This is a genomic window from Mesorhizobium sp. M0715 (assembly GCF_040320355.1).
Classification (GTDB): Bacteria; Pseudomonadota; Alphaproteobacteria; order Rhizobiales; family Rhizobiaceae; genus Mesorhizobium.
In genome coordinates this window covers 1-42,303 of record NZ_JAMYPL010000040.1, presented here as the reverse complement: position 1 = coordinate 42,303, position 42,303 = coordinate 1, and the positions used below count along the sequence as shown (strand labels likewise).

44 protein-coding genes, 1 tRNA gene and 1 pseudogene are annotated in these 42,303 nt (G+C 61.9%); 22 read left to right on the top strand and 24 right to left on the bottom strand.

Annotation, left to right across the window (positions count from 1 at the left end; genetic code table 11):
- Positions 1-249 precede the first annotated feature (249 nt).
- The 3 genes from NKI21_RS30555 to NKI21_RS30545 all read right to left on the bottom strand — a co-directional run bounded on the left by NKI21_RS30555 (position 250) and on the right by NKI21_RS30545 (position 2,717).
- A complete protein-coding gene (locus NKI21_RS30555) occupies positions 250-1,683 on the bottom strand; it encodes an aldehyde dehydrogenase family protein (protein ID WP_023809331.1) in 1,434 nt (477 codons plus the stop codon).
- A 159-nt stretch (positions 1,684-1,842) separates the two neighbouring features.
- A complete protein-coding gene (locus tag NKI21_RS30550; protein ID WP_352868891.1) occupies positions 1,843-2,241 on the bottom strand; it encodes an ACT domain-containing protein in 399 nt (132 codons plus the stop codon).
- Complete coding sequence (locus NKI21_RS30545; RefSeq protein ID WP_128305590.1) at positions 2,238-2,717, bottom strand: GNAT family N-acetyltransferase; 480 nt, start codon at positions 2,715-2,717, stop codon at positions 2,238-2,240. The genes NKI21_RS30550 and NKI21_RS30545 overlap by 4 nt, the downstream gene beginning before the upstream one ends.
- Before the next feature lie 313 nt (positions 2,718-3,030).
- On the opposite strand from NKI21_RS30545, the pseudogene NKI21_RS30540 reads away from it, so the two are divergent.
- The 3 genes and pseudogenes from NKI21_RS30540 to NKI21_RS30530 all read left to right on the top strand — a co-directional run.
- Positions 3,031-3,147, top strand: a pseudogene (locus tag NKI21_RS30540) (cation transporter); the annotation flags it as partial.
- A 394-nt stretch (positions 3,148-3,541) separates the two neighbouring features.
- Complete coding sequence (locus NKI21_RS30535) at positions 3,542-3,919, top strand: ester cyclase (RefSeq protein ID WP_352868886.1); 378 nt, start codon at positions 3,542-3,544, stop codon at positions 3,917-3,919.
- A gap of 139 nt (positions 3,920-4,058) precedes the next feature.
- Positions 4,059-5,114, top strand: coding sequence for a YeiH family protein (locus NKI21_RS30530; protein WP_352868883.1), 1,056 nt, complete (start codon positions 4,059-4,061; stop codon positions 5,112-5,114).
- Between the two features lie 12 nt (positions 5,115-5,126).
- Here NKI21_RS30530 and msrC read toward each other — a convergent pair whose 3' ends face one another.
- The 3 genes from msrC to NKI21_RS30515 form a co-directional block, all read right to left on the bottom strand.
- A complete protein-coding gene (gene msrC / locus NKI21_RS30525) occupies positions 5,127-5,624 on the bottom strand; it encodes a free L-methionine (R)-S-oxide reductase MsrC (RefSeq protein ID WP_127271638.1) in 498 nt (165 codons plus the stop codon).
- Positions 5,625-5,880: 256 nt separating this feature from the next.
- Entirely contained in the window at positions 5,881-7,506 is a 1,626-nt protein-coding gene (groL, locus tag NKI21_RS30520) for a chaperonin GroEL (protein WP_352868880.1), read from the bottom strand.
- Between the two features lie 33 nt (positions 7,507-7,539).
- On the bottom strand, positions 7,540-7,902 hold the full coding sequence (locus NKI21_RS30515; RefSeq protein WP_023809340.1) for a co-chaperone GroES: 363 nt from the start codon (positions 7,900-7,902) through the stop codon (positions 7,540-7,542).
- A 250-nt stretch (positions 7,903-8,152) separates the two neighbouring features.
- Between NKI21_RS30515 and NKI21_RS30510 the strand changes: the two genes are divergently transcribed.
- Both NKI21_RS30510 and NKI21_RS30505 read left to right on the top strand, forming a co-directional pair.
- The gene (locus NKI21_RS30510) at positions 8,153-8,401 is read left to right on the top strand and encodes a hypothetical protein (RefSeq protein ID WP_023760015.1); all 249 of its coding nucleotides are present in this window, start codon (positions 8,153-8,155) and stop codon (positions 8,399-8,401) included.
- A complete protein-coding gene (locus NKI21_RS30505) occupies positions 8,398-8,664 on the top strand; it encodes a DUF1488 family protein (RefSeq protein WP_023809341.1) in 267 nt (88 codons plus the stop codon). Before NKI21_RS30510 ends, NKI21_RS30505 begins: the two co-directional genes overlap by 4 nt.
- A gap of 28 nt (positions 8,665-8,692) precedes the next feature.
- On the opposite strand, the gene NKI21_RS30500 is transcribed toward NKI21_RS30505, so the two are convergent.
- The 3 genes from NKI21_RS30500 to NKI21_RS30490 form a co-directional block, all read right to left on the bottom strand.
- The gene (locus NKI21_RS30500) at positions 8,693-8,884 is read right to left on the bottom strand and encodes a hypothetical protein (RefSeq protein WP_023809342.1); all 192 of its coding nucleotides are present in this window, start codon (positions 8,882-8,884) and stop codon (positions 8,693-8,695) included.
- Between the two features lie 5 nt (positions 8,885-8,889).
- Positions 8,890-9,093: a hypothetical protein gene (locus tag NKI21_RS30495; protein ID WP_023809343.1), complete on the bottom strand. Its 204-nt coding sequence runs from the start codon at positions 9,091-9,093 to the stop codon at positions 8,890-8,892.
- Between the two features lie 190 nt (positions 9,094-9,283).
- A tRNA-Cys gene (locus NKI21_RS30490) sits at positions 9,284-9,359 on the bottom strand.
- Positions 9,360-9,782: 423 nt separating this feature from the next.
- On the opposite strand from NKI21_RS30490, the gene NKI21_RS30485 reads away from it, so the two are divergent.
- The 5 genes from NKI21_RS30485 to NKI21_RS30465 all read left to right on the top strand — a co-directional run bounded on the left by NKI21_RS30485 (position 9,783) and on the right by NKI21_RS30465 (position 16,121).
- Positions 9,783-10,826 carry a LacI family DNA-binding transcriptional regulator gene (locus NKI21_RS30485; protein ID WP_352441768.1) on the top strand — a complete coding sequence of 348 codons (1,044 nt, stop codon included), beginning with the start codon at positions 9,783-9,785 and terminating at the stop codon, positions 10,824-10,826.
- A gap of 62 nt (positions 10,827-10,888) precedes the next feature.
- Positions 10,889-12,136: an ABC transporter substrate-binding protein gene (locus NKI21_RS30480; protein ID WP_023809345.1), complete on the top strand. Its 1,248-nt coding sequence runs from the start codon at positions 10,889-10,891 to the stop codon at positions 12,134-12,136.
- Positions 12,137-12,334: 198 nt separating this feature from the next.
- Positions 12,335-13,261 carry a carbohydrate ABC transporter permease gene (locus NKI21_RS30475; RefSeq protein WP_352441769.1) on the top strand — a complete coding sequence of 309 codons (927 nt, stop codon included), beginning with the start codon at positions 12,335-12,337 and terminating at the stop codon, positions 13,259-13,261.
- Positions 13,261-14,118, top strand: coding sequence for a carbohydrate ABC transporter permease (locus tag NKI21_RS30470; protein WP_128305582.1), 858 nt, complete (start codon positions 13,261-13,263; stop codon positions 14,116-14,118). The genes NKI21_RS30475 and NKI21_RS30470 overlap by 1 nt, the downstream gene beginning before the upstream one ends.
- Positions 14,119-14,141: 23 nt before the next feature.
- Entirely contained in the window at positions 14,142-16,121 is a 1,980-nt protein-coding gene (locus NKI21_RS30465) for a glycoside hydrolase family 127 protein (protein ID WP_352868877.1), read from the top strand.
- Here NKI21_RS30465 and NKI21_RS30460 read toward each other — a convergent pair.
- The gene (locus NKI21_RS30460; RefSeq protein ID WP_023809349.1) at positions 16,108-17,259 is read right to left on the bottom strand and encodes an acyltransferase family protein; all 1,152 of its coding nucleotides are present in this window, start codon (positions 17,257-17,259) and stop codon (positions 16,108-16,110) included. The two genes, NKI21_RS30465 and NKI21_RS30460, sit on opposite strands and share 14 nt — an antisense overlap.
- 196 nt (positions 17,260-17,455) lie before the next feature.
- Positions 17,456-18,184 carry a gamma-glutamylcyclotransferase gene (locus NKI21_RS30455; protein ID WP_352610840.1) on the bottom strand — a complete coding sequence of 243 codons (729 nt, stop codon included), beginning with the start codon at positions 18,182-18,184 and terminating at the stop codon, positions 17,456-17,458.
- A gap of 158 nt (positions 18,185-18,342) precedes the next feature.
- Here NKI21_RS30455 and NKI21_RS30450 point away from each other — a divergent pair, with 158 nt between their 5' ends.
- Positions 18,343-19,035: a DUF2270 domain-containing protein gene (locus NKI21_RS30450; RefSeq protein WP_352581201.1), complete on the top strand. Its 693-nt coding sequence runs from the start codon at positions 18,343-18,345 to the stop codon at positions 19,033-19,035.
- Positions 19,036-19,133: 98 nt separating this feature from the next.
- On the opposite strand, the gene NKI21_RS30445 is transcribed toward NKI21_RS30450, so the two are convergent.
- A complete protein-coding gene (locus NKI21_RS30445) occupies positions 19,134-19,277 on the bottom strand; it encodes a hypothetical protein (RefSeq protein WP_023809352.1) in 144 nt (47 codons plus the stop codon).
- Between the two features lie 440 nt (positions 19,278-19,717).
- Between NKI21_RS30445 and NKI21_RS30440 the strand changes: the two genes are divergently transcribed.
- The 3 genes from NKI21_RS30440 (at position 19,718) to NKI21_RS30430 (ending at position 21,990) form a co-directional block, all read left to right on the top strand.
- On the top strand, positions 19,718-20,161 hold the full coding sequence (locus NKI21_RS30440; RefSeq protein ID WP_023809353.1) for an SRPBCC family protein: 444 nt from the start codon (positions 19,718-19,720) through the stop codon (positions 20,159-20,161).
- Positions 20,162-20,324: 163 nt separating this feature from the next.
- Complete coding sequence (locus NKI21_RS30435; RefSeq protein WP_128305578.1) at positions 20,325-21,473, top strand: amidohydrolase; 1,149 nt, start codon at positions 20,325-20,327, stop codon at positions 21,471-21,473.
- Between the two features lie 43 nt (positions 21,474-21,516).
- The gene (locus tag NKI21_RS30430; protein WP_352794833.1) at positions 21,517-21,990 is read left to right on the top strand and encodes a VOC family protein; all 474 of its coding nucleotides are present in this window, start codon (positions 21,517-21,519) and stop codon (positions 21,988-21,990) included.
- Positions 21,991-22,010: 20 nt separating this feature from the next.
- Here NKI21_RS30430 and NKI21_RS30425 read toward each other — a convergent pair whose 3' ends face one another.
- The 3 genes from NKI21_RS30425 to NKI21_RS30415 all read right to left on the bottom strand — a co-directional run bounded on the left by NKI21_RS30425 (position 22,011) and on the right by NKI21_RS30415 (position 24,839).
- Positions 22,011-23,012, bottom strand: coding sequence for an NADP-dependent oxidoreductase (locus tag NKI21_RS30425; RefSeq protein WP_023809356.1), 1,002 nt, complete (start codon positions 23,010-23,012; stop codon positions 22,011-22,013).
- Positions 23,013-23,071: 59 nt separating this feature from the next.
- On the bottom strand, positions 23,072-23,938 hold the full coding sequence (locus tag NKI21_RS30420) for an alpha/beta fold hydrolase (RefSeq protein ID WP_352868872.1): 867 nt from the start codon (positions 23,936-23,938) through the stop codon (positions 23,072-23,074).
- An 85-nt stretch (positions 23,939-24,023) separates the two neighbouring features.
- Entirely contained in the window at positions 24,024-24,839 is an 816-nt protein-coding gene (locus NKI21_RS30415) for an oxidoreductase (RefSeq protein ID WP_023809358.1), read from the bottom strand.
- A gap of 103 nt (positions 24,840-24,942) precedes the next feature.
- Here NKI21_RS30415 and NKI21_RS30410 point away from each other — a divergent pair, with 103 nt between their 5' ends.
- Positions 24,943-25,506 carry a TetR/AcrR family transcriptional regulator gene (locus NKI21_RS30410; RefSeq protein WP_352753786.1) on the top strand — a complete coding sequence of 188 codons (564 nt, stop codon included), beginning with the start codon at positions 24,943-24,945 and terminating at the stop codon, positions 25,504-25,506.
- 110 nt (positions 25,507-25,616) lie between these two features.
- Here the strand turns inward: NKI21_RS30410 and NKI21_RS30405 are convergent, their stop codons facing one another.
- From NKI21_RS30405 to NKI21_RS30380, 6 genes are all read right to left on the bottom strand, one after another.
- The gene (locus tag NKI21_RS30405; protein WP_352773593.1) at positions 25,617-27,248 is read right to left on the bottom strand and encodes an ABC transporter ATP-binding protein; all 1,632 of its coding nucleotides are present in this window, start codon (positions 27,246-27,248) and stop codon (positions 25,617-25,619) included.
- Positions 27,238-28,122: an ABC transporter permease gene (locus NKI21_RS30400; RefSeq protein ID WP_128306093.1), complete on the bottom strand. Its 885-nt coding sequence runs from the start codon at positions 28,120-28,122 to the stop codon at positions 27,238-27,240. Before NKI21_RS30400 ends, NKI21_RS30405 begins: the two co-directional genes overlap by 11 nt.
- Positions 28,119-29,165, bottom strand: a complete 1,047-nt coding sequence (locus NKI21_RS30395) for an ABC transporter permease (protein ID WP_128306095.1) — start codon at positions 29,163-29,165, stop codon at positions 28,119-28,121. The genes NKI21_RS30400 and NKI21_RS30395 overlap by 4 nt, the downstream gene beginning before the upstream one ends.
- A gap of 88 nt (positions 29,166-29,253) precedes the next feature.
- Positions 29,254-30,861 carry an ABC transporter substrate-binding protein gene (locus tag NKI21_RS30390; protein WP_023809363.1) on the bottom strand — a complete coding sequence of 536 codons (1,608 nt, stop codon included), beginning with the start codon at positions 30,859-30,861 and terminating at the stop codon, positions 29,254-29,256.
- A 121-nt stretch (positions 30,862-30,982) separates the two neighbouring features.
- Positions 30,983-31,336 (bottom strand): Rieske (2Fe-2S) protein, encoded by a 354-nt coding sequence (locus NKI21_RS30385; protein ID WP_023809364.1) that lies wholly within the window; start codon positions 31,334-31,336, stop codon positions 30,983-30,985.
- 11 nt (positions 31,337-31,347) lie between these two features.
- Positions 31,348-32,430 (bottom strand): amidohydrolase family protein, encoded by a 1,083-nt coding sequence (locus NKI21_RS30380; protein ID WP_023809365.1) that lies wholly within the window; start codon positions 32,428-32,430, stop codon positions 31,348-31,350.
- A 134-nt stretch (positions 32,431-32,564) separates the two neighbouring features.
- Between NKI21_RS30380 and NKI21_RS30375 the strand changes: the two genes are divergently transcribed.
- Positions 32,565-33,422 carry a LysR family transcriptional regulator gene (locus NKI21_RS30375; RefSeq protein ID WP_023809366.1) on the top strand — a complete coding sequence of 286 codons (858 nt, stop codon included), beginning with the start codon at positions 32,565-32,567 and terminating at the stop codon, positions 33,420-33,422.
- A gap of 211 nt (positions 33,423-33,633) precedes the next feature.
- A complete protein-coding gene (locus NKI21_RS30370; protein ID WP_196815301.1) occupies positions 33,634-34,590 on the top strand; it encodes an FAD-binding oxidoreductase in 957 nt (318 codons plus the stop codon).
- Positions 34,591-34,697: 107 nt separating this feature from the next.
- On the opposite strand, the gene NKI21_RS30365 is transcribed toward NKI21_RS30370, so the two are convergent.
- Positions 34,698-34,895, bottom strand: coding sequence for a hypothetical protein (locus tag NKI21_RS30365; protein ID WP_023809368.1), 198 nt, complete (start codon positions 34,893-34,895; stop codon positions 34,698-34,700).
- A gap of 120 nt (positions 34,896-35,015) precedes the next feature.
- A complete protein-coding gene (locus tag NKI21_RS30360) occupies positions 35,016-35,249 on the bottom strand; it encodes a hypothetical protein (protein ID WP_023809369.1) in 234 nt (77 codons plus the stop codon).
- A 407-nt stretch (positions 35,250-35,656) separates the two neighbouring features.
- On the opposite strand from NKI21_RS30360, the gene NKI21_RS30355 reads away from it, so the two are divergent.
- Genes NKI21_RS30355 through NKI21_RS30340 form a run of 4 tightly spaced genes read left to right on the top strand, consistent with a single transcriptional unit; the run spans position 35,657 to position 39,545 of the window.
- Positions 35,657-36,661, top strand: coding sequence for a sugar ABC transporter substrate-binding protein (locus NKI21_RS30355; protein ID WP_127294835.1), 1,005 nt, complete (start codon positions 35,657-35,659; stop codon positions 36,659-36,661).
- On the top strand, positions 36,658-37,659 hold the full coding sequence (locus NKI21_RS30350; protein ID WP_352441779.1) for an ABC transporter permease: 1,002 nt from the start codon (positions 36,658-36,660) through the stop codon (positions 37,657-37,659). Before NKI21_RS30355 ends, NKI21_RS30350 begins: the two co-directional genes overlap by 4 nt.
- On the top strand, positions 37,656-38,420 hold the full coding sequence (locus tag NKI21_RS30345; RefSeq protein WP_352868862.1) for an ATP-binding cassette domain-containing protein: 765 nt from the start codon (positions 37,656-37,658) through the stop codon (positions 38,418-38,420). The genes NKI21_RS30350 and NKI21_RS30345 overlap by 4 nt, the downstream gene beginning before the upstream one ends.
- Before the next feature lie 39 nt (positions 38,421-38,459).
- Positions 38,460-39,545, top strand: coding sequence for a Gfo/Idh/MocA family protein (locus tag NKI21_RS30340; RefSeq protein WP_352441781.1), 1,086 nt, complete (start codon positions 38,460-38,462; stop codon positions 39,543-39,545).
- 15 nt (positions 39,546-39,560) lie between these two features.
- Here NKI21_RS30340 and NKI21_RS30335 read toward each other — a convergent pair whose 3' ends face one another.
- A complete protein-coding gene (locus NKI21_RS30335) occupies positions 39,561-39,836 on the bottom strand; it encodes a hypothetical protein (RefSeq protein ID WP_352441782.1) in 276 nt (91 codons plus the stop codon).
- 144 nt (positions 39,837-39,980) lie between these two features.
- On the opposite strand from NKI21_RS30335, the gene NKI21_RS30330 reads away from it, so the two are divergent.
- Positions 39,981-42,002 carry an amidase gene (locus tag NKI21_RS30330; protein ID WP_352441785.1) on the top strand — a complete coding sequence of 674 codons (2,022 nt, stop codon included), beginning with the start codon at positions 39,981-39,983 and terminating at the stop codon, positions 42,000-42,002.
- Positions 42,003-42,303: the final 301 nt, after the last annotated feature.

Here is a 42,303-nt window from a genome sequence, read left to right as displayed (position 1 = left end):
TTCGCCAAGCCAAGGTCCGGGCGGCCGCCCGGACCTTGGCTCAATCGCTCTAATCCCACGAAATCTCTCTCGTGTAGATACAAGGTGGCTCGGCGAAGCCGAGACGGAGAGGGGGTCTGCGCGGCCTTAGGTGATTTAGAGGGAACTTGCCAGCGTCGCAGCCCCCTCTCCGACCGCTTCGCGGCCACCTCTCCCCCGCTTTGCGGGGGCGAGGAACCCAAGTCCTGAAAGTCGCCGCCAGTACCCCGTCTACTCTGCCGCCTCATACCCTGCGATGCCCTTGATCTCGAGGAAATCCTCGAGCCCGTATTCGGCATATTCGCGGCCATTGCCCGACTGCTTGTAGCCGCCGAACGGCAGGCCGGCGTCCCACTGCGGATAATTGATGTAGACATTGCCGGTGCGCATGCGCGCCGCGACTTCGCGCGCCTTCTTCATGTCCTTGGCTTGGATGTAGGAAGCGAGGCCATAGACGGTGTCGTTGGCGGTCTCGACCACCTCGTCGACGCTGTCATAGGGCATGATCGCCAGCACCGGCCCAAAGATCTCCTCGCGCGCGATGCGCATGTCGTGGGTGACGTCCGCGAACACCGTCGGCCTGACATAGTAGCCGCGGTTAAGCTCGGCCGGCCGGCCTGGGCCGCCCGCTACCAGCGTCGCACCTTCATCGATGCCGGCCTGGATCAGGTCCTGGATCTTGTCGAACTGGACCTGGCTGACGACCGGGCCAAGCTTGGTGCCGGCGGCGTCAGCGGGGCCGACGGTGAACTTTTCCGCCGCGGCCTTGGCATAGCCGGCCGCCTCTTCATGGCGGTCGCGCGGCACGAACATGCGCGTCGGCGCGTTGCAGGACTGGCCGCTGTTGCTGAAGCAGCCGGCGACGCCCTTGCTGACGGCGCTTGCGAGGTCGACATCCCCGAACAGGATGTTGGCCGACTTGCCGCCAAGCTCCTGATGCACGCGCTTGACCGTGTCGGCGGCGGCCTTGGCCACCAGGATGCCGGCACGGGTCGAGCCGGTGAACGACACCATGTCGATGTCGGGATGGCTGGACAGCGCCTGGCCGACGCCGGGACCGTCGCCATTGACGAGGTTGAAGACGCCCTTCGGCACGCCGGCCTCGTCCAGGATTTCGGCGAAGATGATGGCGTCGAGCGGCGCGATCTCGGAGGGCTTCAGCACCATCGTGCAGCCAGCAGCAAGCGCCGGACCGACCTTGCAGGTGATCTGGTTGAGCGGCCAGTTCCACGGCGTGATCAGCCCGACGACGCCGATCGGCTCCTTGACCACCAGATGGTTGCCCTTCACGTGGCGGAATTCGAAAGTCTTCAGCGTCTCGGCCATTTTGGTCAGATGCGCCAGCCCAATGCCGACCTGGCTGTCCAACGCCATCTGGCGCGGCGCGCCCATCTCGCGTGACACAGCGACGGCAAGATCGCCACTGCGCTTCTTGTAGACCGCGATGATGCGGTTCAGCAGGTCGAGCCGCTCACCAACCTCTGTAAAACCAAAGCTGTTGAAGGCGCGCTTGGCGGCAGCCACCGCCTTGTCGACATCGGCCTTGGAGCCTAGCGAAATCTGCGCAAAGGCGTCCTCATTCGAGGGATCTATGACGTCCAATGTGTTGGGCACAACAGGATCGACCCACGCGCCATCGATATAGAATTGCAGATTGTGTGACATGGTTTTCTCCTTGGCCGCATGGCCGCGCCGGGCCGTCATATCTGGCTGGAGATAACGATGCACAAACGCCGCTGTCAAACGCAACCCCCGAAGTCGTTGAGCCAGTGCGGCAGTGATTGAGCCAGAGCGGTTGGGCCAGCGAGTAGTGGTGAGGATGGACTACAGCAAGATATGCCCGGCCTCGACCAGAAACCGCCTCGCGGCGGCCTGATCCGTCGCTTTCACCAACAGATGGTCACCATCGAAAGTGGACACCAGGAAGATGCCCAACCCGTTTTCCGACAACGGCCTGATAACCGACAGCACGATACCGGTTTCATCGAAGGCAAACGGGCCCTCGAGTTTGAAGGCCACCCAGTCGATATCCTGCTTGACGGCATGCGGCACGCGGTCCTGCAAGCAAACGATCGAAAGCTCGTCGTCAGTCCTTGTGATGCTGACGAAGCCTGGCCCGTCCGCCCAACCGGGAATGATCTCGCCCGCCTCCAGCCGGGAAACCGCGTAAAGCCCTAGGAGTTGCTTAAGACCCTGGCAGCCATTATCGAACTCCTTCGTCAGATTGCCGGTAATCCCGCGAGCCTCTTGCTCATATAGACCGTCATGCCGCCCATGAACGGCTCTTCCCGATCGATGACATAGCCCTGCCTCTTGTAGAGCGACACATTCGCCTCGAAGGCGCCATTGGTCAGCAGGCGAAGCTCGGCACGTCCTGCTTCGATTGCCTTGCGCTCGGCCAGCTCCAGCAACAGCCGGCCAATCCCTCTCCCCTGCGCATCCGGTGCCACGCAGACATTCTCGATCCAGAGGTGATCTGCGGCCAGGATGGTTTCGATCATCCCGACAATGCCGCCATCCTCGACGGCGAGATCGAACGGATGCTCGGCAACAGCCTTGTCGTAGTCGGCGCGCATAGGCAGCGGCTCGCGGCCGATCACCGGCACCCATTTGACATAGGCGGCACGAACGATATCCCGGATCGCGGTGGCGTCAGCGGGCTCGGCGGGCCGAAGCCGGATAGAAGAATTGTTGGTCATCAAAGTGCTCCAGATATGAAAACCCCCGCCGGCGGTGTCGCGGGCGGGGCTGGAAACGAACGAACCGGATCTATCCTGCCGGTCTTTGTCGTCGCGCAATCAGTCTGCCGCTCCGCACTGTGCAGGTGCGGCGTCGCTTGGTGTTGGTGGGCGCGAGGACGAACATGGCGCCAAGCTGGAACATGATGCGTGGCGCTGTCAAGGCGGCTGCTCGATCGGTAATGTCTCATGTCATGGAATCGCTGCGGGCCTTGCGATAAACGGCAATTGATCGATGGACAAAATATGACCGGAACGCTGAACAAGGGTGCGGATGGTTGCCATCCTGAACCTGGCCTATTTCGGGATCGAGTTTGCCGTAGCCGTCTGGATCGGATCGGCATCGCTGTTCGCGGACAGCATCGATTTTCTGGAGGACGCATCCGACAATCACCGCCGCCGACGGCCGGCTTTCGCCGTCGAGATGCAGGGACGCGCGGCAAGCAACAATTACTGGGCCAGTTTCTCCCTCCCCGCGCAACACAGCCTGACCGCGCCTTCGGGAATCGTTGCCCCCGGCGGCCGGTGGCGGCGCAATGCCCGGCCAATGGAACACCCTCCATCGCCGTCGCCGATATCCACACAAATCCGGCGGACCCGGCCCGGCCTTGGCGGCGGACGGCGCGGACGGGAATCTATCAGCCGCATCTGGTGGACGACGACCAGCGGAGCAACGACCGCGGCATGTTCTAGGCGGCGCGCCGGCAGGCGATGTCGCATCTGGACTGCACCCGCAGTCGTTCTATCTTTTTGCTCGACCCAGACCAAGCACCGGAGCCATCGCCGTGACCGTTACCGACCTCTATCGAGGCTACATCGCCTGCCTCAACAATCAGGATTGGCAAAATCTGCATCGCTTCGTCCATGACGAGGTCCACTACAATGGCGACCGCGTCAGGCTGGCGGGGTACCGCGAAATGCTGGAGCGCGATTTTCGGGAGATCCCAGACCTCTATTTCGACATCCAACTGCAAATCGCCGAACTGCCGTTCATAGCCAGCCGGCTCCAGTTCAACTGCACGCCGAAGGGAACCTTCTTCGGCCTGCCCATCAACGGCCGGAAGATCTCCTTCAGTGAGAACGTCTTCTATGAATTCCGCGACGACACAATCAGGAACGTCTGGTCGGTGATCGACAAGGCGGCGATCGAAGCGCAGCTTTAATCCAGGTCGGCCAGAAGATGACGCACAGCCAATGCCCGACCGATCGTTCGTAAAAACCGATCATTATGACGAAAATAATTCGTTGGAAAGATTATTTGAGGAATGGCATTCCTCCGGCACACCCGTCCGGAGCATTGCATTGTCTTCCATTTCCCACTTCGCGAACGATATTCCGAAAAGCGCTTTTCCTGCCGATCTGACACCAGGACGGAAATCCCTCAACTGGAATGGCATCGTCCCCGGCATCGTCTTGGTCACGATGATCACTGCGGTCGCCTTCTCGGCCCGCAATGTTTCCGGCTTCGCGCTGTTCAGCCCGATGATCCTCGCCGTCGTCGCCGGCATGATCTACTCCAACGTGCTGGGCACACCGGTGCACGCCAAAGCCGGTATCGCATTCTCGCAAAAGCGCCTGTTGCGCTTCGCCATCGTGCTGCTCGGCTTCCAGCTGACGCTCGGCCAAGTCGTCTCGATCGGCGCCGGCGGCGTCGGCATTGTCGCGGCCACGCTTGGTGCCACCTTCGTTTTCACCATCACGCTCGGTCGGCTGATCGGCGTCGACGCTAAGCTGGCGCAGCTGATCGCCGCCGGCACCTCGATCTGCGGCGCCTCGGCTATCGTCGCCACCAACATCGTCACCGATGCGCGCGACGAGGACGTCACCTACGCCGTCGCCTCGATCACCTTGTTCGGCACCGTCGCCATGCTCGGCTTCCCGCTCATGGCGCCCATGCTCGGCCTCGACCAGCACGCTTTCGGCCTGTGGGCTGGCGCCTCGATCCATGAAGTGGCGCAAGTCATCGGCGCCGGCTTCCAGAACGGCACCCAGTCCGGCGAGATCGCCACCGTCGCCAAGCTGACCCGCGTCGCCATGCTGGCGCCGATGGTCGTCGCGCTCGGCCTGATGGCGCGCCGCAGGAGCAGCAGTGAGGTGGCGGCGCGGCCGCCCATGCCGTGGTTCGTCGCCGCCTTCGTCGCCATCGTGGCGCTGAACAGCCTCGTCACCGTGCCGGCCGAGGTGAAATCGGCAATGGCGCTCGCCACCACCATCATGCTGACCATGGGGCTGGCCGCCATGGGCCTGCAGGCCGACATCTCGCAGTTGCGCTCACGCGGCCTGCGCCCCTTGGCGCTCGCCTTCTCGGCCTTCCTGTTCATCGGCTGCTTCAGCCTGCTGCTGGTGAAATTCGCCTAGTCTAAACCGGGCCTAGTCCTCGAACGAACTCGACGCGGCATAGATCGCCGCCAGCGTCTCGATGCCGGCCTGGTCGGCCTTGTCGAAGCGGCCGGGCAGCGGACTGTCGAGATCGAGCACGCCGAAGACGCCTTCATCGTCCTCGAGCAGCACCACCAGTTCCGAGCGCGAGTCGGCATCGCAGGCGATGTGACCGGGAAAATCATGCACGTCCTTGATCAGCATCGAGGTGCCGAGTTCGACCGCCGTTCCGCACACGCCCTTGCCGACGGCGATGCGCACACAGGCCGGCTTGCCCTGGAACGGCCCGAGCACCATTTCCTCGTCCGACTGCAGGAAATAGAACCCGGCCCAGTTGAGGTCCGGCACCATCTGGAAGATGAGTGCTGCGGTGTTGGCGGCGTTGGCGATCGAATCGCGCTCGCCGTCGAGCAGCGCCTTAAGCTGAGTGGCGAGGTCGCGGTAGAACGCGGCCTTGTCTGAGGTGTCGATGGCCTTGGCCGCAAACATGAACGTGTCTCCGTATCGAGGATAGCTGTTCGTCCGATCGCTTGCCAAAGTCGGCGAGCTCCGCGACCAGACGGCCGCCCGCACAGTCTAGCGTGGATTGCGTCCCCTCCGAAAGCCGCAAGATCAGGGGTGCCTCCCGGCGCTGAGCCGGACGGCAAGGCAGCTATGCGTAAACTTTGCGATCATCTTGAGAATCATGACGGCCCCGATCGGGGCCGTCATTCACCTCTCAAACAGATCGGACAAGTCCCGGGTTTTAGTAGCCGCCCATACCGCCGCCGCCCGCCGGGGCAGCGTCTTTCGGCGGGATGTCGGTGATCATCGCTTCGGCGGTGATCAGAAGGGCTGCGATCGAACCGGCATCCTGCAGTGCGGTGCGCACCACTTTCGCCGGATCGACGATGCCTGCCTTGATCATGTCGACATAGACCTCGTTCTGGGCGTCAAAACCCTGATTGTGGTCCTTGCTGTCGGTGAGCTTGCCGACGACGATCGAGCCTTCAACGCCGGAATTCTCGGCGATCTGGCGGATCGGCGCTTCGAGCGCCCGCAGCACGATCGTGATGCCGGCCGTGACATCGGCATTGGCGCCGGTCAGGCCGCCAAGCACCGAGCGGGCACGCAGCAGAGCCACGCCGCCGCCGGGCACGATGCCTTCTTCAACCGCCGCGCGGGTGGCGTTCAGCGCATCGTCGATGCGGTCCTTCTTTTCCTTGACTTCCGACTCGGTGACGCCGCCGACGCGGATGACGGCAACGCCGCCGGCGAGCTTGGCCAGTCGCTCCTGCAGCTTCTCCTTGTCGTAGTCGGAGGTCGTCTCTTCGATCTGGCCCTTGATCTGGGCGACACGCGCCTGGATCGTCGCCTTGGTGCCGGCACCGTCGATGATCGTGGTGGTGTCCTTCTCGATCAGCACACGCTTGGCGCGGCCGAGCATCTCGATGGTGACGTTTTCAAGCTTGATGCCGAGGTCCTCGGAGATCATCTGGCCTGATGTCAGCACGGCGATGTCTTCCAGCATCGCCTTGCGGCGATCGCCGAAGCCCGGCGCCTTGACGGCCGCGACCTTGAGGCCGCCGCGCAGCTTGTTGACGACCAGCGTCGCCAGAGCCTCGCCTTCGACGTCCTCGGAGATGATCAGCAACGGTCTGCCGCTCTGCACCACCGCTTCGAGGATCGGCAGCATCGCCTGCAGATTGCCGAGCTTCTTCTCGTGGATGAGGATGTAGGGCTCTTCCAGCTCGACGCGCATCTTGTCGGCATTGGTGACGAAATAGGGCGAGAGATAGCCGCGGTCGAACTGCATGCCTTCGACGACGTCGAGTTCGGTCTCTGCGGTCTTGGCTTCCTCGACGGTGATGACGCCGTCATTGCCGACCTTGTCCATCGCCTTGGCGATCATCTCGCCGACGCTGGCATCGCCATTGGCGGCGATGGTGCCGACCTGTGCGATCTCGGCCGACGACTTGACCTTCTTGGCGCGCGCCTGGATTTCCTTGACCACGGCGGAAACCGCCTGGTCGATGCCCCGCTTCAAATCCATGGGGTTCATGCCGGCGGCGACCAGCTTGGCGCCTTCGCGCAGGATCGAGGCGGCCAGCACCGTGGCGGTGGTGGTGCCGTCACCGGCGATGTCGTTGGTCTTCGAGGCCACTTCGCGCACCATCTGGGCGCCCATGTTCTCGAACTTGTCGGCAAGCTCGATTTCCTTGGCGACGGTGACACCGTCCTTGGTGATGCGCGGCGCGCCATAGGCCTTGTCGATGATGACGTTGCGGCCCTTGGGGCCGAGCGTGACCTTCACCGCATTGGTGAGGATCTCGACGCCGCGTAGCATGCGGTCGCGCGCATCGGTGGAGAATTTGATTTCCTTGGCAGACATGATTTTTATCCAGTTCGTTCGGAGAAAATGAGGTCAGGCAGCTTTCTTGGCGGCCACGGTCTTGTCGGTTGCAGCCGTCTCGCCCTTGTCGATGATCCCGGTCTCGCTCTTGTCGATGACGCCCATGATGTCGGCTTCCTTCATGATCAGAAGGTCCTCGCCGTCGATCTTGACCTCGGTGCCCGACCATTTGCCGAACAGGATGAAGTCGCCGGCTTTGACGTCGAGCGGAACAAGCGCGCCGTTTTCGTCGCGTGCGCCAGGCCCGACGGCGATGACTTCGCCCTCCTGCGGCTTTTCCTTGGCAGTGTCGGGGATGATGATCCCGCCCTTGGATTTGATATCGCCTTCGGCGCGACGAATGACGACGCGGTCGTGGAGTGGCCGAAATTTCATGGGAACTTTCTTTCTGGGGCCGGCACAGGCGGCCACGCCCCTCCTCTATAGACGCGTTGGCACTCGATAGATAGGAGTGCCAAAAATTATTCGCGGACCATATTAAATATTCAAAAGTATTATTTCAGCTGGCCGTTTCGTGATATCCGCAGAATGTCAAATAATTCAAAAGATTGAATTTTGCCGATCGAGTGCCTATTTATCGGACAAGTTCACTTTCACGATTTCAGGCACAAGGGAGATTTCTTCGATGGCCGAAGGCAATCAGACGATCATGGAAAAAGCTGAAGCCCGCTTTGTCGACAAGCAGAAGAAGACAGCGGAGAAAAACAAGGCGACCGCCGAATATATGTCCGAGGCAAGAGCCAGGGAAATCAAGACGGCAAGGCTGAGGGAGCTTCGGCTGGCCAAGGAAGAGGCCGATCGTGTCGCCGAGGCCCTCAATCCGACGCCGAAGAAGAAGCGGGTGACCAAGAAAGCCACGGAGGCCAAGACATGAGCCTCACCTTTCCCAACCGCAGCCGCAGCTATGACGAAGCGGGCCAGCGCATTCGTTTCGTTGGCCATGACGGCATGTTCCAGATCTCGTTTTCCGTCGCTGCCGACGCCATGGCCAAGATGCGGCCGGGCACAGCTGCCGACGAAGCCGGTTATCTCCAGACATTCGACACCGAGAGCAGCGCCATCCGCGAGGTGGCGTCGAAGGCCTATGACCGCACCCGCAAGAGCATGTATGTGCTGACGGCGGCCGATTTCGGCTGAAATGGCGGCGAGTTGGCGCTGACCGCGATCAGGTCTTGCGCTCGGCCCTTTCGCGGCGTCTGACGTCGCGGACATTCATCTGCACGACCATGTCCTCGGCCTCGCGCGGCCCCATCCCGACCATCACCTTTTGCCGGACAACCGCAGGCTGGCCGGTGAAGACATCGATGATGCTCCAGCTCTGGGGAAGCTCCATGCGCAGCGTGTAGCGGTTGGCCATGGCGGTCAGCCTTGCATCGTGAAAAACACGGCGCCCAGGATCAGCACCGTCCAGGCGACGACCGACAGTTTCAGCACCATGCCGCCATGCACGGCCAGAAGCTTCCGCAGGTGCGGCACACCTGCCGACGAGACCGGTGCCGCCGCCAAGGCGACAGGGGCCTTGAGGCCAAGTTTTCCAAAGACGGGCAGCAGCGACGGTTCACGCACGAAAGGCCTCGAATGTCAGGGAAAAGCGAAGCAAGAACGCTCGCACCCCTTCCATAGCACTTTTTTCGCGAGCGCCTGCATGCCAAATTCAAGACAGGACTGCTTTGACGGCCAGTCCCTACTGCATTCGCAACACACAATCTATTCGTGGGAACTGACTGCGCCCGGGGCAGATTGGGACGCCAAATTTTGGAGGCCTCGCCTCGGGATCGAACCGAGGCTTCAGAGATTTGCCGTCTCCAGCGTAGCCGCTCCGCCACGAGGCCATGGCTGTGAAGTAGCGGCCAAATATTTACGGAAAGGTTAATCCCGAGGGATTGTTCAGAATTTTCGGGGTCGAGTTTCAGAGCGTTCGCCAGCCAACCTTGCCGGGTCTCGCTTCCGGCGCAGAGTTGAAATCCTTCACGCCCCAAGCGGCAGCCCGCCCCGTCTCGACCGAGGGCCTCCAGCACTGCGACTGACGTTCTTCCCCTGAGCTACGCGCTTCCGAGGCTGCTTTTACCCCGCGTTGCATTTCGGAGGAGAGGAGCGGAGGCCAACCAACTTTTCCCCTTGAACAGCGATTCGATCTGGCTTAGCTTCATCTGAGAAAAGGTTTTCTCAAACAATCGTCGTCGGGCTCGGCCACCTGCCGGGCCTTATCCGGCTCGGCAAGAGAAAACCTTTTCCCAACCAAGGATCTCGGCGCGATGCCATCGGACGATCTGCCTGTTCCGGTCTTTTCCAAGCCAGTCACCTTGCGTGACGTGGCCGCCCAGGCCGGAGTCAGCGTCGCCACCGCATCCAAGGCGCTCAACGGCCAGGGCCGGATGACAGCCGAGACGCGCGAACGCATTCGCGAGACCGCCCGGCGGCTTGGCTTCCGACCCAACAGCCTGGCGCAAAGCCTGCTCCGGCGCCGTAGCTTCACCGTCGGCCTGCTCACCAACGATACCTATGGCCGCTTCTCGCTGCCGTTGATGTCGGGCATTTCGGACGCGCTGGTCGACAATGGCGTCTCGGTGTTCCTGTGCAATGTCGAGGAGGATCCGCGGCTGGGCCAGATGCATGTCGACGCCATGCTCGACAAGCGCGTGGACGGCATCATCGCCACCGGCAAGCGCATCGATCGCCATCTCCCCGTCGACCTCTCCAATCTGCGCGTCCCGGTGATCTATGCCTTCACGCAGCCAGATCCCGACGCCGTCGCTTTCGTCTCGGACGATGTTGGCGGCGCCCGGCTGGCCGTCGAGCATTTCTGCCGGCTGGGCCGCAAGCGCATCGCCCACGTCACCGGGCCGGCGAGCTTTGCCGTGGTGCACGCGCGCGTCCAGGCTTACCGCGACGTGCTCGTCGAAAACGGCCTGACGGTCAGCGAGCCGCTGCTCGGCTCCTGGTCGGAAGCCTGGGGTCACCAGGCGGTTGCGCAACTGTTCGACGGCAAAAGCGAAAGGCCGGACGCGGTCTTCTGCGGCAACGACCAGATCGCGCGCGGCGTCATTGATGCTCTGCGCGAACGCGGCCTCGACGTACCCGGCGATGTCGGCGTCATCGGTTTCGACAATTGGGAGATCGTGGCCGAGGCGACGCGTCCGCCGCTGACCTCCATCGACATGAACCTGGTTGCTCTCGGGCGCGAGGCCGGGCTGACCCTGCTTTCGCTGGTCGGCGGCAAGCCCGCCGCGCCGGGCATTCGAAAACTGCCGTGCCGGCTGGTGGTGCGGCAGTCATGCGGCCATCCGCTGGATGGCTGAAACCAAGCGCCGCGCAATCGGCGCCAAGCCGCGGAGCGCGGCCAACCCTGGAGGAGGAGAACATGAGGAACCTTATTGCCAAACTGGCCCTGGCCGCTGCCGTTCTGGGTGGCGGCATCGGTGCCGCGGCCGCCGAGACGGCCAACATCTGGGTGCGCGCCGACGGCTCGAATTTCATGCCGAGGATCGTCGACGCCTACAACAAGGCGCACACCAACCAGGTCAAGCTCGACATCATCCCCAATGCCGAGATCATCCCGAAATATGGTGCCTCCGCGGCCGGCGGCACCGCGCCCGACGCGCTGTCGCTCGACCTGATCTACACGCCCTCCTTCGCCGCCGCCGGCCAGCTGGAGGACATCACCGACTGGGCCAAGTCCCTGCCCTATTTCTCGAGCCTGTCGCCTGCGCATGTGAAGACCGGCACCTACAAGGACCACATTTACGGGCTGCCGTTCTCCGCCGACGCCTCGGTGCTGATCTGGAACAAGAAACTGTTCAAGCAGGCTGGCCTCGACCCTGAAAAAGGCCCTGCCAACTGGGCCGAGATCGCGACCGACGCCGAGAAAGTCAACGCGCTCGGCGGCAACATCAAGGGCTTCTACTTCTCCGGCAATTGCGGCGGCTGCAACATCTTCACCTTCACGCCGCTGATCTGGGCGTCGGGTGGCGACATCCTCTCGGAGGACGGCTCGAAAGCGACGCTGGACAGCCCGCAGCTGCGCGGCGCCATCGATCTCTACCGCTCGATGGTCAAGAAAGACCTGGTCCCGGCAGGTGCGCAGACCGACACCGGCGCCAACTTCTTTGCCGCCTTCGCCGCCGGCAATATCGGCATCTCGCCGTCCGGCGCCTTCGCCATCGGCGCGCTCAACACCCAGTATCCCGATGTCGACTACGGCGTCACCTTCCTGCCGGGCAAGGACAGCGGCTGGTCGTCCTTTGCCGGCGGCGACAATTTCGTCGTCACCAAGGGCACCACGAAACTGCCCGTGGTGAAGGAGTTCCTCGATTTCGCCTATTCGCTCGAGGGCCAGACCATCCTCGCCAAATACGGCAGCCTGCCGGTGCGCGGCGACATCGCCAAGGAGGCACTGAAGGACCTCGATCCACGCTATCAGATCGCCGCCGAGGCTATGGCCAAGGGCAAGACACCCTATTCGGTGGTGTTCAACGACCTGATCAACTCCGCCAACGGGCCGTGGACGCAGATGATCAACGAGGTCTTCTTCGGCGACGATGTCGATGGCGCCATCGCCAATGCGCAGGAGACGATGCAGTCGATCATCGACCAGGCGCCGCAGAAGTAGCGGCGGCCTACCCGGCCACCCGCCCGTCTCCCTGGGCGGGTGGCCGGCGCGTTCTTTACCCTCCCTCTTGTGGCGAGGGTCGCTGCAAAGCAGCGGGGTGGGGGCAGCGCCAGTGCCCCCACCCGGACCTTCGGTCCGACCTCCCCACAAGGGGGAGGTGGGGCGGCCAACTGTATCCGACGGAAGAACAGGCACGGCATGAGCTCTATCACAACCGCAGCAACCCCTGCCCCGCCCCGCGCCCGCAGGGTCGCCAGCCGCCGGCAGTGGATCGGCCTGCTCTATGTCGCGCCGGCCGTCGCGCTTGTCGTCGTTTTCTTCCTCATCCCGCTTGGCATGACGGCGTGGATGTCACTGCACAACTGGCCGCTGATGGGCGAGCACAGCTATATCGGCCTCGGCAACTATGTCGCCATCCTGCGCGATACCAGGTTCTGGAACGCGCTGCGCTTCACCGCCTACTACACGGTGATCGTCACCATCGCGATCTTCGTGGTGGCGTTTCCGCTGGCGCTGTTCGTCGAAAGGCCGCGGCCGCTGACCAATCTCTACCGCACCATGTTCTTCATGCCGGCGGTTGTCGGCTTCGCCTCGGCCAGCCTGCTCTGGTCATGGCTCTTGAACGTCGATTCCGGCCTGTTCAGCCCGGCCGCCTACGACCTTGGCCTGATCGATAGGAAATTCAACCTCTTGGCCACCTTCCAGCCAGCCTTCTGGTCGATCATCGCCATGGTCGTCTGGAAGGTCGCCGGCTTCACCATGATCATCCTGATGGCCGGCCTGCAATCGATCCCGCAGGATCTGCAGGAGGCGGCCGTCATCGACGGTGCCGGGCCGTTCGCCCGGTTCAGGGCGATCACCCTGCCGCTGATGCGCCGCACGCTGGCACTGGCGCTGATCCTGTCGGTCGCCGGCTCGATCCTCGCCTTCGACCAGTTCTACATCATCCTGCGCGGCGGCCCGCGCAACCAGACGCTGACGGCGGTCTACTGGATCTTCAACCAGTCCTTCGTGTCGTTCAAGCTCGGCTATGGCGCGGCCCTGTCGATGGTGCTGCTCGTCGTCCTGGTGGCGCTCAGCCTCGTCCAGCTGTGGCTGCTGCGCAAACCCGAGGGGCTCGACTGATGGCGCAGGCCGCCTCCCGCAACCGCCGGCTCCTGACCCGCATCGGCGAGCATTCGACAGGCATCATCGCCTCGGTGTTGTTTGCGGCGCCGATCGTCTGGGCGGTGCTGTCAGCGTTCAAGCCGGCGGCCGAAGCACGCCTGCCGCCGCTGCCGCCCTGGCCGACGTCGGGGTTCTCGCTGGAGAACTATGCCACGCTCAACAGCTTCGGCGACGGGCTGTGGGCCTCTGCGCAAAACAGCATCTATGTCTCGGTGATGACGGTCGTGCTGTCGGTCACCGTCAGCGTGCTGGCCGGCTACGGTTTTTCGCGCTTCCGGTTTCCGTTCAAGAACCTGTTCTTCATCCTCATCCTGTCGACGATCATGATCCCGTTCCAGTCGATCCTGACGCCGATCTTCCTGGTGCTGACCAAGCTTGGCCTGCACAACACCCTGACCGGCCTAGTCGGCGTCTATGTGACGCTGCAACTGCCGTTCTCGATCTTCATGATGCGCAACGCCTTTGACGCCGTGCCGCGCGAAATCGAGGAGGCCGCCCGCATGGACGGTGCCAGCAATCTCACAATGCTTTTGAAGGTGATGCTGCCGCTGGTCTGGCCGGGCGTCGTCACCATCGCCCTGTTTGCCTTCCTCGGCGCCTGGAACGAATTCCTCGCCGCCCTCGTGCTGATGACCGACCAATCCAAGTTCACGCTGCCGGTGATGATGACCGCATTGCAGTCGGGCCGCTTCGGCGCCATCGACTGGGGCGCGGTGCAGGCTGGCGTCACCGTGATGATGGTGCCGTGCCTGATCCTGTTCCTGGCGCTGCAGCGCTTCTACATCCGCGGCCTGATGGCCGGGGCCGTCAAATAGACAGACCGAATGGAGTAAGTTTCATGACCGCATCGCCATCCGCAAAAACCGGAAAACCGAAGCTCGCCTTCCGCCCGCTGCCGGTGCCGCAGGTCGACGTGCACGGCTTCTGGGGCGACCGCGCCGACGCTGTCGCCACACGCACCGCCGACATCCTCTACGAGCGCTGCGTCGAGGCCCGCATGCTGGAGCAGATCGATCCGGACCGCCCCTCGCCCGGCATAGTCATCCCCTTTCACTCGCCCTCTCCCGACGAAGCCGATCGCCAGGGCGCGGAATTCACCGGATCGACGGTGACCACGCAGATGTTCTGGGATTCCGATCTCGGCAAGACGATCGAGACCGCGGCCTATTCGCTTTACCGGCGCAAAAACCCCGAACTGGAGAAGAAGATCGATGCCGTCATCGACATGTATGGCAAGCTGCAGCAGGAGGACGGCTATCTCTCGAGCTGGTATCAGCGCATCCAGCCCGGCAAGCGCTGGACCAATCTGCGCGACTGCCACGAGCTCTATTGCGCCGGCCACCTGATCGAGGGCGCGGTCGCCTATTACCAGGCGACGGGAAAACGCAAGCTGCTCGACATCATGTGCCGCTATGCCGACCATATCGCGTCGGTGCTCGGCCCCGAGCCCGGCAAGAAGAAGGGCTATTGCGGTCATGAGGAGATCGAGCTGGCGCTGGTCAAGCTGGCGCGGGTGACCGGCGAGCAGAAGTACATGGATCTGGCGAAATACTTCATCGACCAGCGCGGCCAACAACCGCATTATTTCGACGAGGAGGCCCGCGCCCGCGGCGCCGACCCGAAGGCCTATCATTTCAAGACCTATGAATACAGCCAATCGCACATCCCGGTGCGAGAACAGCACAAGGTCGTCGGCCATGCTGTCAGGGCGATGTACCTCTATTCCGGCATGGCCGACATCGCGACCGAATATGGCGATGATACGCTGCGAGCAGCACTCGACCTTCTGTGGGACGATCTCACCACCAAGAGCCTCTACGTCACCGGCGGACTGGGACCATCGGCGCACAATGAGGGATTCACCAGCGACTACGACCTGCCCAACGAAAGCGCCTATGCCGAGACCTGCGCGGCGGTCGGCCTGGTGTTCTGGGCCAGCCGCATGCTCGGCATGGGGCCGAACGCGCGCTACGCCGACATGATGGAACGCGCCCTCTACAACGGTTCGATCTCGGGCCTGTCGCTCGACGGCTCGCTGTTCTTCTACGAGAATCCGCTGGAAAGCCGGGGCAAGCACAACAGGTGGAAATGGCACCGCTGCCCGTGCTGCCCACCCAATATCGGGCGCATGGTCGCCTCGATCGGCAGCTATTTCTACAGCCTGGCCGACGATGCGTTGGCCATCCACCTCTATGGCGACTCGACCGCCCGTTTCGACATATCGGGCGTCCCGGTCAGCCTGACGCAGACGAGCAGGTATCCCTGGGACGGCGCCGTCGAGATCGCGCTCGAACCGCAGGCGCCGGTCGAATTCACCTTGCACCTGCGCATTCCCGCCTGGAGCGCCAGTGCCCAGTTGAAGGTGAACCGCGAAGCCATCAAGCTGGCTGAAATCACCAGCGACGGCTACGCCGCGATCAAGCGGACATGGAAAAAGGGCGACAATGTCCGGCTCGATCTCGAAATGCCGATCGAGCGGCTCTATGCCAACCCGCAGGTGCGCCAGGATGCGGGCCGCGTCGCGCTGTCGCGCGGTCCGCTGATTTATTGCGTCGAGGCATCAGACAATGACAGCCAGCCGCATCGCCTGACGCTGCCGCGGACGGCCACCATCGAAGCGCAGCACCGGCCGGAACTTCTCGGCGGTGTGGTGACGCTGTCGACCGCGGCACTTGCCGATGTCCCCGACGGCTGGCAGGACGGGCTCTACAGGCCCGAGCCGCCGACCACCGCCGAGACGCGCCTGACCGCCATTCCCTATTTCGCCTGGGACAACCGCGAGCCCGGCGAAATGCTGGTGTGGCTCAGGGACGGCTGAACGAGGTCGGTCTATGGGCGATGACCGATCCAAGCTCAGCCGCGGTCGATGCCGCAGTTTCGGGCTTTCGGTCCATATAGCGCAGACGCAGGCGCAGGAATGGCGCCTCGACGCAGGTGTAGCTGAGATAGCCGATCGGGATCGTCGCCACGAAGCACAATGCGGACCAGAGGCATGCGACGTAGAAATTGCTGATGCTCATGACATTCGTGTCTATGAACGCCGCCAATTGCATGACGAAGAACAGGTGCAGAAGATAGATCGAATAGCTGTAGGCCCCCGCCTTCTCCAGTATCCTGAACGGCGGGCTTGTTCGCTTTTTCGAAAAGCTCGTGTCGTAGTAGGCGATGCCGAATGAATAGGCTGCCGCCTCCAGGGTCGGCAGGATGATCCATATCCAATGAGGCGACGGATAGCGGCCCAGTTGGTAAAATCCGCCGGCTGCATCGAACCACCAGAAGAACCCCGAAAAAGCCATGAGAACGGCCAGCGCCAGCCAGTGTTGGTTCTTCGCGTGGGCACGCAGGTGGAAGGCAAGAATGCCGGCCAGGAACTGATCCGCATGGCCTATGATGGTTACGGACGCCGCCGACTGCACTTCGCCGATCTGCACATACAGGACGGACCTCAGCACAATGGCTGCCGCGATGAACAGCAAGGGCGCGAACACAAACCGCCTGGATGCCATCAGCAAGAACGGCAGCAACAGGTAGAAGTGCGCTTCGATCGTTACCGACCAGCCGCCATTCGGGAGGGTGGGAAAAAGAAACCCCAATCCGACGCCCGTGAAATACCCGTCGAGGGACTGTCCGGCCAGGTACCTGCGGCAAGCCTCGATACATATCACGACCAGCAGAAGCGGAAGCAGCCTGAGGGCCCTGTTGGCAAAGAAGGGCAGATAGTTGATCTGCTTTCCATCGAGCAGCTTGGCGAACAGGTACCCGGAAAGCGCCATGAACAGGGAAACGCCAGTATGCCCTTCATCCAGAACGCTGAAGAGGGGAAGAGCCGGCACGAAGTCATAAGGCACCGGGCCTTCAGGAGACGCATGAAGGAAATGCCAGGAAAAGACAAGAAAGGCCGCCAGGCCACGAACATGATCCAGCGCTGGGTAATGCTCTCCGGTCGAGGATTTCATGATTTGCCCACGCGCACCGTTTCCTGCGCCGGTGTTCAGGTCATCGTTGGGCCAGAACTGTTTTCAATTCATTAAACCCTCACTGCGGAGACTTCCAAAATCAGAGATTTGCTTCGAAAAGTGCTGTGGCCTGCAAACATCCGGGGCCAAACACGACTGAAGCGTGCCGCGTCTGAGCGGATCACTTCTGGGCGGATCACTTCTGGGCGATGGTCAGCCCGATCTCCACGGCCACCAATTCCTGCAACCGCCACAGATTGCGGTCGCGGATGCCGCAGGCTTCGAGGTGGCGGATCGTCTCGAAAAGATATTGCGCGCCCGAGCCCCAATGACCGGCGGCTGTCACCAGCGTCGCCGCGATCGCCTGCTTGTCGAGCTTGCCGGCATAACGCGGATTGGCGGGATCGACGACGAAGCCAAGCGCGCGACATGGGCCGCCTTCGGTCCTGACCTGCAGCCAGCGCGGCACGTTGACGGCGGGCAGGATGGTCATTTCGCGGCGCAGCAGCGCTTCGAGGTTAGCCGCCAGCGGCTCCGCGATCTCGAACACCATGCCCTGGCACTGGCCGCCGCGATCGAGCGCCATCATCAGGCCGGGCTGCTCGACCGTGCCGCGAAAACGCTGCACCGTGAAGCAGAACGAACGATGCCAGCCGCTGGCCACCGCGCGTTCTCCGCCCCTCACCTCGCCGGCGGGCTTCCACAACAGCGAGCCATAGGCAAATAGTTTCAGCGGCCCGGCCGGAGCGCCGGCCAGCACCTCGTCGCGGATGCGCGCATAGTCGGCATCGGTCATGTGAACCATGCCCGGCGTCGGCCCGGCATCCTCGACAGCACGCATGGTGCGCGCGATGAGATCCTCGGTCAGAGCCATCGGCGCCTTGCGCGGGACCCTCGATGATGCGGTGGAAATAGCCTTGCTCATCTTCGCGCTCCCAGCCCTACCGCCATGTTGCCGAAGGCTGAAGGATTCTCAAGGGCCGTGCAGCCGAGATAGATCACGAGTGGCCGATGCCGCTCTTGCGTGACGCGTCTTGGAACGATGTTGCCGGCAAACTGTTCTGTTCCTTGCCGGAGGATGCCATGAACGACGCGTCGGCAAAGCCCGCTGGCCCCGTCCTTTCATCGGCGGAGCGCGTCAACACGCTGTCCCATTTCCACCGCGCCGAGATCGCTCGCATGGCAGGATGGCGCGACCGGCTGGACAGGACAACCAACTGGGCAATCACGGTGGTGGCGGCGCTGCTTTCGGTATCGCTGTCGACGGCCAGTGCGCATCACGGCGTGCTGCTGTTCGCCATGCTGCTGATCCTGCTGCTGCTGTGGATCGAGGCGCGCCGCTATCGGTTCTTCGATTTCTATCGGGCGCGCGTACGCCAGTTCGAACGCCACTATTTCGCCCAGATCTTTTCCCCACAGCCCGACTTCGCCTCGGACTGGGTGCTCATCGTCGGCGAAGGCCTGCGCGCGCCGAAATTCCTGCTGTCGCAGCGCGTCGCGCTAGCCCGTCGGCTGCGGCGAAATTACATCTATCTGTTTCTGATCCTGTTGCTGGCCTGGGTGCTCAAGATATCCACACCCAGCCTTCAAACCGTGGGTGTCAGGGCCGGCTTTGCCGGCTCGCTTCGCGAGGCCCTAGACAGCGCCGCCCTTGGCCCCGTTCCCGGTGTGGCGATCGTGGTTGTTGTGGCCGCATTCTATGTCGGGTTGCTTGCCATCGTCTTTTTCACGGCCGATGACGACGGCGAACTGTCCTTTGGCGACGTCCATGTTTGACGTTGATGTCCGGCGACACGCCGCTGCAATGTCAACGGCGCCCCGCGGCGTTGACATCCGCCGGGACGTTTGGGGAACGGAAGACCCTGTCTTCGCGGCTAGATGCCGAAGAACTGCTTGCCAATCATGTAGCCCAGTGCCGCCACGACCAGCGGAAAAAGTGCCGGCGCGGCTTTGCCAAGAAGGGAGACCTGCTGGTCCTTCGCTGGCGTATGACGTGCATTGCCGAGATTCTTGGTCATTGCTTGCCTCAGGTTCGGAGGATTTATTAGCAAATGCTTATTAAAAGCATGGCCGCATTAACGGCCTGATAGGAAATCAACTCTGATCAGAGGCAAATTCTAATGATCGGCACTTGGACGGCAAAGACGCGCTGCCCTATTTAGCCCGTTCGAAGCATTGGCCGCGACGCGCGGCCGTTCGCGTCAATCGGTAAAACCGCGCCTGAACAACAAGATGGCTCAGGAACCCGATTTAGCAGGTGAACGCCAGCTCCAGAGCCGGTGCAGTTCGTCCGCCGCCTCGCCCGACAGGCGCGGGGTCGAACGGCATGCCTGTGGGTACGCAGGCCGTGCGCCCTCAAAAAATTCGCAAACCCAAAAAATTCGCAAACCAATGTCGGACTGGCTAGCCTTCGTCCGTCCTTGGGGTATCGAACAGGCATTCATGAAAGGATCCAGCAATGCCCGGCACCGTACGTTTGCACCGCGTTCTGACGACCAGCCCGGAAAAGGTCTATCGCGCCTTCGTTGAAGCGGACGCGCTGGCCAAGTGGCTTCCGCCAAACGGCTTCACCTGCACGGTCCATAATTTCGAGGCAAAGGTCGGAGGCACGTTCAAGATGTCGTTCCGCAATTTCACCACCGGCGACAGCCACTCCTTCGGCGGCGAGTATCTCGAACTCGTTCCGGGCGAGCGCCTGCTTTACACCGACAGGTTCGACGATCCCAACCTGCCCGGCGAGATACGAGTGACCGTGGTCTTGAAAAAAGTGTCGGTCGGCACTGAAATCGACATCACCCAGGCGGGCATTCCGGACGTCATTCCGGTCGAGGCCTGCTATCTCGGCTGGCAGGAGTCGCTCAGAAATCTGGCAAAGCTCGTCGAGCCCGAGATCAATCAATAGGCTGAGAGTGGCTGGGAGAACGGTCGTTTCTGGCCTGCCGAAGCCCGAAACTTGGACTGTGGCGGGAACTGCCCTTTATCGCTAGCAATTCATCATTGCGTTTGACACCCCCTGTGACTGGACGTGTCAACGAAATGAAGAGTGCAGCGGAGGCTGAAAAAGCATGACTTTGACCAATCGAGACATTGTCGAACTAACCGAATGGCGGCGCAAGCTGCATCAGCAACCGGAAATCTCGAATGAAGAGGAGAAGACCGCAAAAGAGGTCGTCGCCTTCCTCGCCGATACGGGGCCGGACAAGGTGCTGACACAGCTCGGCGGGCACGGCGTCGCGGCCATATATGACAGCGGCAAAGCGGGGCCGACGGTGCTGTTCCGTTCGGAACTCGATGCCTTGCCTATCGAAGAACTTTCAGGCGTGCCGCATTCGTCGCGCGTACCGGGCAAGTCGCATATGTGCGGCCATGACGGACACACCGCGATCCTGGCATCCCTTGGCCGTCAGTTGGGGCGCGAGAGGCCTGCAAGCGGCCGCGTCGTGCTGATGTTCCAGCCGGCGGAGGAAACCGGCAATGGCGCGGCCGGCGTCGTCGCCGATCCGCGCTTCGGCGAGATCGTGCCGGATTTCGCTTTCTCATTGCACAACCTGCCCGGCGTGCCGTTCGGCGAGGTGCGGCTCAAAGCCGGCGTGGTCAACTGTGCATCACGCGGCATGCGCATCGTGCTGGAAGGCAAGACCGCCCATTCGTCCATGCCGGAGACCGGCATCTCGCCGATGCTGGCGATCAGTGAGCTGATGCCGGCGCTGCCGGCGCTCGGGCGCGGGACCTTCGCCGATAACGACTTCTCCATGCTGACGGTCACCCATGCCGCGATGGGCGAAGCCGTGTTCGGCATCGCGCCGGCTCACGCCGAGGTGTGGGCAACGCTGCGCACCCGGCGTGACGAGCGCATGGCAAACCTGTGCGCTGCTGCCGAAGCACTGGTCGCCAGGATCGCGGGCGAGCATCGCCTTTCCGTCCGCTGGGACTATCACGAGATCTTCGTCGCCAGCGTCAACGCGCCGGACGCGGTGGAGCATCTGCGGCGCGCGCTCGATGAAGAGGGCGTCGCGCACGGCGAAGAAGCCCTGCCGATGCGCGCCTCTGAAGATTTCGGCCTGTTCGGCCATAGTGCCAAGTCGGCGATGTTCTTCCTCGGTGCAGGCGAGCGGCACCCTGCCTTGCACAATCCCGACTATGACTTTCCCGACGACCTGATCCCGATCGGGTCAAGGATCTTCATGCGCACGGCACGTAATTTGCTGGGCTGACCTCCGCCAACTCTAACACCGAAAGGAACACGCAATGCCAACGATGCCAAAGAACACGATTTGCCTCTGGTTCGACAAGGACGCCGAGGCTGCGGCTCGCTTCTACGCGGAGACCTTTCCCGACACCAGGGTGGGCGCCGTTCACCGTGCGCCGAGCGACTTTCCGTCCGGCAAGAAAGGCGACGTGTTGACGGTCGAATTTACCGTTGCCGGCATTCCCTGCATCGGATTGAACGGCGGCTCCACATTCAAGCAGAGCGAGGCCTTCTCGTTCCAGATCGCCACCGACGATCAGCAGGAAACCGACCGCTACTGGAATGCCATCGTCGGCAATGGCGGCCAGGAGAGCGCGTGCGGCTGGTGCAAGGACAAATGGGCCGTGTCCTGGCAAATCACGCCGCGCACGTTGACCGAGGCCATGGCGGCCGGCGGCGAGGAAGCCAAACGCGCCTTTGATGCGATGATGGAGATGACGAAGATCGACGTCGCGGCGATCGATGCAGCCCGGCGCGGCTGACCTCGATCGCAGCTGAGTTGCTATCTGACCTTGATGACGACCTTGCCCTTGGCGCGTCCTGTTTCGACATAGGCCAGCGCCTCGTTGGCGGCTTCGAAGGGAAAGACCCGGTCGACAACCGGGCGGATCGCACCAGCTTCGATGAGCGATGCGATCTTGCTCAATTGCTCGCCCTGCGCCCACATGAAGAGAAACGAGAACGTCACGCCACGGCGCTTGGCTCTCGCTCGAATACCGCGGCTCAGCAGGCGAAGCACCAGCTTCAGCACCATGTTCAGTCCCTTTTCCCTGGCGAAGTCGGGATCCGGTGGGCCGGAGATGGAGATGAGCTTGCCTCCCGGTTTCAGCACATTCAGTGACTTTTCAAGTGTCTTTGTGTCCTGGCTGTTCAAGACGACGTCGTAGCCCGACAGCACTTTTTCGAAATCGTCTTTCTTGTAGTCGACGACGACATCGGCGCCGAGCCCCTTGACCAGACCGGCACTCGCCGCGCTGGCGGTGGTCGCAACGGTCGCGCCGAGATGCTTTGCCAGTTGGATGGCGAATGTCCCCACGCCGCCGGATCCGGCTTGAATGAAGACCTTCTGTCCCCTCTTCAGGTTGGCCCTTTCGATGAGCGCCTGCCAGGCGGTCAGGCCGACCAGCGGGATCGAGGCCGCCTCTTCCATGCTGAGGTTCCCGGGCTTCAGCGCCACATCCGCCTCATCCATGGCTATGAACTCGGCAAATGTCCCGATCCGGCCATCGCGCGGCCGCGCATAGACGTCGTCGCCGAGTTTGAACTTGCGGACTTTCGATCCCACGCGGACAACCCTCCCGGCCACGTCGTGACCCAGGATGAATGGTCGGCGATAGGGCAGGATCAGCTTGAACTCTCCGGTTTTGACCTTGGAATCCAGCAGGTTCACCGCCGCGGCGTGGACCTCGACAAGGACATCGCTGTCCCCGAGTTTCGGCTCCGGCATTTCGGCCAGCCGCAGCGTGCCGTTCTTACTATACTTGTCGACGACGAATGCCTTCATGGCAGTGACTTTCTGAGAGATTGTTGATGTTCGGGACGAAAGCCGCCCGGTGAGAGGTGTCAGGCCTCGAGAAAGGCCAGTGCTTTCGGAACGAAATCCGCGTGGTTCTGGAACACCCCGCCATGGCCGGCATCCGCATAGATCACCAATTGCGCCCCCGGAATGCGGCGGGCGAGATCGTGGGTATTGACGCTCGGCACCATCCTGTCGTGATCGCCATTTGCGATCAGCGCGGGGATGCGGATGGCGCTCAAATCTTGCGGCGCCTGTAGTCCATAAGCCTTCACCGCCCGGAGTTGCGCGCCGAATGCGCTAAGCGATATCGGCCTGTCGCGGTCGGCCTTGCGCTCTGTCAGCCGCTGCAGGAACGCCTTCGCGGCGCGACGCCCATTCACCGTTCTGGTGAAGAACAGATAGTATTTCGGATCCCGAAAAGTCAGCGCACCCTTGATCATGTCCACGATCGTAAGTGGTGTCATCTTGTCGATGCCTTGGCCGCCGGCCGGTCCGGTGCCGGCCAGGATGAGCTTGCGCACAAGCCTGGGTTCGGTCAGCACCATCTCCTGCGCCACGAAGCCGCCGAGTGAGAAACCGAAGAGATCGACTTGATCGAACCCCAGCGCCCGGACAAAGGCGACCGCATCCCGTGCCATCTCGGCGACGCGTGACGGCGTTTTGCCGCCTGAAGCACCAACGCCCCTGTTGTCGAAGGCGATCACCCACCGGGCCGCGGCGAGGCCATCGACGATGCGTGGATCGAAATTGTCCAGTTGAGCGCCGAGATGGTTCAGCAGGATTACCGGCACGCCCGTCCTTGGTCCGAGCTGCCGATAGACGAATGCCGTGCCGCCGACATCGACGGAATGCGTTGGCGTGTCCTGGAACGATGCCCGTAAGTGGGGCGACCGCTTGAACCCATGTGTCATGCTTGGCACCTCCGCCTTGTGGGGGCTGGCCAATCGTGTTGTCGTTCCTAGACGCATGTGCGTGAAATCCTCTGCTCGTTGTTGTTCAAACCGGCAGGCGGAACTGTTTGCGCAGGCTCTTGTCGAATATCCCTGCGGGAGCAAAGCGACGCAGCAGGCTGACTTGGCGCGCTGCCTTGCCGGCGGTGTAGCGCCGTTGCGGACGGGCATCGGTCGCTGCTTTGACGACCACCTGCGCCACCACTTCGGGCCGATCGGCGACAGGCATCACATCGCGAAGCAGCGCTTCCAGCGTAGCTCGAGCCTGATCGTATTCCTGCAAAGGCGAATCCGGCTGGAGCCCGTTCTGGTCGAAGACAGTACGAACGAATGCCGGCTCGATGACCGAGACACGGATATTGAAGGCACGAACCTCATGGTCGAGCGATTCAGAATAGCCCTCGAGCGCGTGCTTGACTGCCGAATAATGCGCTGAATACGGCGCCGGCACCAGTCCCAGCACAGAGCCGATATTGACAATGCGCCCTTCGCCACGCCGCCGCATCGACGGCAGCACCGCATTGGTCACGCGGATGACGCCGAACAGATTGACGTCGAACAAGGCCTGCACCTGTGCAATCGAGAATTCCTCGGCGCCTCCAAGCTGGCCGACGCCGGCATTGTTGACCAAGAGGTCGATCCGGCCGGTTTGCGACAGCACCGTCGAAACGAGTGCGGCAACGGCTTCACCGTCGGTCACGTCGCAAACCAGCATGGTCACCCCGTCCGGGCCGTCGTCGGCCTTGCGCCGGCTGGTTCCGAAAACCGTGAACCCCGCCCTTGCCAGAGCCTCGGCACTGGCGCGGCCAATGCCCGAAGAGGCTCCCGTCACAACAGCGGTTTTTCCGGAATTCGCATTCATTTCGTGCTCCAAAATCATGAGGGCTAGCTTTTTTGCGCCCGTTGAATTACAGTCGTAATATCAGATTACGTTCATAATGCAATAGCAGAAAGGAATAGCAGCCATGCGCTACGAAAAGGGCCGGAAGGACACCTCGCGCGGACGGATCATGGAGGTCGCAGCGGAACGCTTTCGCGGCGACGGCATAGCTGCGTCCGGACTGGCGACCATCATGAGCGACGCCGGGCTGACGAACGGCGCCTTCTATCCACACTTTCAATCCAAGGCGCAGCTTGTCCGCGAAAGCGTGGCGGCGGCGATGGAGCTTCAGGCGCAGCAACTGGCGGAAGCATTGGCTTCGGGCGTGGAGATGGCCATCGACACGTATCTGTCGGCCGAGCACCGGGACAATCCCGGAAAGGGCTGCGCGTCAGCTGCGCTGCTGCCGGAGCTCGCCCGTCAGCCGCCTGAAACGCGTGAAGCCTATACAGACCACCTGCTGGCTTTGGTGCGCCAGTTGGCGGAAGCGCTACCGCAGGCCAAGAATCCGGAAGGCGTGGCGCTGGCTGTCTTTGCAACGCTCCTCGGCACGCTGCAAATGGCCCGCGCCGTGGGCGGAACGGAATTGTCCGATCGCATCCTCGCGGTGGGGAAAAATGCGGCAAAGACGCTGATCGAGCAGCGTTAGCGCTCCAGGAAAGATCGTAACGGCGTTGCCGGCCATATGGCTGACATCGGGTGATCGCGAAGGAAGCTGATCGTGAGGAATATGCCGGGCGTTGACGGATAGCCGATCCGTCAGATCTTCCGGCTGGCCAGCAGCCTTGTCAGCCAGTCCGGATTCATTTCCGGAACAGAGGACAATAGCCGTTCGGTATAGGCCGCGTGCGGTGGCGTGAGAACTTCGCTCTTCAATCCTTGCTCGACGACTTTGCCGCGGTGCATGACGACGATTTCGTCGGCTATCGCGCGCACGGTAGCAATGTCATGGGTAATGAAGATGTAGCTCATTCCGAGTTCACGTTGGAGACGTATGAGAAGCTTGAGAATTTCCTCTTGGACGATCTGGTCGAGCGCGGACGTGATCTCGTCGCAGATGATAAGCTCCGGATCGGCAGCCAACGCGCGGGCAATGCAGACGCGCTGTTTTTGGCCACCCGACAGCTCGCCAGGCAGGCGTTCCAGAAAATCTTCGCTCATCTCGACCATGTGCATAAGTTCGCCGATCCGGCGATCCCTCCGCGCGCCCCGAAGGCCGAGGTAGAATTCGAGCGGCCGCGCTATGACCTCTTCGACCGTTTGGCGCGGATTCAGGGCGTTGTCGGGCATTTGATAAATCATCTGTATGCGGCGCAGGACCTCCTTCGGCCGCGTCTTCAGGCCCGTGGAAAGAAGCTGGCCGGCAAAAGAAATCGAACCTGAAATTGGCGGCAAAAGGCCGGTGACGACTCGAGCGAGCGTCGATTTCCCCGAACCGGATTCGCCGACCACAGCCACGGTTCTTCCGCGCGGAACCTTGATGGAGACATCCTGGAGCACCTTGACCTTTCCTGCATAGGCCGCGGTAACGTTGTCTATCGTCAGCAGATTGTCATCGGCTGGAACTTCGGGCTTGGCGAGCTTGCGTACGGCCCAGAGCGTTTTTGTATATTCCTGGCTGGGCGAGGCCAGCATCTGGCGTGTATCAGCCTCCTCCACGGTACGTCCGTGGCGCAGAACCATGATACGATCCGCCATTTGCGCCACCACCGCTAGGTCATGCGTCACGTAGATTGCAGCGGTGCTGAATTCCTCCACGATGTTGCGAATGGAAGCTAGAACTTCAACCTGCGTGGTCACGTCGAGCGCCGTTGTTGGCTCGTCGAATATTATGAGGTCCGGACGACAAGCCATTGCCATCGCTGTCATTGCCCGTTGCAACTGCCCGCCGGAGACCTGATGAGGATAGCGAAAGCCTATGGTCTCCGGTTCTGGGAGTTGAAGGCGTCGATAAAGATCGACGGCGCTCCGGTTCGCCTCTTCCCGGCCGGCAATTCCATGCGCCACCGCGGTTTCGACGGTTTGTTCCAAGAGCCGATGTGCCGGATTGAAAGAGGCAGCCGCGCTTTGCGCGACATAGGCAATGCGGGAGCCCCTGAGGCGACGGCGCCCTTTTTCATTGACTGCCAGAAGATCAATCCCGTCGAACAGGACCGAGCCTTGCGTGATCCGGCAGCCCGGCTTGGCATAACCCATTGCGGCAAGGCCAATGGTGGACTTGCCGGCGCCTGACTCTCCGATCAGCCCAAGAACCTGGCCCCGCTTCAGCGTCAGATCGACCCCGTGGACAATGGGATGCCACCGCTCATCCGAAAACCCCTCCACATGCAGATTGCGGATTTGAAGCAGATCCTTTCCTTTTTCGCGTGGGCCTGGGCCGCTACTTTTCATCCCGCAACCCGCTTGTTGCTTGCAGGAACCAGTCCACCACGAAATTCACGGACACGGTAAGGAGAGCAATCGCGCCGGCCGGAAGTAGCGGCGTGACATCGCCATAGGTGATCAGGGTCGCGTTCTCGCGCACCATTGATCCCCAATCGGCCGTCGGCGGCTGAATACCGACGCCGAGAAACGACAGCGCCGCAACTGTCAGGAACACGAAGCAGAATCGCAAGCCGAACTCGGCGACCAGTGGCGGCATGACATTGGGAAGGATTTCCTTGGCGATGATCCATTTCGGTCCCTCGCCGCGTAATCGTGCCACCTCGACATATTCCATCACCGCCACGTTAAGCCCGACGGCGCGAGAAAGCCGAAAGACCCGGGTGGAATCCAGAAGCGCAATGATGACAATCAGGCTGGTGATCGACGAGCCGAAGATCGTCAGCAGCACCAGCGCGAAGATCAGACTCGGGATCGACATCAGCACGTCCACCGCACGCGACAAGATCTGGTCGAGCCACCCCCTGTACAATGCGGCAAGAAGGCCGAGCGAGACGCCGACCGCGAAGGACAGCAACGTGGTCGCGACCGCGATAGCGATGGTGTTGCGCGCACCGTAGATCAAGCGGGTAAGCATGTCGCGGCCGAGCTGATCGGTTCCCAGTTTGAACTCCTGGCTCCACGGCGCGAAGGCTTCGCTGAAAACCTGCGTCTCGCCATATGGGGCTATCCAGTGCGCGAAGACCGCAACAAAAACGTAGCCGAGGATCACGACGATGCCGAACCATGCGCTGAACGGTGCCTTCTTCAGCGCAGTTTTCGCCCGGGTCGCACGCGAGCGCCTCAGCCTCCGAACCGCCGCGACAGATTCGGATCTGGTCATCGCGGGTGCAAGAGCCTGGGATTGGTGGCGATGGAAATAACGTCGGCTAGCAAGTTGAGAAGGATGTAAGTCGCGGCGAAAATCAGGGCGCAGGCCTGGACAACCGGAACATCCCTGGATTTCACCGCGTCAACCATCAGCTGGCCGATGCCGGGGTAGACGAACACGACCTCGACCACGACCACTCCGACGATGAGATACGCCAGGTTGAATGCTACCACAGTGACGATCGGAGCCCAGGCATTGGGCAGGGCATGCCTCAGCACGATCACCATCGGGGACATTCCCTTGAGGCGCGCCATATCGATGTAGGGGCTTGCCAGCATGTTGATGATGGCCGCTCGGGTCATGCGCATCATGTGGGCCACGATTACGAGCGTAAGGGTGATTGCCGGCAGGGCCACTTTCCAGAGATGCTCCCAAAATGGCGTCTGATCGTTCACATTCGACAATGTCGGAAATTTAGGAACCGCATTGAGCGCCCAGTTCAGCGAGACAGTGAGCCAATGAGGCAGCGTTTGAGCGAAATCGGATCCGATGAACGTGTCGCGCGAGATCACCAGGTAGGCGAGCATATAGGCGACGAAAAATTCCGGGAATGAAATGGTTGTCAGTGTCGCGACATTCACCAGCCGGTCGAACCAGCCGTTGCGGTACAGCGCAGCCAGAATGCCAAGCCCTAAGGCCAGCGGAACGGCTATCAGCGCCGTCACCGCTGCAAGGAACATCGTGTTGTAGAGGCGGGGTGCGATGATCTCGGCCACGGTACGCCGATATCCGGTGCGGCTCGCAAACGAAGAGCCGAAATCGCCATGGAGCATCTGGGCGACCCAAACGAAGTAGCGCTCGACAGGCGGACGATCGATGCCGATTTCCCGCTGGAACGCGGCGACCGTTTCGGGCGTCGCCGATTGCCCAAGCGTGGCCTTGGCGAAGTCGCCTGGAAGCATTGCGATCGCAGAGAAGATGATGATGGACACGATGAACAAAGTGACCAGGCCGAGGCCAAGGCGCTGCAGGACCGTTCTTGCGACGGGGTTCATGTGCGTGGCGTTTCCCTTTGGGCGGCAGCCCTGCACTCGGAGTAAGCCGGCCGGAGCCACAAGACCATCGCGGCTCCGGCCCGCCATCTCATGCCGTGGCGATCCACCAGCGTTCGGCCATTTTCAGTCCATCGTTCTCCCAGTTGGGCGCCACATCACCGTGTGCGAGCTTTTTGGATTGCGCGCTGACGAAATTGTTGAAGACCAGCACGATGCTGCCGCCGTCATCGTGGGTTAACTGCTGCATCTCGGCATACATCGCCGCTCGCTTGGCCTCGTCCGTCTCGGCGCGCGCCTGGACAAGCAATTCGTTGAAGTGGGGATTTTTCCAGAAAGACTCATTCCAACTGGAGTCGGCGGCGAAGGCTTGCGTGAACATCCAGTCGGCCGTGGCCCGACCGCTCCAATAGGAAGCGCACCAGGGTTTCTTCAGCCAGACATTGTCCCAATAAGCGTCCTCGGCCTCACGCACGACATTGACGTCGATGCCGCATTGGGCTGCCGTTTCGCGAATGAGCGAAGCCGCGTCCACGGCGCCGGCAAAAGCGGCATCGGCGACCGAGAGATCCACTTTCAGGTTCTCCATTCCGGCCTTTTTCAGGTAGTGCTTTGCTTTTTCCGGATCGAAGCTGTGTTGCGGTTGCGGATCTTTGGCGAATTTGATGGCCGGCGCGATCGGGTTGTCGTTGGCCACAGTAGCGTGGCCAAGAAAAATCTTGTCGACGATTTCTTGGCGATTGATCGCCCATTTCAATGCCATTCGCACGTCCGGATTATCAAACGGCGCCATCGTGACATTCATCGGCAAGGTATAGTGCCCGTAGCCAGTGACTTCGACGATTTCCACCTTGGGATTGCGTTTCAACATGCCGAGGGTCTTCAGGTCGGCGCGGCCGATATAGTCCACCTCCCCCGTGGACAGCGCCGCCATGCGGGCGGCAAGATCCGTGATTGCGATGAACTCCACCTCGTCGAGATAGGGCTTGCCATTCTTGAAGTAGTTTGGATTGCGCTTGAGTTTGGCCGAAACACCGGGCTGGAAATTCTCGAGGACGAAAGCACCGGTGCGAACGCCTGAAGCCCAATCCGCCTTGCCGTCCTTGGCCGGCATGATGACCAGATGGTAGTCACTCATGATGTAAGGGAAATCGGCGTTGCCGTCCTTGAGCGTGAAGACCACCGTTTCCGGGCCGTCCGCCTTGACGTCGGCGACGGAGTCCAACAGCGATTTCGCCGCCGATTTGGTGTCCTTGCCCATGTGATATTGCAAGGAGGTCACGACGTCATCCGCCGTCACGGTCTTGCCGTTATGAAAGGTTGCGCCTTTGCGCAGCTTGAAGGCCCAGGTTTTGGCCCCATCCGAAGTTTCAAAGCTCTCGGCGAGGTCCGGTTGGACATTGCCTTTGGCGTCGACCTCGGTGAGGCTGTTGGACAGCGAGCCCGAAAATGCGGTTTGTGTGAACGTGTCGGGGTAGCCGGCCGGATCGATCGAATCCGTCGTCGCGCCATGAGCCATGCCGAGCTTGGCGAAGCCGCCCTGCATCGGTTCGGCCCGCGCCGTGCTCACGAACAGCCGGTCGGCGGCGGCAACGGTCAGGCCCGCGGCCAGCCCAAGATGAATGAAGTCGCGGCGGGAAACCTTGCCGCCTCCGATCAGGCTTTGCGCGATACCAAGCTTGTATTCAGATTCTGACATTTGACTCTCCCATTGCGGAGTTCTCCGCGTTATTTCTCGTCAAGCACCGGCGAACAAATCTGCTTATTGGCTCCCGCCACCTTTCCTTCGAATTTTTCCAATCCCAATCGGCTTGCGCCAATCAGGCCGTCACGTAGATGCCGCCGGCTTCGACGGTGACTGGAAATGTGCGCGCGCGAACGGAGGGATCGACCAAGGCCGCGCCTGACTTGATGTCGAACTCCCAGCCGTGCCAGGCGCATCGAACGATCTCGTTTTCGCGATGATAGATGAATTGCGCCTGTTCAACGGGCGCGGTTGTGCCGCATTGCGGCCCCTCGCAAAGCGGAGCGCCGCGGTGCGGACAGACATTGAGCAGCGCGTGGAATGAATCTCCGATGCGGAAAATCCCGACCGAAAGGCTGCGGATCTTGGCGATGAACGGAGACCCTGTTTCGATCTCGTCGACGCGGCAGATATAGGTCTTCTCGGGCATCGTATGCTTCCTCAGGCGGCATTCGCGGCTTGCGCGCGGGGGATGCGTTTGTAGACTTCCAGCGCGTTCAGTCCCATGATCTTGCTCTTCCAGGCAGGAGGGATTTGCAGCGTGTTGGCATCGTCGTAATCCCAGTGCGGATAGTCCGATGCAAACATCAGCGTGTTTTCGCCGTCCATCGCTTCGAGCGTGGACCAGAGATGTTGGATGTTTGCAGGCTGCTCCAGCGGCTGCGTGGAAAAGCGGATGTTGCGCCGGCAATATTCAGACGGCAGCATCTTCAGCCATGGCGTCTCCTTGCGCAGCGCTTTGTAGTCGGCGTCCAAGCGCCAAAGGACCGACGGAACCCAGGCGACGCCGCACTCGATGATCACGAAGTAGAGGTCCGGCCATTTCTCGAAGACGCCATGGGCGATCATGCTTGCCACGTGCGACATCGCCGACATGTGCAGAATGGCATGCGTTTCCCAGAAGAATGTCGTCGGGGCAGGAGCAATGGCAGTTGAATTCACGCCCCCATGCCCGCCCAGATGAATGGCGAATGGCAACCCCACTTCCGCGCAGGCTTCGTAGATCGGGTGGTAAAACGGGTCGCCATACGGCTTGACGGACCCCTGGGAGGCGAGAACCTGGACCATGCGCGGATGACTGCCAAGACGGCGTATCTCGGCGGCAGCGAGCTTCGGATCCTGTGGCGCGATGATGATCGAGCCCATGAAACGATCGTCTTTCGGCAACCACTGATCGATCTGATAATCGTTGTAGGCGCTGACCAGAGCGCTGGCATAGTAAGGGTTAGCCAGGGTCGACGCCTCGATAGGCTCATCGCCGGTCAGGATCGCCACGTCGACTTTGTATTTGTCGAGGTGCTTCTCTTTCATGATGAGATAGTTGTCGGCTTCCGTTTTCGGACGGATGTCCTTGCGGGAAAAGTCCTGCGGGTGGAACCAAGGCCGATGACCATGCGGAAAGGCGCCAACGGGACCTGTTTTCTCGCCCTCGATGAACATGTCTTTCCACAAGCCGGAGAGATAGGGCTCCAACACGGTGGCGCTTGACCAGTAATTATGACAGTCGCAGTCGACTATGAACACTTCTTCCGCTCCGTATCCGTGTCTCGTCCCGGCGGCGCTGCCGGCCGCTGATCTGCTGCAGCTTCCGCCTTGAGTATTGTTTGATCAAGCTTATGATACGTGGAATATGATCGAGTTTTTCGATTGGATATTTCATGCAACTTGATCACATCGAGACCTTTCTCGACATTATCGAATCGAGAAACTTCAATCGCACCGCGGATCGGCTAGGGTTGACCCAGTCGACGATCAGCACCCGCATTAAGAACCTCGAGAGCGCAATCGGGTCCGAACTGTTCCAGCGCGGACGCGCCGGGGCGGAGCCGACCGCCGCAGGGCGCCGGTTCGAAGCTTATGCAAGATCCTTGCTGTCCACATGGTCGCAGGCTCGCCACGATGTCCGGGCGTTCAATCGTTTCGAAGGCACCTTGCGCGTCGCCGCGCAGGTCGGGATGACCCGCTCGGTTTTGCCGGGTTGGGTCGAGACGCTGTGTCAGGCTCTTCCCAAATCGTCGATCCATGTCGAGTCGGATTATTCAAACCAGATGGTCAGCGACCTAAGCATGGGAAATCTCGACATCGCAGTGCTTTACGCTCCGCGATACCTACCCGAAATCTCCTATGAGCATTTGATGGTTGAGGAATATGTGATGGTTTCCACGGTGGCCAGAACCCTCTCGGAGGTCGATCCCGAAACCTACATTCGTCCGGGCTATACGGTCCTGCTGGAGAAGGCCCATGCCGAATTGCTCGGCGAGTTGGCGATCTGTCGCCTTTCCATGGGATCGGAAACCTTGGCGGAAATGATGCTACGGCGCACGGGCGGCACCTGCTATATGAGAAGTGACGATGCGCGCCGGTTCGCCCTCGAACGCCCATCGTTCATCGTCGAAGGCGCTCCGACGCTGCATCAGCCGGTACACACGGCCATCCTGGCGCGCCGCAAACACGAACCGATCATCCGCAAGGGAATCCGCGCCCTTCACGTTGCCGTGATGTCACTGGATATGTAATCGAAATAATCGATCATAACTTGGGAGGGATGCTTCTGTTGCGGGGGGCCTGGAACTGGCATCTTGGCTCGACTTCAAACCGAGATGAATGATGAACGCACACGTTTCCTTTGGGGCCCCCGACCTCCTCCCGATGAGGCGTCATCGGCAATGGGCACAAACCACATCGCAGCTTGTACTCTGCCGTCGTGTCATCGAGGAAACGCCCGATGTGAAAACCTTCGTTTTCACATCCCCGACGGATCGGATGTTCTGCTTCAGCGCGGGCCAGTATGTGCTCGTGCACCTTAAGATCGAGGGTGCCGCGGTGACGCGCTCCTACTCTGTTTCGTCACCACCGACGCGACCGCTCGACCTGCAGATCACGGTGAAGCGAACACCGGGCGGCCTGGTTTCGAATTGGCTCCACGACAATTTGGGGGCGGGCGACGAGATCGAGATCGAAGGGCCGCTCGGCTCATTCAATCTCGATGACCTGCCATATGAAAAGCCGCTCTTCCTTTCGGGCGGCAGCGGGATAACGCCGGTGATGTCCATGCTGCGTGCGCTTACCGACCGCGCGGCCGACCAGGATATCTCATTCGTTCATAGTGCCAGAACGCCTGGTGACATAATCTTTCGAGGGGAATTGGACGCACTTGCCTCTCGCTTTCCCAACGTAAAAGTAACGTGCGTTTGTAGCCAGGAAGATCCCACCTGGAGGGGGCCGACTGGCAGAATAGACAGCCAGATGCTGCTGACCCTCGTTCCCGATCTCCACAACCGCACTATCTTTGCCTGTGGCCCTGAAGCGTACATGAAAGCCGCACGTGCCTGCCTGGATGCGATTGGCGTGGCTCCGTCGCGGTACCACCAGGAGAGCTTCGGCGGCGTCAGCAGCCCTCAGTTGGAACCGGCCTCGACAATACCATCTTCGGTCCGTTTCGTCCGCTCCGGGATCGTGCATAACTGCTTGCCCGGAGAGACGCTGCTGGAGGCGGCACGCCAATGTGGCGTCTACGTCCCAACCGCCTGCCAGCAGGGAGTTTGCGGCACATGCCGCATCGCCAAGTTGTCCGGCGAAGTCGCCATGGAGGATCTCGGCGGTCTGGCCCCTGAAGAGAAGTCGGCCGGCTATGTCCTGGCATGTTGCAGCCGCCCGCAAGGAACGGTTTTGCTCGATCTTTAACCCCGGGTGCTTGGTTCAGCATTGAAGCCGGCGCAGTAGTGTTGAACTGCCGGTGAAGGCGTTGCCGGCGTAGCGGACTGATGCCCATCGACCCCAGCCGATATTGCTCAGAAGTCGAGAGCGACCATCATGCCGCGGACTTCGGCCATTTCCAGCAGCAGGTCTTGCAGTCTTTCGTCCAGCGCGGCACCGGTCAGCGCCAGAAGCTCGGTGATGCTCTCTCTCATCGATATGACGGCAGCGCCTGTCTTCTCGGCGAGCAGCCGACCGATGGCAGCTCGGATCAGGTCGTCCTGATCAGACATCGCTTCACCTCCCGACGCACTGCAACCTCCCCTTGCTTTCCATGCCTCACCGCCGCTTTCGACAACAGGGCGTGATTTCCCATACGGTATGATTTTCGATGCGACATCAGGCACCTTTGCTCATGCCAGCAGACCGTCTCGATGGGCCCGCCAGTCGTTCAACACCGACAATGAGGGCAGCAGCGAAAAAGGGCCGGGCTGGACCGTTTCAACCGCTGCAAGCAGCGCCAGCGGCACTTCGTGCCGATAAAGCCCAATGCACACGCCCCCTTCGACCGTTGCCGGCAATTCCGTGATTGTGTCGAAAATCGAAAACGTACCCGTTGGCTCTTCCACGATTTCGAAACGCCCCACCCGAAACCTCCCTCTGCACAAAAGTAGCGACCAACGCGGACATCCCCAACCGGTTCCCTGAGGCCGGCACTTTTTTTCGCGCCTTGGTTGTAGCGCATGCCGGCAGCACAGTCATGCCCGCAGGGCGCACAGTCAAAAATCGCTACGCACATTTTAAATCTTGACGCGTGTCAATTTTTTATAAAACATGCGCAAACGCCGGCATGGCATCGACCGGCGCTCTGGGAGGAGCAATGCCTGACGTCGAAAGTGCCCGAACCTGGGCTGCAGTCCGCACATCCCAAGCGGGCAGCATTCTGTTGGCGAGACCATCGCGCCGGGCGCCGGGCTCGCGCCCCGTCGGACATTGCAGTCGCCGGCCAGCGACATTGATGCAGCCCATAAAACAATCAGGAGGAGGAAAAACCATGCGTATGTTCAATTGCCTGAAGCTTGGCACGAACCTGCTTGGCGCAGGCATGCTTGCAGCCATCGTCGCAGCGCCCGCCCATGCCGAGGATGCGGCGAAAGTCGCGGCCATCGTCAAAGGCCTCGACAATCCGTTCTTCCAGACCATGCAGAAGGGCATCGAGGAGCAGGCCAAGGCAAACGGCGTGAATGTCAGCGTCCAGGCCGCCGCCAACATGGGTGACGCCACCGGCCAGGCCGACCGCCTGACCGCCATGGCCATGCAGGATTTCGATTGCTACCTGGTCAACCCGATCAGCGTCTCCAATCTCGTCCAGGCGCTGGTGCCGGTCGCCCAGAAGAAGAAGCCGATCGTCAACATCGACTCGACCATCGACCCCGAGCAGGCCAAGGCCGCCGGCTTTGCCGTCTCGACCTATATCGGCACCGACAATGTCGCCGCCGGCGCGCTGGCCGGCGAAGAGATGCTGAAGCTGGTGCCGAAGGGCTCCAAGGTCGCGCTGGTCGCCGGCATCGTCGGCGATGTCGGCTCCAACGCCCGCATCAAGGGCTTCAAGCAGGCGGTGGAAGGTAAACTCGACATCGTGGTGATGGTCAGCGCCGACTGGGATCGCGAAAAGGCGCTGACCGCCGCAACCGATATCCTCGCTGCCCATCCGGACCTCGCCGGCTTCTTCGCCGCCAACGACATCATGGCACTCGGCGTCGAGCGCGCCGTGCGGACCTCGGGCAAGGACGTCAAGGTGATCGGCCTCGACGGCATCGTCGACGCGCTGAAGTCGATCGCATCAGGCGAACTCACCGCCACCGTCGCCCAATATCCCTATGTCGTCGGCGCCATGGGCCTCGAGGCCTGTGCAGTGGCCGCCAAGGGCAAGGAACTGCCGGCCAACGTGCCAGCACCGGTGCTGTTGATCAACAAGGACAATGCCGAAGCCTCGCTGAAGAATTTTCCGCGTCCGGGCGGCGACTATCCCGATCCCTTCCGCGAGATGCTGAAGTGAGCACACCTGCAGACAACGCGCCCGCCGCCCATTCGGCGGGTGCGGAGGAGAGCCGTCCCTCCCTGGCGGCTCTCCTCCTCGATCCCTCCTTCTGGGCCGACTGGGCATCCGTCGTCGGCCTGGTCGGCCTCGTCATCGTCTTCGGCATCGCCCAGCCGGTCTTTCTCAGCGTCGCCAATCTGCAGGCGCTGTTGCTGGCGGCTGCGATCCTGGTCGTGCTGTCGATCGGCCAGACCTTCGTCATCGCCACCTCGGGCATCGACCTGTCGCTGGCGGCCGCCGTCATGCTCGGCGCCATCATCCTCGGCCTCGTCAATGCCGCCGACTACGGCATCTTCATCGCCTGCATGCTCGCGGTTCTCGCCACCAGCGCCGTCGGCTTCCTCAACGGGCTGATCATTACGGCAGGCAAGATCCCCGACTTCGTGGTGACGCTCGGCACGCTGTCGGGCATCACCGGGCTTGGGCTCATCCTGTCGGGCGGCGAACCGACCATGGTCGGCTCGACCTTCCTGCTCAGGCTCGCCTCGGGCTCGTTCGGACCGTTCGGCTATCCAGTCTGGGTGGCGATCGCAGCCGTCATCGTCGCCCATATCGCGCTCTACCACACGCGCTTCGGCGTGCATTTGCTGGCGACCGGTGGCCAAGCCGAAAGTGCCGGCGCGCTCGGCATCCGCACCAACCGGGTCAAGATCGCCGCCTATACAGTCTCGGGCTTCTGCGCCGGCATCGCGGCCATTCTTCTGGTCGCCCGCATCGGCTCGGCCGAACCGCAGATCAACACCAGCCTGCTCTTGAATTCGGTGGCGGCGGTGGTGCTGGGCGGCGTCAGCCTGTTCGGCGGCCGCGCCAGCATCCTTGGGCCGGCGATCGGCGCCTTGATGCTCACCGCGCTGGTCAACGGCCTGACTTTGCTCAACGTGTCGGCCTTTTATCAACCGCTTGCCGTGGGGGCCATCGTGGTGCTGGCGGCGCTGATCATGCGGTATCAGAAATGAGGGCTCCCGATCACATCCCCGCCGCGGACGCGATCATCGCCTGCGAAGGGCTGAGCAAGCATTTCGGCGGCATCCGCGCCTTCACCGACGTCGCCTTCCAGGCCCGTCGCGGCGAGGTCACCGCCGTCATCGGCGACAATGGCGCCGGCAAGTCGACGCTGATCCGCAGCCTGGTCGGCGTGCATCAGCCGGACACCGGCAATTTGTTCTTCGACGGCCGGGCGCGGCCCTTCGCCAACCCCGACGAAGCGCGCAAAGCCGGCATCGAAACCGTACACCAGAACCTGGCGCTGATCGACGAACTGACGGTGGCGCAGAACCTGTTCCTCAACCGCGAGATCGTGCGTCGCATCGGCCCCTTCGCTTTCCTCGACCGCAAGGCGATGAAACGCGAGGCCCGCTCCATGCTGTCGCGCCTGTCGATCAACGTGCCGTCGATCAACCAGCGTGTGCGGCGCCTGTCGGGCGGCCAACGGCAGGCAATCTCGATCTGCCGCGCCGTCGGCTCCGGCGCCAAGCTGGTGGTGATGGACGAACCGACGGCGGCGCTCGGCGTGCAGGAGACGGCCAATGTCGAAGCGCTGATCCGGCGCCTGCGCGAACAATCGGTCAGCGTCATCCTGGTCAGCCACAATTTCGATCAGGTCCGCCGCCTGTCCGACCAGATCTGGGTGATGCGAGCGGGAAAGATGGCAGCGACCGTGCGCGCTTCCGAAACGTCCGGAAATGAGCTCGTCGCGCTGGTAACCGGCGCGGCATAGTCCTGCAGCATCAGACTTGAAATCAAAGGGAGTTCGCCTGTGGCACCAATTCGTGTCGGACTGATAGGTCTTGGAGAGGTCGCGCAGTCGATCCATCTGCCTGTGCTGGGCGATCAGCGCGACCGCTGGGTGATCGCGGGCGTGTACGACGTGTCGCCCAGCCTGGTGTCACTCGTCACCTCCGAATTTGCGACGGCAAAGGCCTTCGACACGGCCGAGGCGCTGATTAATTCGCCCGACATCGACGCTGTGTTCGTGCTGTCATCCGACGATACCCACAGCCGCTTCGTGCGGGCGGCGATTGCTGCCAACAAACATATCCTGCTGGAAAAGCCCGCTTGCCTCACGGTGCGCGAAATCGACGATCTGCTGGCGCTGATGCCAGGCTACGACAAGACCCTGTTCGTCGGCTATATGCGCCGCTATGCGCCCGCCTATCTGGCCGCCAGGGACGAGCTGCCCGCCTTCGCCGACATCACCCATGTCCGCATCTTCGACCTGATCTCGGAGGGCCGGCATTTCCTCAAGAAGAGCCAGAACGTCCTTTACCCCCAGGACATCGACCCTGCCCTGCTGGCGCGTGGCGCAAGCGAACGCGACGCGCTGATCCGCGAGGTGGTGGGCGCCGACGCGCCGGCCGATCTGGTGCGCGCCTATCGCGGGCTGACGGCACTTTCCTCGCACCACATTTCGGCGATGCGTGGGCTGATCGGCGAGCCGACGCGCGTGCTGGCCGCGCACCGCACCAACGGCGGCGCCAACACATCAGTCACCTTCGACTACGGCCATTTCGCCTGTCTCTACGACGCGGTGGTCGACGATCTCGGCTTATTCGACGCCATGATCGAGGTGCGCTCGAACAACAGGCGGGTGCGCATCATCTACGACACGCCCTACATCCGCAGCCTGCCGACGCGGCTGGAGGTCACCGATGCCGGCCCGTTCGGCCCGGTGACGAAAACCCTCGGGCCTCTCTACGGCGATGCTTTCTCGAAAGAACTCGAGACTTTCCACCGCCACATCACCGAAGGCACAAAGCCGCTGACCGACCTCGCCGATTCCCGCCGCGACCTGGCGCTGATGGCCGAGATCATCGAGCGGATGAAGGAGAGTGGCGGGCGCTGAGATACAGCCTACTGCCTACTTCCCACAATGATGATCGTTGATCTTGTTCACCGCATTCGCGTCGGGTCCGACGCGATGATAGGAGCACGCGCCGGCTGCTGTCGTCACCAACTGCTGATCGTAGTAGCGCGGGCCGCCGAACAGGATGTCGATGAGATCGCCTTCGGCGGGAACGTAGCGTTCGGAGTGGACCCGGCGGTCGTGGTGCCGGTCGCCAGCGAAAGCCGGGGCACAAACGCTTGAGCCCATAGCGACAGCGAGAGCTAGGATCGCTACACATTTCGTGGTCATCGCCAATACCTCCTGGCCATTCCGGAATCACACCATACATCCAAAACCGTCAGCCGGACAAAAGTTCCGGAGAAGACCGCGATAGGCTCTTGCCGAAGCCAGCTGCCTCGCTCATCCATGGTGCGTGGAAATGTGGGACCCGTGATGACCGATGCCGGCTTTCATCTCGTCGAAGCGACGATCGACCAACTGCGCCGCGCGCTCGATGACGGCACCGTCACCAGCGTCGAACTGGTCGGGGCGTATCTCAGGCGCATCGCGCATTTCGACCGGCACGGCATCAGCCTCAATGCCGTCCCGGTGCTCAACCCTGGCATGTTTGAGGAGGCGGCGGCCTCCGACCAGCGCCGCCGCAACGGCACCGTGCTCGGGCCACTCGACGGCATCCCCTACACCGCCAAGGACAGCTACAAGGTATCAGGCCTGACGGTCGCCGCCGGCTCGCCGGCCTTCGAGCATCTCATTGCCAATGGGGACGCCTTCACCATCGCCCGGCTGCGCGCCGGCGGCGCGGTGCTGATCGGCCTCACCAACATGCCCCCAATGGCCAATGGCGGCATGCAGCGCGGCGTCTATGGCCGCGCCGAAAGCCCCTACAATGCCGACTTCCTGACCGCCGCCTTCGCTTCGGGCTCGTCCAATGGGTCGGGCACGGCGACGGCGGCCAGCTTCTGCGCCTTCGGGCTTGGCGAGGAAACCTGGTCGTCCGGCCGCGCGCCGGCCACCAACAATGCGCTGGTCGCCTATACGCCGTCGCGCGGTGTCATTTCGGTGCGCGGCAACTGGCCGCTGGTCCCGACCATGGATGTCGTCGCGCCGCACACGCGCAGCGTCCCCGACATGCTCGAACTGCTCGATGTGATCGTCGCCGACGACCGCGAGACGCGAGGCGATTTCTGGCGCGCGCAGCCCTGGGTCAAGCTGCCGAAAAGCTCCGACGTGCGGCCGCCGCGCTATGCCGACCTCACACTGGCGGGGTCGTTGAAAGGCATGCGGCTGGGCGTGCCCAGAATGTATATCGGCAGGGACAGCGAGGCCGATGCGCCGATCGAAACCCGCGCCTCGGTACTTGCCCTGTGGGAACAGGCAGCGGCTGATCTCACGCGGCTGGGCGCCGAGATGGTCGAGGTCGATTTTCCCGTCGTTTCCAACTATGAGCGCGACCGCCCCGGCACGCGCACCATGGTCGAGCGCGGGCTGATGCCCCCAGAGTTCGCCGAACGCGAACTCTGGGATCTCTGCATCTGGGGCTGGGACGACTTTTTGCGCGTCAATGCCGACCCGGCCTTGCCCGATCTCGTTTCGGTCGACGGCCCCAAAATCTTCCCGCAGCCGCCCGGCACGCTGCCCGACCGATATGAAGGCGGCTTCGACCTGAGGGAATATGTCGAGCGGGCACGGTCCGGCGTCACGGCCCTCGTGGACATTCCAACGCTGGAAGAGGGACTGAAGGGACTGGAAGCGACAAGGCGGATCGATTTCGAGGACTGGCTGGACGCCCATGGCATCGACGCCGTGGTGCTGCCTGCCGCCGCCGATGTCGGACCGGCCGATGCAGACATCGACGAGGCGTCCGCCGCCCTTGCCTGGCGCAACGGCACCTGGGTCGCCAACGGCAATCTGGTCTGGCGCCATTTCGGCATCCCGACCGTCACCGTGCCGATGGGCACGATGGCCGATATCGGCATGCCGGTCGGCCTCACCTTCGCCGGCAAGGCCTATGATGATGTCAGGCTGCTGCGGATGGCCGGCGATTTCGAACGTGCCACGCAGCGCCGCATCCGCCCGCCGCGCACGCCAGAACTTGCCGACGATGTATTTTCAGGCCGCCCCGCCCGAGCCGACGACAGCAAGGCGCCAGCGTTTTCCATCACGCTTGCCGCCGAGACGCGGCCTTCCGGCGATCAGGACGAGATCGTCATCACGCTCGACCTGCCCGGCGAGGCCGCCGAAACGGCCAACATCCAGGTGCATGTCAACGGAGAGGTCGTCGTGCTGCAGCGAAGCAGTGCGCGCTTCAGCGGGCATGCCCTCATTCCGGCCGCAGAGCACCAGCGGTTCCACAGCGTCTGGCGTGGCTCGTATGGCTCGATCGTGACGGCTATTGTGCGGCTGGAGGATGGGCGCAGCGCCGGCGCCTATCTGGTTACGGGCGGGATTGGGTGAGGTTGCGCAATTCGTGCCTTAAGCCTCCCCGAATTCGTCATCCTAGGGCGGAGCAAGGAGCGAAGCGACGCGGCGCAGACCCTAGGATCCATGCCGGGACTGTGACCGAAGAATGCATCGGTCCAGAGCAATTGAGGTCAACTTTTCTTTCCAGATGCAGCGATTGCGACTGAAAGTTCTCCACCGTCGCACCGCACGGAAGTCGCGGCATGGATCCTAGAGCGATTCCTATTTTGAGAGAATCGTAGGATTCCCAAAGCCGGATGTTTGTGATTCAAGATGCTGGCTGGATTGGAGGCCA

What these genes read in the sequence shown, in the direction of transcription:
- NKI21_RS30555 (WP_023809331.1), bottom strand. Translation starts at nt 1,683, where the DNA reads ATGTCACACAATCTGCAATTCTATATCGATGGCGCGTGGGTCGATCCT.
- NKI21_RS30545 (WP_128305590.1), bottom strand. Translation starts at nt 2,717, where the DNA reads ATGACCAACAATTCTTCTATCCGGCTTCGGCCCGCCGAGCCCGCTGAC.
- msrC (WP_127271638.1), bottom strand. Translation starts at nt 5,624, where the DNA reads ATGTTTGCGGCCAAGGCCATCGACACCTCAGACAAGGCCGCGTTCTAC.
- groL (WP_352868880.1), bottom strand. Translation starts at nt 7,506, where the DNA reads ATGTCTGCCAAGGAAATCAAATTCTCCACCGATGCGCGCGACCGCATG.
- NKI21_RS30515 (WP_023809340.1), bottom strand. Translation starts at nt 7,902, where the DNA reads ATGAAATTTCGGCCACTCCACGACCGCGTCGTCATTCGTCGCGCCGAA.
- NKI21_RS30510 (WP_023760015.1), top strand. Translation starts at nt 8,153, where the DNA reads ATGGCCGAAGGCAATCAGACGATCATGGAAAAAGCTGAAGCCCGCTTT.
- NKI21_RS30505 (WP_023809341.1), top strand. Translation starts at nt 8,398, where the DNA reads ATGAGCCTCACCTTTCCCAACCGCAGCCGCAGCTATGACGAAGCGGGC.
- NKI21_RS30500 (WP_023809342.1), bottom strand. Translation starts at nt 8,884, where the DNA reads ATGGCCAACCGCTACACGCTGCGCATGGAGCTTCCCCAGAGCTGGAGC.
- NKI21_RS30485 (WP_352441768.1), top strand. Translation starts at nt 9,783, where the DNA reads ATGCCATCGGACGATCTGCCTGTTCCGGTCTTTTCCAAGCCAGTCACC.
- NKI21_RS30480 (WP_023809345.1), top strand. Translation starts at nt 10,889, where the DNA reads ATGAGGAACCTTATTGCCAAACTGGCCCTGGCCGCTGCCGTTCTGGGT.
- NKI21_RS30475 (WP_352441769.1), top strand. Translation starts at nt 12,335, where the DNA reads ATGAGCTCTATCACAACCGCAGCAACCCCTGCCCCGCCCCGCGCCCGC.
- NKI21_RS30470 (WP_128305582.1), top strand. Translation starts at nt 13,261, where the DNA reads ATGGCGCAGGCCGCCTCCCGCAACCGCCGGCTCCTGACCCGCATCGGC.
- NKI21_RS30465 (WP_352868877.1), top strand. Translation starts at nt 14,142, where the DNA reads ATGACCGCATCGCCATCCGCAAAAACCGGAAAACCGAAGCTCGCCTTC.
- NKI21_RS30460 (WP_023809349.1), bottom strand. Translation starts at nt 17,259, where the DNA reads ATGAAATCCTCGACCGGAGAGCATTACCCAGCGCTGGATCATGTTCGT.
- NKI21_RS30455 (WP_352610840.1), bottom strand. Translation starts at nt 18,184, where the DNA reads ATGAGCAAGGCTATTTCCACCGCATCATCGAGGGTCCCGCGCAAGGCG.
- NKI21_RS30450 (WP_352581201.1), top strand. Translation starts at nt 18,343, where the DNA reads ATGAACGACGCGTCGGCAAAGCCCGCTGGCCCCGTCCTTTCATCGGCG.
- NKI21_RS30445 (WP_023809352.1), bottom strand. Translation starts at nt 19,277, where the DNA reads ATGACCAAGAATCTCGGCAATGCACGTCATACGCCAGCGAAGGACCAG.
- NKI21_RS30440 (WP_023809353.1), top strand. Translation starts at nt 19,718, where the DNA reads ATGCCCGGCACCGTACGTTTGCACCGCGTTCTGACGACCAGCCCGGAA.
- NKI21_RS30435 (WP_128305578.1), top strand. Translation starts at nt 20,325, where the DNA reads ATGACTTTGACCAATCGAGACATTGTCGAACTAACCGAATGGCGGCGC.
- NKI21_RS30430 (WP_352794833.1), top strand. Translation starts at nt 21,517, where the DNA reads ATGCCAAAGAACACGATTTGCCTCTGGTTCGACAAGGACGCCGAGGCT.
- NKI21_RS30425 (WP_023809356.1), bottom strand. Translation starts at nt 23,012, where the DNA reads ATGAAGGCATTCGTCGTCGACAAGTATAGTAAGAACGGCACGCTGCGG.
- NKI21_RS30420 (WP_352868872.1), bottom strand. Translation starts at nt 23,938, where the DNA reads ATGACACATGGGTTCAAGCGGTCGCCCCACTTACGGGCATCGTTCCAG.
- NKI21_RS30415 (WP_023809358.1), bottom strand. Translation starts at nt 24,839, where the DNA reads ATGAATGCGAATTCCGGAAAAACCGCTGTTGTGACGGGAGCCTCTTCG.
- NKI21_RS30410 (WP_352753786.1), top strand. Translation starts at nt 24,943, where the DNA reads ATGCGCTACGAAAAGGGCCGGAAGGACACCTCGCGCGGACGGATCATG.
- NKI21_RS30405 (WP_352773593.1), bottom strand. Translation starts at nt 27,248, where the DNA reads ATGAAAAGTAGCGGCCCAGGCCCACGCGAAAAAGGAAAGGATCTGCTT.
- NKI21_RS30400 (WP_128306093.1), bottom strand. Translation starts at nt 28,122, where the DNA reads ATGACCAGATCCGAATCTGTCGCGGCGGTTCGGAGGCTGAGGCGCTCG.
- NKI21_RS30395 (WP_128306095.1), bottom strand. Translation starts at nt 29,165, where the DNA reads ATGAACCCCGTCGCAAGAACGGTCCTGCAGCGCCTTGGCCTCGGCCTG.
- NKI21_RS30390 (WP_023809363.1), bottom strand. Translation starts at nt 30,861, where the DNA reads ATGTCAGAATCTGAATACAAGCTTGGTATCGCGCAAAGCCTGATCGGA.
- NKI21_RS30385 (WP_023809364.1), bottom strand. Translation starts at nt 31,336, where the DNA reads ATGCCCGAGAAGACCTATATCTGCCGCGTCGACGAGATCGAAACAGGG.
- NKI21_RS30375 (WP_023809366.1), top strand. Translation starts at nt 32,565, where the DNA reads ATGCAACTTGATCACATCGAGACCTTTCTCGACATTATCGAATCGAGA.
- NKI21_RS30365 (WP_023809368.1), bottom strand. Translation starts at nt 34,895, where the DNA reads ATGTCTGATCAGGACGACCTGATCCGAGCTGCCATCGGTCGGCTGCTC.
- NKI21_RS30355 (WP_127294835.1), top strand. Translation starts at nt 35,657, where the DNA reads ATGCGTATGTTCAATTGCCTGAAGCTTGGCACGAACCTGCTTGGCGCA.
- NKI21_RS30345 (WP_352868862.1), top strand. Translation starts at nt 37,656, where the DNA reads ATGAGGGCTCCCGATCACATCCCCGCCGCGGACGCGATCATCGCCTGC.
- NKI21_RS30335 (WP_352441782.1), bottom strand. Translation starts at nt 39,836, where the DNA reads ATGACCACGAAATGTGTAGCGATCCTAGCTCTCGCTGTCGCTATGGGC.
- NKI21_RS30330 (WP_352441785.1), top strand. Translation starts at nt 39,981, where the DNA reads ATGACCGATGCCGGCTTTCATCTCGTCGAAGCGACGATCGACCAACTG.